Origin of the sequence: Caulobacter sp. CCG-8, assembly GCF_037402475.1 — a bacterium.
Taxonomy (GTDB): domain Bacteria; phylum Pseudomonadota; class Alphaproteobacteria; order Caulobacterales; family Caulobacteraceae; genus Caulobacter.
Map to the genome: position 1 here is coordinate 163,406 of NZ_JBBEUD010000007.1, position 55,686 is coordinate 219,091.

General features: G+C 69.7%; 52 protein-coding genes (1 of these 52 running past the window's edge). 23 read left to right on the forward strand and 29 right to left on the reverse strand.

The window, feature by feature from the left end; genetic code table 11:
* The first annotated feature begins 39 nt into the window (after positions 1-39).
* Positions 40-1,116: a hypothetical protein gene (locus WAE60_RS09075; protein WP_337685843.1), complete on the forward strand. Its 1,077-nt coding sequence runs from the start codon at positions 40-42 to the stop codon at positions 1,114-1,116.
* 16 nt (positions 1,117-1,132) lie between these two features.
* On the opposite strand, the gene WAE60_RS09080 is transcribed toward WAE60_RS09075, so the two are convergent.
* Both WAE60_RS09080 and WAE60_RS09085 read right to left on the reverse strand, forming a co-directional pair.
* On the reverse strand, positions 1,133-2,344 hold the full coding sequence (locus WAE60_RS09080; protein WP_337685844.1) for a patatin-like phospholipase family protein: 1,212 nt from the start codon (positions 2,342-2,344) through the stop codon (positions 1,133-1,135).
* A gap of 123 nt (positions 2,345-2,467) precedes the next feature.
* The gene (locus tag WAE60_RS09085; RefSeq protein WP_029908363.1) at positions 2,468-2,674 is read right to left on the reverse strand and encodes a cold-shock protein; all 207 of its coding nucleotides are present in this window, start codon (positions 2,672-2,674) and stop codon (positions 2,468-2,470) included.
* A gap of 288 nt (positions 2,675-2,962) precedes the next feature.
* Here WAE60_RS09085 and WAE60_RS09090 point away from each other — a divergent pair, with 288 nt between their 5' ends.
* Both WAE60_RS09090 and WAE60_RS09095 read left to right on the forward strand, forming a co-directional pair.
* Entirely contained in the window at positions 2,963-3,202 is a 240-nt protein-coding gene (locus tag WAE60_RS09090) for a hypothetical protein (protein WP_029908362.1), read from the forward strand.
* 98 nt (positions 3,203-3,300) lie between these two features.
* On the forward strand, positions 3,301-3,462 hold the full coding sequence (locus WAE60_RS09095; RefSeq protein ID WP_337685847.1) for a hypothetical protein: 162 nt from the start codon (positions 3,301-3,303) through the stop codon (positions 3,460-3,462).
* A gap of 63 nt (positions 3,463-3,525) precedes the next feature.
* On the opposite strand, the gene WAE60_RS09100 is transcribed toward WAE60_RS09095, so the two are convergent.
* Positions 3,526-4,842 carry an oxygenase MpaB family protein gene (locus WAE60_RS09100; RefSeq protein WP_337685848.1) on the reverse strand — a complete coding sequence of 439 codons (1,317 nt, stop codon included), beginning with the start codon at positions 4,840-4,842 and terminating at the stop codon, positions 3,526-3,528.
* Positions 4,843-4,966: 124 nt separating this feature from the next.
* Between WAE60_RS09100 and WAE60_RS09105 the strand changes: the two genes are divergently transcribed.
* Positions 4,967-5,578: a helix-turn-helix domain-containing protein gene (locus tag WAE60_RS09105; protein WP_337685849.1), complete on the forward strand. Its 612-nt coding sequence runs from the start codon at positions 4,967-4,969 to the stop codon at positions 5,576-5,578.
* 109 nt (positions 5,579-5,687) lie between these two features.
* Here WAE60_RS09105 and pgsA read toward each other — a convergent pair whose 3' ends face one another.
* Positions 5,688-6,305, reverse strand: a complete 618-nt coding sequence (gene pgsA, locus WAE60_RS09110; RefSeq protein ID WP_029908355.1) for a CDP-diacylglycerol--glycerol-3-phosphate 3-phosphatidyltransferase — start codon at positions 6,303-6,305, stop codon at positions 5,688-5,690.
* Positions 6,306-6,339: 34 nt separating this feature from the next.
* A complete protein-coding gene (locus WAE60_RS09115; RefSeq protein WP_156035586.1) occupies positions 6,340-7,077 on the reverse strand; it encodes a hypothetical protein in 738 nt (245 codons plus the stop codon).
* Between the two features lie 239 nt (positions 7,078-7,316).
* On the opposite strand from WAE60_RS09115, the gene WAE60_RS09120 reads away from it, so the two are divergent.
* The 4 genes from WAE60_RS09120 (at position 7,317) to WAE60_RS09135 (ending at position 13,990) form a co-directional block, all read left to right on the forward strand.
* Complete coding sequence (locus WAE60_RS09120) at positions 7,317-8,603, forward strand: MFS transporter (RefSeq protein ID WP_051695328.1); 1,287 nt, start codon at positions 7,317-7,319, stop codon at positions 8,601-8,603.
* A gap of 217 nt (positions 8,604-8,820) precedes the next feature.
* Positions 8,821-9,987, forward strand: a complete 1,167-nt coding sequence (locus WAE60_RS09125) for a saccharopine dehydrogenase NADP-binding domain-containing protein (protein WP_337685850.1) — start codon at positions 8,821-8,823, stop codon at positions 9,985-9,987.
* Positions 9,988-10,063: 76 nt separating this feature from the next.
* Positions 10,064-12,271, forward strand: a complete 2,208-nt coding sequence (locus WAE60_RS09130; protein ID WP_337685852.1) for a methyl-accepting chemotaxis protein — start codon at positions 10,064-10,066, stop codon at positions 12,269-12,271.
* Positions 12,272-12,457: 186 nt separating this feature from the next.
* Entirely contained in the window at positions 12,458-13,990 is a 1,533-nt protein-coding gene (locus WAE60_RS09135) for a sodium:proton antiporter (RefSeq protein ID WP_029908343.1), read from the forward strand.
* A gap of 139 nt (positions 13,991-14,129) precedes the next feature.
* Here the strand turns inward: WAE60_RS09135 and uvrC are convergent, their stop codons facing one another.
* The 3 genes from uvrC to WAE60_RS09150 form a co-directional block, all read right to left on the reverse strand.
* Complete coding sequence (gene uvrC / locus WAE60_RS09140) at positions 14,130-16,049, reverse strand: excinuclease ABC subunit UvrC (RefSeq protein ID WP_337685853.1); 1,920 nt, start codon at positions 16,047-16,049, stop codon at positions 14,130-14,132.
* A 97-nt stretch (positions 16,050-16,146) separates the two neighbouring features.
* The gene (locus WAE60_RS09145) at positions 16,147-16,350 is read right to left on the reverse strand and encodes a type II toxin-antitoxin system RelE/ParE family toxin (RefSeq protein ID WP_156035585.1); all 204 of its coding nucleotides are present in this window, start codon (positions 16,348-16,350) and stop codon (positions 16,147-16,149) included.
* Between the two features lie 3 nt (positions 16,351-16,353).
* Entirely contained in the window at positions 16,354-16,611 is a 258-nt protein-coding gene (locus WAE60_RS09150; RefSeq protein WP_051695202.1) for a hypothetical protein, read from the reverse strand.
* 61 nt (positions 16,612-16,672) lie between these two features.
* On the opposite strand from WAE60_RS09150, the gene WAE60_RS09155 reads away from it, so the two are divergent.
* The 3 genes from WAE60_RS09155 (at position 16,673) to WAE60_RS09165 (ending at position 18,212) form a co-directional block, all read left to right on the forward strand.
* Positions 16,673-17,293: a TIGR02466 family protein gene (locus WAE60_RS09155; RefSeq protein ID WP_337685854.1), complete on the forward strand. Its 621-nt coding sequence runs from the start codon at positions 16,673-16,675 to the stop codon at positions 17,291-17,293.
* A gap of 132 nt (positions 17,294-17,425) precedes the next feature.
* Positions 17,426-17,611 (forward strand): hypothetical protein, encoded by a 186-nt coding sequence (locus tag WAE60_RS09160; RefSeq protein ID WP_337685855.1) that lies wholly within the window; start codon positions 17,426-17,428, stop codon positions 17,609-17,611.
* Positions 17,612-17,660: 49 nt separating this feature from the next.
* Positions 17,661-18,212 (forward strand): YbhB/YbcL family Raf kinase inhibitor-like protein, encoded by a 552-nt coding sequence (locus WAE60_RS09165; RefSeq protein WP_337685856.1) that lies wholly within the window; start codon positions 17,661-17,663, stop codon positions 18,210-18,212.
* Here the strand turns inward: WAE60_RS09165 and WAE60_RS09170 are convergent.
* Both WAE60_RS09170 and WAE60_RS09175 read right to left on the reverse strand, forming a co-directional pair.
* A complete protein-coding gene (locus WAE60_RS09170) occupies positions 18,191-18,826 on the reverse strand; it encodes a DUF998 domain-containing protein (protein ID WP_337685898.1) in 636 nt (211 codons plus the stop codon). The two genes, WAE60_RS09165 and WAE60_RS09170, sit on opposite strands and share 22 nt — an antisense overlap.
* Positions 18,827-19,059: 233 nt before the next feature.
* A complete protein-coding gene (locus tag WAE60_RS09175; protein WP_029908325.1) occupies positions 19,060-20,715 on the reverse strand; it encodes a M20/M25/M40 family metallo-hydrolase in 1,656 nt (551 codons plus the stop codon).
* 222 nt (positions 20,716-20,937) lie between these two features.
* Here WAE60_RS09175 and WAE60_RS09180 point away from each other — a divergent pair, with 222 nt between their 5' ends.
* Positions 20,938-21,126 (forward strand): hypothetical protein, encoded by a 189-nt coding sequence (locus WAE60_RS09180; RefSeq protein WP_029908322.1) that lies wholly within the window; start codon positions 20,938-20,940, stop codon positions 21,124-21,126.
* Between the two features lie 147 nt (positions 21,127-21,273).
* Entirely contained in the window at positions 21,274-21,507 is a 234-nt protein-coding gene (locus tag WAE60_RS09185) for a flagellar basal body rod C-terminal domain-containing protein (protein ID WP_029908320.1), read from the forward strand.
* Between the two features lie 101 nt (positions 21,508-21,608).
* Here the strand turns inward: WAE60_RS09185 and WAE60_RS09190 are convergent, their stop codons facing one another.
* Positions 21,609-22,394 carry an anti-sigma factor gene (locus WAE60_RS09190; protein ID WP_337685857.1) on the reverse strand — a complete coding sequence of 262 codons (786 nt, stop codon included), beginning with the start codon at positions 22,392-22,394 and terminating at the stop codon, positions 21,609-21,611.
* 212 nt (positions 22,395-22,606) lie between these two features.
* Between WAE60_RS09190 and WAE60_RS09195 the strand changes: the two genes are divergently transcribed.
* Positions 22,607-23,161 (forward strand): hypothetical protein, encoded by a 555-nt coding sequence (locus WAE60_RS09195; RefSeq protein ID WP_337685858.1) that lies wholly within the window; start codon positions 22,607-22,609, stop codon positions 23,159-23,161.
* Positions 23,162-23,276: 115 nt separating this feature from the next.
* Here WAE60_RS09195 and rpoD read toward each other — a convergent pair whose 3' ends face one another.
* From rpoD to WAE60_RS09210, 3 genes are all read right to left on the reverse strand, one after another.
* Entirely contained in the window at positions 23,277-25,229 is a 1,953-nt protein-coding gene (rpoD, locus tag WAE60_RS09200; RefSeq protein ID WP_029908315.1) for an RNA polymerase sigma factor RpoD, read from the reverse strand.
* Positions 25,230-25,666: 437 nt separating this feature from the next.
* Positions 25,667-27,577 carry a DNA primase gene (gene dnaG / locus WAE60_RS09205; protein ID WP_337685859.1) on the reverse strand — a complete coding sequence of 637 codons (1,911 nt, stop codon included), beginning with the start codon at positions 27,575-27,577 and terminating at the stop codon, positions 25,667-25,669.
* A gap of 243 nt (positions 27,578-27,820) precedes the next feature.
* The gene (locus tag WAE60_RS09210; protein ID WP_337685860.1) at positions 27,821-28,717 is read right to left on the reverse strand and encodes an EamA family transporter; all 897 of its coding nucleotides are present in this window, start codon (positions 28,715-28,717) and stop codon (positions 27,821-27,823) included.
* A 182-nt stretch (positions 28,718-28,899) separates the two neighbouring features.
* Between WAE60_RS09210 and WAE60_RS09215 the strand changes: the two genes are divergently transcribed.
* Positions 28,900-29,964: a DUF2855 family protein gene (locus WAE60_RS09215; protein WP_337685862.1), complete on the forward strand. Its 1,065-nt coding sequence runs from the start codon at positions 28,900-28,902 to the stop codon at positions 29,962-29,964.
* Positions 29,965-30,049: 85 nt separating this feature from the next.
* Here WAE60_RS09215 and WAE60_RS09220 read toward each other — a convergent pair whose 3' ends face one another.
* The 6 genes from WAE60_RS09220 to WAE60_RS09245 all read right to left on the reverse strand — a co-directional run bounded on the left by WAE60_RS09220 (position 30,050) and on the right by WAE60_RS09245 (position 35,976).
* Positions 30,050-31,345 (reverse strand): hypothetical protein, encoded by a 1,296-nt coding sequence (locus WAE60_RS09220; RefSeq protein WP_337685863.1) that lies wholly within the window; start codon positions 31,343-31,345, stop codon positions 30,050-30,052.
* Between the two features lie 64 nt (positions 31,346-31,409).
* The gene (locus WAE60_RS09225) at positions 31,410-33,086 is read right to left on the reverse strand and encodes a hypothetical protein (protein ID WP_337685865.1); all 1,677 of its coding nucleotides are present in this window, start codon (positions 33,084-33,086) and stop codon (positions 31,410-31,412) included.
* Positions 33,087-33,148: 62 nt separating this feature from the next.
* Positions 33,149-34,231: a glycerophosphodiester phosphodiesterase gene (locus WAE60_RS09230; RefSeq protein WP_337685866.1), complete on the reverse strand. Its 1,083-nt coding sequence runs from the start codon at positions 34,229-34,231 to the stop codon at positions 33,149-33,151.
* 65 nt (positions 34,232-34,296) lie between these two features.
* Positions 34,297-34,608, reverse strand: coding sequence for a hypothetical protein (locus WAE60_RS09235; RefSeq protein ID WP_029908301.1), 312 nt, complete (start codon positions 34,606-34,608; stop codon positions 34,297-34,299).
* Positions 34,609-34,782: 174 nt separating this feature from the next.
* Complete coding sequence (locus WAE60_RS09240; protein WP_337685868.1) at positions 34,783-35,376, reverse strand: hypothetical protein; 594 nt, start codon at positions 35,374-35,376, stop codon at positions 34,783-34,785.
* Positions 35,377-35,454: 78 nt separating this feature from the next.
* Positions 35,455-35,976, reverse strand: a complete 522-nt coding sequence (locus tag WAE60_RS09245; protein ID WP_337685870.1) for a polymer-forming cytoskeletal protein — start codon at positions 35,974-35,976, stop codon at positions 35,455-35,457.
* 218 nt (positions 35,977-36,194) lie between these two features.
* Between WAE60_RS09245 and WAE60_RS09250 the strand changes: the two genes are divergently transcribed.
* A complete protein-coding gene (locus tag WAE60_RS09250; RefSeq protein WP_337685872.1) occupies positions 36,195-36,791 on the forward strand; it encodes a hypothetical protein in 597 nt (198 codons plus the stop codon).
* 3 nt (positions 36,792-36,794) lie between these two features.
* Here WAE60_RS09250 and WAE60_RS09255 read toward each other — a convergent pair whose 3' ends face one another.
* A complete protein-coding gene (locus tag WAE60_RS09255) occupies positions 36,795-36,983 on the reverse strand; it encodes a hypothetical protein (protein WP_029908293.1) in 189 nt (62 codons plus the stop codon).
* Positions 36,984-38,001: 1,018 nt separating this feature from the next.
* Positions 38,002-38,424 (reverse strand): helix-turn-helix transcriptional regulator, encoded by a 423-nt coding sequence (locus WAE60_RS09260; RefSeq protein WP_337685873.1) that lies wholly within the window; start codon positions 38,422-38,424, stop codon positions 38,002-38,004.
* A 101-nt stretch (positions 38,425-38,525) separates the two neighbouring features.
* Here WAE60_RS09260 and WAE60_RS09265 point away from each other — a divergent pair, with 101 nt between their 5' ends.
* Entirely contained in the window at positions 38,526-38,786 is a 261-nt protein-coding gene (locus WAE60_RS09265; RefSeq protein ID WP_337685874.1) for a helix-turn-helix transcriptional regulator, read from the forward strand.
* Positions 38,787-38,912: 126 nt separating this feature from the next.
* Here the strand turns inward: WAE60_RS09265 and WAE60_RS09270 are convergent, their stop codons facing one another.
* Positions 38,913-40,313 (reverse strand): hypothetical protein, encoded by a 1,401-nt coding sequence (locus WAE60_RS09270; RefSeq protein ID WP_337685875.1) that lies wholly within the window; start codon positions 40,311-40,313, stop codon positions 38,913-38,915.
* A gap of 197 nt (positions 40,314-40,510) precedes the next feature.
* Positions 40,511-42,790: an excinuclease ABC subunit UvrB gene (gene uvrB, locus WAE60_RS09275; protein WP_337685876.1), complete on the reverse strand. Its 2,280-nt coding sequence runs from the start codon at positions 42,788-42,790 to the stop codon at positions 40,511-40,513.
* 142 nt (positions 42,791-42,932) lie between these two features.
* Here uvrB and WAE60_RS09280 point away from each other — a divergent pair, with 142 nt between their 5' ends.
* The 4 genes from WAE60_RS09280 to WAE60_RS09295 all read left to right on the forward strand — a co-directional run bounded on the left by WAE60_RS09280 (position 42,933) and on the right by WAE60_RS09295 (position 50,829).
* Positions 42,933-44,324, forward strand: a complete 1,392-nt coding sequence (locus tag WAE60_RS09280) for a hypothetical protein (protein ID WP_337685878.1) — start codon at positions 42,933-42,935, stop codon at positions 44,322-44,324.
* A gap of 76 nt (positions 44,325-44,400) precedes the next feature.
* A complete protein-coding gene (locus WAE60_RS09285) occupies positions 44,401-45,657 on the forward strand; it encodes a hypothetical protein (RefSeq protein ID WP_156035582.1) in 1,257 nt (418 codons plus the stop codon).
* Between the two features lie 569 nt (positions 45,658-46,226).
* Positions 46,227-47,858, forward strand: coding sequence for a DUF5597 domain-containing protein (locus tag WAE60_RS09290; RefSeq protein ID WP_337685880.1), 1,632 nt, complete (start codon positions 46,227-46,229; stop codon positions 47,856-47,858).
* Between the two features lie 67 nt (positions 47,859-47,925).
* Entirely contained in the window at positions 47,926-50,829 is a 2,904-nt protein-coding gene (locus WAE60_RS09295) for a TonB-dependent receptor (RefSeq protein WP_337685882.1), read from the forward strand.
* A 226-nt stretch (positions 50,830-51,055) separates the two neighbouring features.
* On the opposite strand, the gene WAE60_RS09300 is transcribed toward WAE60_RS09295, so the two are convergent.
* A complete protein-coding gene (locus WAE60_RS09300; RefSeq protein WP_337685883.1) occupies positions 51,056-51,748 on the reverse strand; it encodes a peptidylprolyl isomerase in 693 nt (230 codons plus the stop codon).
* A 53-nt stretch (positions 51,749-51,801) separates the two neighbouring features.
* A complete protein-coding gene (locus WAE60_RS09305; RefSeq protein ID WP_029908274.1) occupies positions 51,802-52,038 on the reverse strand; it encodes a hypothetical protein in 237 nt (78 codons plus the stop codon).
* 258 nt (positions 52,039-52,296) lie between these two features.
* Between WAE60_RS09305 and WAE60_RS09310 the strand changes: the two genes are divergently transcribed.
* Both WAE60_RS09310 and WAE60_RS09315 read left to right on the forward strand, forming a co-directional pair.
* Complete coding sequence (locus WAE60_RS09310; RefSeq protein ID WP_337685884.1) at positions 52,297-53,295, forward strand: helix-turn-helix domain-containing protein; 999 nt, start codon at positions 52,297-52,299, stop codon at positions 53,293-53,295.
* A 121-nt stretch (positions 53,296-53,416) separates the two neighbouring features.
* The gene (locus WAE60_RS09315; RefSeq protein ID WP_337685885.1) at positions 53,417-54,574 is read left to right on the forward strand and encodes a VWA domain-containing protein; all 1,158 of its coding nucleotides are present in this window, start codon (positions 53,417-53,419) and stop codon (positions 54,572-54,574) included.
* 13 nt (positions 54,575-54,587) lie between these two features.
* On the opposite strand, the gene WAE60_RS09320 is transcribed toward WAE60_RS09315, so the two are convergent.
* From WAE60_RS09320 to WAE60_RS09330, 3 genes are all read right to left on the reverse strand, one after another.
* On the reverse strand, positions 54,588-55,046 hold the full coding sequence (locus WAE60_RS09320) for a DUF4345 family protein (RefSeq protein WP_029908268.1): 459 nt from the start codon (positions 55,044-55,046) through the stop codon (positions 54,588-54,590).
* 27 nt (positions 55,047-55,073) lie between these two features.
* Positions 55,074-55,484: a VOC family protein gene (locus tag WAE60_RS09325; protein WP_337685886.1), complete on the reverse strand. Its 411-nt coding sequence runs from the start codon at positions 55,482-55,484 to the stop codon at positions 55,074-55,076.
* Positions 55,485-55,636: 152 nt separating this feature from the next.
* On the reverse strand, positions 55,637-55,686 hold the 3' end of the coding sequence (locus WAE60_RS09330) for a TonB-dependent receptor (RefSeq protein ID WP_337685887.1). It continues 2,938 nt past the right edge of the window; 50 of the gene's 2,988 nt are visible here — the last part of the coding sequence; its start codon lies off the right edge, out of view; its stop codon occupies positions 55,637-55,639.

Below are 55,686 nucleotides of genomic sequence, written 5' to 3' on the forward strand. Positions count from 1 at the left end.
CTCCCGCCTCGGTCGATCGCCCCCGCCTGGAAACCGCTCATGACAGGTCCTTCGCCCCCCGCCGACGACGCCGTCCCGCCCGTCCACGTCGTCGTGACGCTGACGCGGGAAGCCGCGCCCGAAAAGCCCCAGCCCGGCGCCCTGTCCGCGATCGACGGCTTCTTCAAGTCCAGCCTGGGGGTCGCCCTGCTCACCCTGCTGACGACCGGCGTGGTCGGCGGCCTGGTCAGCAACCACTTCACCGACGAACAGAGGCGGGCGGCCGAGGAGGCCCGACGCATCGCCGACCTGGAGATCCGGCGCAGTGACCTGATCGAGGCGTTCAGCAAGACCTACGAGGCGCGGCGCACCGCGGTGGCCCTGGTGCGGTCGACGATCGAGGACGGCGGCAAGGCCGCGGAGCGCGAAGCGCGCTGGAAAGCCTATCAGGAGGCCTACCTCGCCTACAATCTCAACGGCTTCGCCTTCCGCGCCAGCATGATCGACTATCTGGGCTACGGGACCAGCCAGCTGTTCCGGCCGTCCCTCGACCTGATGACTTCTTCCTTCAGCCGGCTGGACGCATGCCTCACCAAGGCCTACCGGCTCGACGTGGCCGGCAAGCGGCGCGACGCCAAGGCGCTGCTGCGGCATTGCCGGGGGGATGGTCCTGGCGCGCTGGAATGGACCGCCCTGCAGGAGACGAAGAAACTCAACGATTGTTTGAGCACGGTCGAGATCGAGCTCACCAGTTCGCTCTATCTCGAGAACAAGTTCGCGCGGCTGGAAAAGGCCGCCCAAGAGGTGAAGAGCGTTCGCCTTGTCGATGATCCGGCCAAGCCACGCGTCCAGGCGCCCCGAGCGGCGGGAAACAGACCGGCGGGCAGGCCCCCAGTCCTGACGCCGTCGGTCAAGGTCTTCAAGATCGCGGATTTGACGGCGAAGGATTGGTCGCGCCGCAAGTGCGCGAAGCTCACCGATTGGGTTTGCCAGCGGCTGTACAATCGCCACGCCGTCAAGGCGAAGTTGGCGGTGGAAGCTTGCGCTTCGCTGGCGGACAAGCGCTATGGCGCGGCGTCGTCCACCGTCGCCCTCGCCGGTCCGTCGCCCGCGCGAGGTGCGGCGAGGAAGAGTTGACGGCCCGCGCCGCCGGCTACCGGCCGCTGATCACCGGCGGCGCTGGCACGGTCGGCGCGCCGGGCGGGACCTCGGCGGGCTCGTCGGTCAGGCTCCAGGCCCAGCCGGCCTGCGCCCGCTCGTAGCCCATGCGGAACAGGGCCTCGCGGTTGTCGCTGGCGAAGTCCAGGCCCGAGGTGTCGACGTCGGCGCTGTCGGGGATGGCGGCGTACAGCAGCTGGCCGCCGTTGCGGCGGGCGAAGGCGCTGCTGGCCGCCAGGTGGGTGCGCATCAGGGCCTTGCTCATGGCGTCCCACGAGCGGCCGACGATGGCCCCGGCGTTGCCCTTGGTGAAGCCGAACGCGCCGCCGACCTTGCCGTTGACGATCACGTAGAGCCGCCCGGGCCGGACCTGGCCCTTGGCGGCGGTCCACAGCAGCAGCGACTCGGGGGCCACGAAGAACGGGATGGTGACGCCGCCGTCCACGTGCATCTCCGACAGCCGCCGGCCTCCCTTTTCGGCATTGGGGCTCGGGATCTCGATCAGGGTGGGCGGCAGGACGCCGGGGATGCTGGCGCTGGCCACCAGCACGTCCTTGAACAGCTGGCGCGAGGCCGGGTCGCCGCGGCTGGCGATGGCGCCCATGTCCCAGATCACCGTTTCCTCGGTGTCGAGGTTGGTGGTGGCGATCAGCAGACGGCGGCCGCGCCTGTGCTCGGCGACGATGGCCTGCAGCAGGTCGTCGGTGACGTTGGCGTCGACCAGGGCCCGCAGGCCCGAGGCGCTGTAGACGCTGGTGTGGAACAGAAGGCCCAGGCCGCGGGGCTTGAGCACCTTGCCGGCGGCCTTGCCGGTGTAGGCCTCGGCCAGGCGGTCGTCCCAACTGGGGCCCAGGAAGGCGAAGGGCGCGGTCAGGGCGCCGGTCGAGACGCCGGTCACGATGTCGAATTCCGGCCGCTCGCCGCGCTTGGTCCAGCCGGCCAGCACCCCGGCCCCGTAGGCCCCGTTCGAGCCGCCGCCCGACAGGGCCAGGACGTCGAAGGTGCGCTGGGCCGAGGCGCGCTTGCGGGCGGGTTCGGCGAAGCGGATGGCCGCGTCGCTGTCGCTGGCGTTGAAGCGCAGCTCGGCCAGGCCCTGGGGCGGCGGCCCGGCCAGGTCGCTGGCGGTGTAGGCGTCGCGCGACAACGACCCGCAGGCGGTCACGCTCAGGGCGGCCAGGACGACGACGAGAAGGCGGGCTGGGCGCATGGGGCTCATGGGGGAGGGCTGAACGCTCGCTGCGGAGAACCCTGTCGCGCCCCGGGGGAGCGCGCAAGAAAAATGGGCCGGCGCCAGGCGCCGACCCATCTGTCTTTCGAACCTTCGAGGCGATTAAGCCTGCAGGTTGCCCGCGGCCATCTTGCCGCTGCGGCGGTCCTGTTCCAGGTCGTAGGTGATCTTCTGGCCTTCGTCGAGGCCGCGCAGACCGGCGCGTTCAACGGCCGAGATGTGGACGAAGACGTCAGCGCCGCCGTCGTCGGGTTGGATGAAGCCGAAGCCCTTGGTGCCGTTGAACCATTTCACGGTGCCGGTAGCCATAGTGGTAGTCCTTGCAGTCAATATTCGTCGGCGGAGGAGTTCCGCGCGTCGATCAAATTTCGTTGGGGGTCGGTAGGCGCGTCCGGCGCTCTCGCGAAGAGAGCATGGAAAAGCAGGCCGAACGGCAGCGAATTCGATAATGCACCATGGGCCTCCAAACCGTGGGGAGCAAGTGAATTCGTGAATCGTCTTGAATCGCGATTAGTTTTGGACCCCAAGCAGCGCCTTGAACGTTAAGCAAATTCTCTCGCGCTATTGCGGGAATTGCTGAGTTTCGAGGACTGCACCATGACCCTGATCGAGCGGATTCCTCTGCTGAACGACCGGGAGCTGCTCACGCTCCTGGGCAACGCCCGCCGGCTGGACGTCGTGGGCACCCCGGCCCAGCGGCTGGCCGCGGCGGAAGTCCTGCCCGTGCTCGAACTCGAGGCGTCCAAGCGCCGCCAGGTCAGCCTGGAAGCGGCCACCCTCAAGCGCGGCGCCGCCGCGGCCGCCCGCCGCAAGGCCGCCGCCGCCCAGGCGGCCTAAGTCTCTCCGAAATAAGCCAAGCCGCGCCGTAAAGACGCCTTGCCTCCGTCGCTGTTGATAGTCATTCTCAATAACGACGGAGCGCTTCGGAGGCGATCATGGTGTTTCTGACGGCGGGGGCCGGCTGGCTGGCCCTGATGATGCGGGCGGAACGGACCCGGGCGGGTCACGACGCGCCCGAGACCGACTGGCTGCTGCACGGCCCCACCGATCCCGACGCAGTCGAGGACGAGGACGCGCCGCTGCTGGCGGCCGAGTAGAGGCGAACACTTGCCCCCACCTGGCGGCTTCGCCGCCTGTCCGCCCCCATAGGGGGCGGAGGATCACGCCGCCGCGTGCGCCGGCCGGTACCGCGCCGCGTCTGTCACATATTCCGCGTGCCCGTACCGCGCCAGCAGGCGGCGGACCCGGCGCACCAGCACCGCCTCGCTGATCTCCCGCAGCCCCGGCGCATGGCGCGCGGCGCGGAAGGCGGCCATCTCGGTCACCACGCCCAGGGCCACGGCCCCGAACACCAGCCGGTCGGCCGGGGTGACCTCGACCCCCATCCGCGCGGCCGCCGCCCGGTCGCCTTTCATGAAATGCTTGAGGAAGAACACCTTGGCGAAGCGGCGCTCGATCCGGTCGTGCAGCCGGTTGGCGGGCGAGCGGTCGGGCGGCAGGTAGGCGGCCATGGTGGCGCGGATCAGCGCCCCGCAGGTGGCGTCGTCGAAGCCCTGGCGCAGGGTCGAATTGCGCGCGGTCATGGCCCGCACGACCCCCTCGGGCGTGTCGGCCAGCAGGTCCTCGGGCAGGCCCAGCAGGAAGCAGCGGTAGCGCGCCAGCTCCACCCGGGCCCGCTCCTCCGGCGTGAACCGGCGGCGGCCCTTGCCGATGATGTCGAACGACATCAGGAAGATCGGGATCAGCCCGGCCGGCATCTGGTCGACCTGCGGGATCGGCACGCCGTAGACGCCGACGTCCCAGCGGCCCGAGCGCAGGGCGTTGAACCGCACCATCGAGTGCATCAGCCGCACCATGGCCGCGGCCTTGAACCCCGCCCCATGCCGCTCCAGCGCCCCGGGCAGGACGGTGGTGGCGAAGAAGGTGGCCGTCTCGTTGACCCGCCGCGCGGCGCTGTCGTTGCTGAGCGTGCCGGTCAGGGCCATCGGCAGGGCCGAGTACTTGTTCAGGAAGGTGGCGATGAACGCGCCGCGCACCGCGAACGGGGCCAGGTGGGCGGTGGCGTTGAGGTCCAGCCGTGCGCCCTCGCGCACCAGGTCCATGTCCACCCAGTCGGGCGTGGCCTCCATGGCGGCGATGAAGGCCACGAGCTCGGGCGGCGCGTCGGGCACGGCCGCGATCCCCTGGTCGCAGGCGCGGGTCAGCAGGTCGATCAGCCGGCGGAAGCCGAACTGGGGGATCAAGCTCGCGTAGGCGTCGGCCACCACGTCGCCCAGCATGGTGTAGGCGTGGACGCGGTCCAGGTCCTCCTGGGTGACCTCCACGCCCATCGGCTTGCGGTCGCGAACCACGGCCAGGGCCGGGTCCCAGGTGAAGCGTTCGGGCGTGGCGTCGAAATCGACGTTCCCGTACAGCGCCGGCAGCAGCGTCTTCTGCGACGCCACCTTGGCGCGGACCTGGTCGATGGAGAGGCTCATCGGTGTTCCTGGTGCGACGGACCCGCTCGGGATCCTGGTGTCGCCGATCAGGTTATGTAAGCATTGCTCACATTCCTACTCGCCTTCCGGCCGGCGGGATTGGGCGCGGTCGAGGACCCGGCAAGTGGCTGAAAGACAACGCAGAACGCCGCGCCAGGCGCGGGCGGAGGCCAAGATCGAGGCGATCCTGGACGCGGCCTTTCAACTTCTCGAGGCCGACGGGGTCGAGCGGCTGACCACCAACCACGTCGCCGAGCGGGCGGGGGTCAGCATCGGCACGCTGTACCAGTACTTCGGCGGCAAGCAGGACGTGCTGGCGGCCCTGGCCCAGCGCCGGGCGGCGGCGGTGCGCGACGCCATCGCGCGGACGGTCATCGAGCGTCCCGACCTGGGCAGCGTGCGGACCATCGTCCGGGCGCTTATGAACGGCGTCGAGGGCTCGCCCGCCACGCGCCAGGTGCTGCTGGACGCCCTGTTCCGCCAGAGCCGGGACGGCATGCTGCTGCACCACCACCAGGCGTTCCTGGCCGCCATCGCCGGCAAGGCGCGGCTGGAGGTCGAGCTGACGCCCGAGACGGCCTTCGTCCTGACCCACGCGGTGATCGGCCTGCTGCGCGCCGCCGCCGAGCCGGAGCTGAACCTTGACCCCGAAGCGCTGGAGGACGAGCTGGTGCGGCTGATGGAGGCCTATGTCGCGGCCTTGGCGGCGGGAAAGGGCGGCCAGCGAAGAAGCTAGGTTCCGGAGTCGGCTGGAGCCGTGAATTTCAGGTTGTCATCCCGGACAGCCCCTATGGGGCTTCCGGGATGACAACGGATCGAAGCTTCGATCGATCTGGAAACGACCGCTAGACCAGCGCCTTGCGCGCCGCTTCCCAATACTGGGCGCCGGTGATCAGGGTGACCACGGCGGCCAGCCACAGCAGGGCGTGGGCGCCGTAGGTAGCGGGGGTCACCACCGACGCGTCGGTCGGCAGGTGGAAGGCGGCCCACGAGGCCAGGATCATCTCGGCGCCGATGGCCACCAGCTGCAGGGTGGTCTTCCATTTGGCCAGCAGGGTGACGGGCAGCTTCACGCCCTTGCCGGCCCCGACCTCGCGCAGGGCGCTGACGGCGAATTCGCGGAACAGGATCAGGCCGGCGGGCAGGATCACCAGCGGATTGGGGCCCAGGGCCATCAGGCCCAGCAGGGCGCCGCAGACCAGGATCTTGTCGCCGATCGGGTCGAGGATCGCGCCCCAGATGCTGACCGCGTCCAGCTTGCGGGCCAGCCAGCCGTCGAAGAAGTCGGTGACCGCCGCGACCACGAAGGCCACGAAAGCCCAGCGCTCCAGCGACATGCACTGCTCGACGCTGAGCTGGTCGCTCAGCCACGGCACGCCGCCGGCCGCCGCGGCCAGGGCCACGAACATGAACAGGGCGATGACCAGGCGCGCGGAGGTCAGGATGTTGGGCAGGGCTTTCATGGCGGAGGTTCTAACGCATGAAGGCCAGGAAGGGCTATGGGGCGGCGGGGCTTACGTCGGCCCGGGCAGGATCACCGGCGACCGGAGCCAGCCAGAAGTCGCCTGCCAAGGTCTTCAGCAACGCTCGCCCATCGGGTTGTCGCCGCAACGGGCGCAGCATCACCCGGCTTCCGCCCGCGAGTTCCTCGATCTCCGCATAGTCGGAGGTCCAGCTGTCGAACCGATACTCCAGACGGAGGTCGCCGGGAATTGCGACAGGCTTTTCCTCGAAGCGAGGTTTGGTCCCGTGGAGAACGGCGTCACGCTTTTGAACCTTGCCAACGAGCACGTACGGATTGCCAGGGATGTAGGTCGACTCCTCGCCTGCGGTCATTAGGCAGGCGATCTTGCTCGGATCACTGTCGGGCTTGTTCAGGAAGCACCAGACTTCCCCGATCGCGCCGGTCCCGTCCTGACGCAGAAGCCCCGCGAAGAAGCCCGGACTGCCCGCCTGGGCCAACACGCCTTTGACGTACCGATTGCGAATGGCGACGTCTTCGCTGAGCACGGCGGTGCGATTGAAGGCGAAGGGAAAGCCGACAATGGTCTCGCCGCGCGCGACGCTCGCGGGCGGATGGGGACGTTCGCCAACGAGGCGCTGGGCCGGCAAGGCGCGCAACTCGCCGCCGTGGAGCGCCGATGGCGCGTCGATGGGCGGGGCCTCCTGCGCCCAAGTCGCACACGCCGCCAGCAAGGCCAACGCGAACCCAAACATTGGACGCATGTCGAGCATGGATGAATTCCCCCACACAATCGCTAGCAGGCCGGAGCGACCGTCGGAAGGTGTCGTCTTCGGCGCGGGGCGCGGTCGTCGCCCGTGCAAACACTTGTCTCCGTCGGTCCAAATCAAGGTCGGATTTCTGCGTGACGGAGGCGGAACGGGCCTTCTGAAGGGCGAATCTTGCAGGCTCGCGGTTGACGGCGCGACTTTCAAACGCCAAGCCATGCCCGAGTTTCGGGGACATGACGAACATGCGCACGACTGAGGCGAAGCAAGCGACCGCGACCAACTCCACACGCCGCGTGCTGACCGCCAGCCTCGTCGGCACGGCGGTGGAGTTCTACGACTTCTACATCTACGCCACGGCCGCCTCGCTGGTGTTCGGCCAGCTGTTCTTCCCGTCCAAGTCGCCCAGCCTGCAGCAGATGGCCGCCTTCGCCAGCCTGGGCGTGGCGTTCCTGGCCCGGCCGCTGGGCGCGGCGGTGTTCGGCCATTTCGGCGACCGGATCGGGCGCAAGTCGACCCTGGTGGCCTCGCTGGTCCTGATGGGCGGTTCGACCCTGGCCATCGCCTTCCTGCCCACCTACGCCATGGCCGGCTGGCTGGCCCCGACGCTCCTGTGCCTGCTGCGGTTCGGGCAGGGCTTCGGCCTGGGCGGCGAGTGGGGCGGGGCGGCCCTCCTGGCCGTCGAGAACGCGCCGCCCGGCTGGCGGGCCCGGTTCGGCATGTTCCCGCAGCTGGGCGCGCCGGTCGGCTTCATCGCCGCCAACGGCCTGTTCCTGATCCTGGGCCTGGTCCTGACGCCCGAGCAGTTCCTGGCCTGGGGCTGGCGCCTGCCGTTCCTGGGCAGCGTGGTGCTGGTCGGGGTGGGGCTGTGGATCCGCCTGAAGCTGACCGAGACGCCCGCCTTCGCCGCCGCCATCGCCCACGAGGCGCCGCCGGCCGTGCCGCTGGGCGAGCTGCTGCGCGACCACTGGAAGGCCACCCTCTGCGGGACCCTTGCGGCCATCTGCTGCTTCGCTGTCTACTATCTGATGACCGCCTTCGCCCTGGGCTACGGCGCCAAGGACCTGGCCTACGGCCGCACGGCCATGCTCAGCGCCCAGCTGATCGCCATCCTGTTCATGGCCGGTGGCATCGTCGTCGCCGGCTACTGGGCCGACGCCACCAGCCCGCGCCGCGTGCTGATGGCCGGCTGCGCCATGACCGTCGGCGTCGGCGCCCTGCTGCCGCTGATGATGGTCGCCGGTTCGCTGCCGACCATCGGCGCCTTCCTGGCCATCGGCCTGCTGGTCATGGGCTTCGTCTACGGACCGCTGGGCGCCTTCCTGCCCGACCTGTTCCCGGCCCGGGTGCGCTACACCGGCGCCTCGGCCGCCTTCAATCTCGGCGGCATCCTGGGCGGCGGCCTGGCCCCGATGATCGCCCAGGCCCTGGCCGACAAGGGCGGCCTGGCGCCGGTGGGGGTCTATCTGGCCGCGGCGGCGGGGCTGAGCTTCCTGGGGCTGCTGGGGCTGAAGCCGAAGGCCGCCGCCTAACCCTTCGATCCGATAGGGCTGTCATCCCGGAAGGCGCGCAGAGCTTGTCCGGGACCCAGGTGAACCGCACCGCACCCGCCCAGTCCCCTGGGTCCCGGACAGGCTCTGCGAGGCTTCCGGGATGACAACGGTTTGGAAGCTCAAACGGTCGTTTGCGCTCTCCCCCCATCCGCGCCACTGTGCCTCCAACCATAAGAAACATCGGGAGGCGCACCCCATGAACCCCAACGCGGAATTCGACGTCGTCGTCCACGGCGCGACCGGCTTCACCGGTCGGCTGGTGGCCGAGCACCTCGCCAGGCACCATCCGGACGTCCGCTGGGCGATGTCGGGCCGCAGCGCCGACAAGCTGGTCGCCGTCCGCGACGAGATCGGGGCTCCGGTCGACACGCCGCTGATCGTGGCCGACGCCGACAGCCCGACCTCGCTGCGCCGCATGGTCGGGCGGACCAAGGCGGTTCTGACGACCGTCGGCCCCTACCAGCTCTACGGCTCCGACCTGGTGGCCGCCTGCGCCGAGGCCGGGACCGACTATCTGGACCTGTGCGGCGAGCCGGCCTGGATGCGCCAGATGATCGACGCCCACGAGAAGGCGGCCCAGGCCAGCGGGGCGCGGATCGTCTTCTCCTGCGGCTTCGACTCCATCCCGTTCGAGCTGGGCGTCTGGTTCGTCCAGCAGGCGGCGGCCAAGACGTTCGGCGCCCCGGCCGCGCGGGTGAAGGGCCGAGTGCGGGCCATGCGCGGCACATTCTCGGGCGGCACGGCGGCCAGCCTGAAGGCCACCCTGGCCGCGGCGGCCCGCGATCCCCAGGTCCTGGAATACCTGAAGGACCCCTTCGCCCTGACCCCCGACTTCGCCGGGCCGAAACAGCCGCACGGGGCGGCCGTGGCCCATGACGACGACCTGGACGCCTGGACCGCCCCGTTCGTGATGGCGGCGATCAACACCCGCAACGTCCACCGCTCCAACTGGTTGATGGACCAGCCGTACGGCGCCGACTTCGTCTATGACGAGATGGTGCTGACCGGCCCCGGCGAGGCGGGCGAGGCCGCCGCCAAGGCCGTGACCGCCGCCAACGCCGGCATGGGCGCCGAGGGCGGTCCCAAGCCGGGCGAGGGGCCCAGCAAGGCCGAGCGCGAGGCCGGCTTCTACGACCTGCTGTTCGTGGCCATCGCCGACGACGGCCGTCAGGTCCGGGCCGGCGTCAAGGGCGACAAGGATCCCGGCTACGGCTCGACCAGCAAGATGATCGCCGAGACGGCCCTGTGCCTGATCGCTTCGCCCGAAGTGGCCGGGGGGATCTGGACGCCGGGCGCGGCGCTGCGGGGCAAGCTGGTGGAGCGACTGCAGGCCAAGGCGGGGCTGGCGTTCAGCGTCGAATAGCGGCGCTCGCCGTTCAGCGTTCCGCAAGGTTTGCCCGCTCTTCTCCGCCGTTCGAGTTGAGTCGGGGGACGGACGGATGACCGGAGCGTTTGGGCGGTTGTCGTTGGCGGGCAAGCTGATGGCCGCGGGCGGGGCGGCCTTGGGCGCGCTGCTGCTGCTGGGGTCGCTGCTGATCTCGTGGCAGAGCGGCCACGCCGTCCAGGCCCTGGCCCAGCGCTACGCCGCCAGCATGACCCAGGAGACCGCCCAGGGCGTCAAGAACGACCTGGACGACGCCGACGCCGTGGTGCGCTCGGCCGCCGGCATGTTCGCCGCCTCCTACGCCTCGGGCCAGCGCGACCGCGCCGTCTACATGGCCCAGCTCAAGCCGGTCTCGACGGCCTCGAAGGCCATGCTGGGCGGCTGGCTGATGTTCCAGCCCGACGCCCTGGGCGACGACGCCGCCGTCGCCGGCCGCGCCGACCTGGGCTCGACCCCGCTGGGCCGGTTCGTCGGCTACTGGGTGCGCGACGGCCAGAGCCTGACCGCCGAACAGGGCGAGGACGCCGAGTTCGGCGAGGACTTCTACACCACCAGCTTCGCCAGCGGCCGCCCGGCGATCCTGGAGCCCTATTCCGACAACGTGGCCGACGGCGGCGCGCAGAAGATGGTCCTGATGACCTCGATCACCTATCCGGTGGTGGTCGACGGCAGGACCGTGGGCGTCATGGGCGCCGACCTGGCCCTGGACGACATCGCCGCCCGCCTGAACGCGCTGAAGCCCTTCGACGACGGCCGGGCCATGCTGGTCTCGCCCAAGGGGCTGTGGGTCTCGCACCCCGACGCGGCGCTGCGCATGAAGGCCTATGCCGATCCCGGCCTGGACGTGGTCCGCAAGGCCATGGCCGACGGCCGCCCGGCGGTGGTCGAGGGCGTCAAGATCAAGGGGCGCCCGGCCCAGCGCCTGATCGCCCCGATCCGCCTGGCCTCGGGCGCGACCTGGGCCATGGTCGTCGACGTCACCGAGGACGCCCTGATGGCCCCGGCCCGCAAGCTGGCCGTGGGCATGGCGATCGGCGGCCTCTTGATGCTGCTGGCCGCCCTGGGCGTGCTGGCCGTGGCCTCGCGTCGGCTGATCGCCCGGCCGCTGCTGGGCCTGCGTGAGACCGTGCGCGGCCTGGCCGAGCACCGCTACGACCAGCCGGTGGCCGAGACCGCCCGCGCCGACGAGATCGGCGCCATCGCCCGGGCGCTAGAGACCCTGCGGGCCGAGCTGGAGCGGGCCCAGGCCCTGCGCGACGAGCAGGACGCCCTGCGCCGCGCCGCCGACGCCGACCGCGACCGCGCCGCCGCCCTGACGCTGTCGATCGACGAGCAGACCGCCGTGGTCCGCGAGGTGGGCGCGGCCCTGGCCGCCGTGGCCGAGGGCGACCTGGGCCGCCGCATCCAGGGGCCGTTCGCCGACGTCTACGAGCCCCTGCGCCGCGACTTCAACACCGCCGTCGAGAGCCTGGAGACGGCGATCGGCGAGATCGCGGAGGCCAGCGACGCCATCGGCGAGGCGGCCCGCACCCTCAGCGACGCCTCGGGCGCCCTGGCCGACCGCACCGCGCGCCAGGCCGCCGGGGTCGAGCGCACGGCCGGCTCGCTGAACGCCATCACCGGCGCCATGGGCGAGACCTCGTCCGGCGCCGACGAGACCCGCCGCCTGGTCGCCACGGCTCGCACCCAGGCCGAACAGGGCGGGACCGTGGTGGGCGAGGCCGCCTCGACCATGGGCGACATCGACGCCTCGGCCCGCCGCATCGGCGACATCGTCGGCCTGATCGACGAGATCGCCTTCCAGACCAACCTGCTGGCCTTGAACGCGGGCGTGGAAGCGGCGCGGGCGGGCGATGCCGGCCGCGGCTTCGCGGTGGTGGCCCAGGAAGTCCGGGCCCTGGCCCAGCGCTCGGCGACCTCGGCCCAGGAGATCAAGGGCCTGATCAGCGAGTCCGGGACCCGGGTCGCGGCCGGCGTCGGCCTGGTGGGCCGCACGGGCGAGGCCCTGACCGGCGTGGCCGGCCGCATGGCCGACATCGACGCGGCCGCCACCCGCATCGCCGCCTCGGTGCGCGAACAGGCCCAGAGCCTGACGGCGGTCAACGCCGACGTCGCCGAGCTGGAACGCTTCACCCAGGAGAACCTGGCCATGGTCGCCCAGGCCCGCACCGCCGACCAGGCCCTGGCGGGCCAGGGCGAGCGGCTGTCGGCCCTGGTGGGGCGGTTCCGGTTGGGGCGGGCCGGGGCGCGCTGGGCGGCGTAGGGCTCAGCGGGCGCGGCCACTTGCCCCCACCTGGCGGCTTCGCCGCCTGTCCCACGTAGGGGGCGGAGGCTCGCGCTCTTCCCCCTGCGGGGGAAGACGACCGCGAAGCGGTCCGTAGGGGGCAAGTGTTCGTCGCCCTAACCTCAGCCAATTGCCAATTCGCCCCGCAGCGGCGACGCTACGCCCATGCTGGTCTTCGAATGGATCCTGGCCCTGCTGCTGGGGGCGGTGCTGTTGTCGGCGCTGGCCCGGTGGATCGGCGCGCCCTATCCGGCCCTGCTGGCCCTGGGCGGAGCGGCCGTGGCCCTGATGCCGGGCGCGCCGAGGCTGGAGCTGGAGCCGGAGCTGATTCTGGCCCTGTTCATCGCCCCGGTGCTGCTGGACGCGGCCTACGACTCCTCGCTGCGCGACCTGAGGGACAACTGGCGGCCGGTGTCGGCCCTGGTGCTGATCGCCGTGAGCCTGACCACGATCGGCGTCGCCGTGGTCGCCCGGCTGCTGTTCCCCGCCATGCCCTGGCCCGCCGCCATCGCCCTGGGCGCGGTGGTCGCCCCGCCCGACGCCGTGGCGGCCCTGACCGTGCTGCGCCAGGTGCGCCCGCCGCACCGCATCCTCAAGATCCTGGAGGGCGAGAGCCTGCTCAACGACGCCTCGGCCCTGCTGATCTACCGCCTGGCGGTGGGGGCGGCGGCCGGCGGCTTCAGCCTGGTCCACGCCGCCCCGATGTTCGCCCTGGTGGCGGTGGGCAGCGTCGCCGTCGGCTGGCTGCTGGCCAAGGCGGCCACCCCGCTGCTGGGCCGGCTCAGCGACGTACCCAGCTCGGTGATCATCCAGTTCGTCTCGACCTTCGGGGTCTGGATCCTGGCCGAGCGGCTGGGGCTGTCGGGGGTGATCACCATCGTCGTCTATGGCGTGGCCCTGGCCCGGCGCACCAGCCGCCCGATGGCCGCCCGCCTGCGGGTGCCGTCCTTCGCGGTCTGGGAGTCGGTGACGGTGGTGCTGAACGTCCTGGCCTTCACCCTGATCGGCCTGCAGATCGGCCCGATCCTGGAGGGGCTGTCGCCGCACGAGCGGGCGGCCTATCTGCGCGGGGCCGGGGTGGTGCTGGCGGCGGTGATCGTCATCCGCATCGCCTGGGTGATGAGCTACAACACCGGGGTGCGGCTGAAGAACCACTGGTTCGGCGTGCGCCTGGCCCGGTCCAGCATGGCCGCGCCCACGGCGTCCGGCGGACTGGTGGTGGCCTGGTGCGGCATGCGCGGCATGGTCACCCTGGCCGCCGCCTTGGCCCTGCCCGAGGGCTTCCCCTATCGCGACTTCATCCAGCTGGCCGCCTTCGCCGTGGTTTTGGGCACGCTGGTGATCCAGGGCCTGACCCTGAAGCCGCTGCTGGCCGTGCTGCCGCTGCCCGACGACGATCCGGTGCGCAAGGAGCTGAAGATCGCCCGCGCCGCCACCCTGAAGGCCATGCTGCTCGAGCTGGACGGCGACGACAGTCCGGCCGCCGAGGCCCTGCGCCGCGAATACGGCGACGCGCTGAGCCAGACCCGGCAGGGCGGCAACGCCCGCGAGTCGGCCGACAACGCCCTGCGCCGGCGGGTGGTCGAGGTCTCGCGCCGGACCCTCACCGACCTGCGCCACCGCGGCGAGATCGGCGACGACGCCTATCGGGCGCTGGAGGAGGAGTTCGACTGGCTGGAGCTTTCGGCGCGGGAGTAGGTGCGGCCAGCACTTGCCCCTACGGATCGCTTCGCGATCGTCTTCCCCCAGAGGGGGAAGAGCCTCGCGCACTAGGCTCCGCCCCCTACGGGGGCGGACAGACCGCGAAGCGGTCAGGTGGGGGCAAGTGCTGGCCCCGCTACCCCTTCCGGAAGAACGCGTGGATCCGCTCGGCCAGGGGCTGGCTGACGCCCTCGACCTTGACCAGGTCCTCGACCCCCGCCCGGGCCACGCCCTTGGCCGAGCCGAAGGCGTGCAGCAGGGCCTTCTTGCGGCCGGGACCCACGCCCTCGATCTCGTCGAGCGGGTTCTTCTTCAGGTCCATCGAGCGCCGGGTGCGGTGGGCGCCGATCGCGAAGCGGTGGGCCTCGTCGCGCAGGCGCTGCAGGTAGTAGAGCACCGGCGACTTGGGCTCGAGCATGAACGGGACCTTGTCCGGCAGGAAGAACCGCTCCAGCCCCGCGTCGCGGTCCGGGCCCTTGGCCACGCCGACGATGGCGATGTCGTCGACGCCCAGGTCGGCCATCACCTCCAGCGCGGCGTCCAGCTGGCCCTTGCCGCCGTCGACCAGCACCAGGTCGGGGCGGTTGTCGCTGTCGCCCTCTTCCTCTTCCTTGACCAGGCGCGAGAAGCGGCGGCGCAGCACCTCCTTCATCATCCCGTAGTCGTCGCCGGGCGTCAGCTCGGTCGAGCGGATGTTGAACTTGCGGTACTGGCCCTTCATGAAGCCTTCCGGCCCGGCCACGATCATCCCGCCGACGGCGTTGGTGCCCTGGATGTGGCTGTTGTCGTAGACCTCGATCCGCTCGGGCGGGGCCTCCAGGCCGAAGGCTTCGCAGACGCCCGCCAGCAGCTTGGTCTGGGCGCTGCCCTCGGCCATCTTCCGGCCCAGGGCCTCGCGGGCGTTGGTCAGGGCGTGGCCGACCAGGTCGGCCTTCTCGCCGCGCTTGGGCGTCGAGATCTCCACCTTGCGGCCGCTCTTCAGGCAGAAGGCCTCGGCCAGCAGGTCGCGGTCGGCCGGGTCGAGGTTGGTCAGGATCAGGCGCGGGATCGGCTTGTCGTCGTAGAACTGGCCGAGGAACGCGGTCAGGATCCGCTGCTCCTCTGTGCTGGTCTCGCCCTCGCCTTCGCCTTCCTCGGCGTTGCCGGTCACGCGCGGGAAATAGGCGCGGTTGCCCCAGTTCTGGCCGGCGCGGAAGAAGAACACCTGGACGCAGGCCTGGCCGCCCTCGACGTGCAGGGCCACGACATCGGCCTCGTCCACGGTCTCGGGATTGATCTGGCTCTCCTGGGCCACCGAGGCCAGGGCGCGGATGCGGTCGCGCAGGCGGGCGGCGCGCTCGAACTCCAGGTCCTCAGCCGCCGCCTCCATCTGCTGGGCGATGCTGGCCATCACCGCGCGGGACTTGCCCCGCAGGAACGCCTCGGCCTGGTCGACCAGGGCCTGGTAGTCGTCCTTGCCGATCAGGCCGGTGCACGGGGCGGCGCAGCGCTTGATCTGGTGCAGCATGCAGGGCCGCGAGCGGGTCTCGTAGACGCTGTCGCTGCACGAGCGTAGCAGGAACGCCTTCTGCAGGGTGTTCAGCGTGCGGTTCACCGCCCCGGCGCTGGCGAACGGCCCGAAATAGTCGCCCTTGATCGTGTGGGCGCCGCGATGCTTGCGCAGCTGGGGCGCGTCGTGATCGCGGCGGATCATGATCTCGGGGAAGCTCTTGTCGTCGCGCAGCAGCACGTTGAAGCGCGGCTTCAGCGACTTGATCAGGTTGATCTCGAGCAGCAGGGCGTCGGCTTCGGTGCGGGTGGTGACGAACTCCATCGCCCGCGTGGCGTCGACCATGTGGGCGATGCGGTTGGTGTGGAAGCGGCCCTGGGCGTACTGGACGACGCGCTTCTTCAGGCTCTTGGCCTTGCCGACGTAGAGGACCTCGTCGTTCTCGCCGATCATCCGGTAGACGCCGGGCCCGTCGGGCAGGCGCGTGACCTCGTCCTTGATCAGGGCGGCGCCCTTCAGGGCGTTGGCGGCGGGGGTGTCGGTGGTCGCGTCGTTCACGAGCGACATATAGGCGAGTCTGGGAGGTTCAGCGATCTTCGAAGCCGTGATGAATGCGCGCGACAATCACGCTGCTGACAGTCACGGAATAGGTGATCACATAGCTCTAGGTGCGAAACGGCACGATCAACTCGCGCAATTCGCCGAAGCCGGAATGACGACCCCGTTCGGGAAATTCCCGTAGGCTGGCGATAGCGTCGCGTAATGTGACGCCGAGATCCGCGGCGTAAGGCGCCCCGTTGACGGCAAGCCAAGCTTCCAGGCGATCGAGATCGATCCAAGCGAGCCTGGAGAGCTCAATACGGCGCACCGATCAGCGCTTCTGGCCGAAATTTCGCAGTTTGGCTTCCACCTGTTCCCAGGGAACGCCGCCGTCACGTTCAGTCTCATCGCAGATGCGCTGAACTTCCTCCCAATAGGCCTCGTCATGCTTGCGCGGATCAAGGCCGGTGAAGGCGTCGAGAAGCTGGGTGGCGTATTCGTCCACGCTCTTGCCGAGGTCGCCAGACACGGCTTTCAGCCGCTCCGCGAGCTCGGCATTGATCTTCAGGGTGTGATCTCCGTCAGCCATGTTCTCATGATGTTCCAATCAGGGTTTGTCGTCAATCGTGCGGAGAGCTATGACCCAGCCCATGACCACGCGCCCGCTCTTCGTCACGCCGCTCTATGAAGCCAGCCTCGCCGGCGAGAAGGGCTTCGAGGTCTTCATCGACGACCTTCACGACGCCTGCATCGCCGTGGCCGAGGACGACGAGGCCGGCCAGGCCTGGGCCGAGAAGAAGGGCTATCTGGGCTACACCTCCTACGCCTCGCTGGACGACCTGGCCCAGCGCGACAGCCTGTTCGCCGACCTCAAGAAGAAGCTCGACAAACACGCGGCGACCTTCGCCAAGGCGCTCCATTTCGACCTGGCCGGCGGCAAGCTGGTCATGGACAGCTTCTGGATCAACATCCTGGAGCCGGGCGGCCAGCACACCGGCCACATCCACCCGCACAGCGTCATCTCCGGCACCGTCTATGTGACCATCCCGCCCGGCGCCTCGGCCCTGAAGTTCGAGGACCCGCGCCTGCCGATGATGATGGCCGCCCCGACGCGGGAGGCCGACGCGCCTGAGACGCTTCAGCCGTTCGTCTACGTCCAGCCCGAGCCGGGCTCGATCCTGATGTGGGAAAGCTGGCTGCGCCACGAGGTGACGCCCAACCAGGCCGAGGAGCAGCGGATCAGCCTCAGCTTCAACTACGCCTGGCGGTAGGCTTCTCCCCTTCGGGTTGCCTTCCACGCCGGCTGCCCCGACGATGGCGTCATCCGACCGGGAAGGGGCCGCTCGATGACGCCGACCGCATCGACCACGATTGCAGAAGAGCGCGTGGCGGCGCCTGAGTAGATGCTGTCGCACAAGCTGACGCCGGTCGATCCGTGCGGCTTCAACGCCTATTGTCCGAGCGCCAGCCTGCTTCTCCTTCCGGCCACCATCCTGGCGATCGTCCTGGCGGTGGCCGTCACCGCCGCCTGGATCGGCGTGCGCCGACTGATCCGCCTTCGTCGCAAGGCGCCGTCCAGCCTCGGTTGAAACCCGCCCGGCGTCCGGAGGGTTCTCCTGTGAGCCCAGGAGGACGGCCATGCCCCACGCCCAGACCCCCGATCATTCCGGCGCCGCGATCGCCACCCAGAAGGTCCAGCCTTATGGCGAGGACGATCTGGTCCTGACCACGACGGCCGCCGACCTGGACGGCCGCCTGGCCGACCGGCACAGCGCCTATCACGACAACGTCTCGCCGCCGCTGGTCTGGACGGCGGTGGAGGGCGCGGCGGGCTACGCCATCATCGTCGAGGACCCCGACGCCCCGCGCGAGAAGCCGTTCGTGCATTGGCTGATCTGGAACATCCCCGGCGAGGCCACCAGCCTGCCGGAAGGCCTGCCCAACGAGGCCAGCCTGGGCCTGATCGGCGGCGCGACCCAGGGGATCAACGACAACGGGAGCGTGGGCTGGTTCGGTCCGCGCCCGCCGGTCGGCCACGGCGTCCATCACTATCACATCCAGATCTTCGCCCTGGCCGAGCGCCTGCCGTTCGACGAGAAGACGGTCGCGACCGACCTGGTCAACGCGCTGAAGGGCGACGCCCTGGCGTCGGACGACCTGATCGTCACCTACGAGGCGGCGGGGGCGTAGTCGGGCTCGGCTTCGGTTTCGGCCTCGATCTGGCCGTCGGCGACCGGCAGGGGCGGGATCAGGTCGCGCGCCCGCCAGTGGCGGTCCAGGCAGAAGGCGGCGATCGCCAGCCACAGCAGGCCCAGGAAGGCGTGGCCGCGCTGCCAGAAGCCGACGTCGCTGCCGGTCCGCACGTTCCAGACCCCGGTCAGCAGGGCCAGCACCAGCAGCAGGAAGAAGAACCAGCCCAGCGAGAACCGCGCCAAGCGGCGATGCGCCGGCTTGCCCCACAGGGCCCAGGCGGTGAACAGCGGGGCGAACTGGATGGCCAGGCCCACGCCGCAGGCGCGGTGCATCGGGTCGGGCCAGTGGAACAGGCCGGCGAACAGCGCGCCCAGGCCGGTCATCGCCACCCACAGACCCGCGAAGGCCGAGACCCGGCGACGGCCGCCGGCGTGCTCCAGGGCGTGGGCGAAGCCGGACCCGGCCGCGACGCCGGCCAGGCCGGCCAGGATCATGCCGATGTTGAAGATCTGCGGATTGGGGGCCTTGGGGCCGCCCAGCTCGCTGATGAACTGGGCGCCGGCGTCGAAGCCTGGGAACAGGTGTTGGGCCAGCAGGACGTCGGCCACCATGATCGCGGGCACGATCAGGCCGATCCTCAGCAGGACGCCCACGCTCTTCACTTGTCCGGCCTCCGGCTTGTCAGAGCGATCTAGATCGCGCCGGGCGGGGTCGGGGTCAAGCGCTGCGAGACCCCCTCCGGCCCTTCGGGCCACCTCCCCCAGAGGGGGAGGATCTCGTCCGAGCAGATGCTCCCCCTCTGGGGGAGCTGTCGCGAAGCGACTGAGGGGGTCTTCGCGGCGGGCTACTTCTTCCCGAACAGGTTCCCGAAGAAGTCGCCCTTGTTCCAGCTGGGGCGCGCCGGGGCGTCGGCCAGTTCGCGGGCGATCTCGTAGTTGACCAGGGCGAAGCGGGCCCCGGCCTGGTAGTTGATCGGCTGGTTCAGGTCGTCGTTGGGCTTGTGGTAGTGGGTGGCCAGGAAGTCCTTGAAGCCCTTCTCGCCGCCGTTCTTGAAGCCGGTCATCAGGAACACCGACGGCACGCCCTGCTCGACGAAGCGGTAGTGGTCCGAGCGGGTGAACAGGCCTTCTTCCGGCAGCGGGTCGGCCGACAGGCCGATGCCGACGCGGCCGGCGGCGCGGGCCACGGCCGGACCGATCGACGAGCGGTCGGCGCCGAAGGCGATGACGTCCTGGAAATCGTACAGCAGGATCGGCATGTCCAGGTTGACGTCGGCGGCCATGCCGGCGCGCGGCACGGTCGGGTTGTTGGCGAAGTAGTCCGAGCCGATCAGGCCCTTCTCCTCGGCCGTCACCGCCAGCAGCACGATCGAGCGCTTGGGCTTGGTCCTGGCTTCCTTGAAGCCGCGCGCCACCTCCAGCAGGGTGGCCACGCCCGAGGCGTTGTCCAGCGCGCCGTTGTTGATCTTGTCGGCGTCCTTGCCGTGGATGCCCAGGTGGTCGAGGTGGGCGGACAGGATGATGGTCTGGGCCTTCAGCGTCGGGTCCGAGCCCTCGATCAGGCCGACCACGTTGCTGCTCTGGCGCTTCTCGATCTCGGTCTTCAGCTGGATGGTGACGTTGGTCGGCAGGTCGAAGCCCTTGACCAGGCCTTCCGGCGTCTCGGCCGCGGCCAGCACGGCGTCCAGAGAGGTCGGGGCGCCGGCGAACAGCTTGGCGCCGCCCTTCAGGCTCAGGGTGGCCAGGCCCGGCGCCGAGGCGCCGCGCACGTTGGCCACGCCCTGGGCGTCGTTCCAGGTCATGCGCCATTCCTGGTAGTTGCCGATCCCGCGCGCGAACGGGCGGTTCTTTTCCGAGGCGGTGGTCGGCAGGGTCAGCACGCCGATCGCGCCGTGCTTGGCCGCCTCGACGCGCTTGGTGTTGACGTTGCTGTAGTGGGCGCGGATCTCGGTCTGCAGGCCGGTGGGGGCGCCGTTCAGGATGACGACGATCTTGCCCTTCACGTCCAGGCCCGCGTAGTCGTCGCGGCCGCGTTCGGGGGCGACGATGCCGTAGCCGACGAACACCAGCGGGGCGGTGATCTTGGTCTCTTCCTGGCGGGCCTGGGCCGAGGGCAGGTAGTCCTCGCCGAAGGTCAGGGCGCCCGACTTGCCGTCGGCGCCGGTGTAGGAGACGCCGCCCTCATTGGCGACGCGGAAGGCCGTCAGCGGCACCTGCTGCAGGTAGGTCCCGTTGTCGCCGGCCGGTTTCACATGCATCAGCGCGTACTGGGCGGCCACGTAGTTGGCGGCGATGTCGTAACCGCGCGTGCCGGCCTCGCGGCCTTCCAGCAGGTCGTCGGCCAGGAAGCTCATATGGGCCTTGATGGCGTCGGCCGAGGGCGTGAAGCCCACGGGCTTGGTCGCGGCGGGCTTTGCTTTCGCGGCGGGGGCGGCGAGGGCGGGCTGGACGATCAGCGCCAGGGCGACGCCGGCGAGCGCGGCGCGACGGGAGAACGGCATCAAGGCAGGCTCCAAATACGGGCGTGGCCCGCGAAAGGGGCGAACCTTGGCCAGAGGAAGGCGACTTGTCGAGGTTTTCGAACCTGAACCTTTTGTAATTTTCCCGGAAAAGTCCCGCCGAAAGAACGCGTTATCCCGCCGGCGCGCGGCGTTTACCTTGTTTGGTCAGCCGGGTTTAACGGTTGGCGACGAGGTTGGCGGGGACCTTGAGGGAAAGACGCCGTGCATATCGCCGCCGCCAGCTTCAGCGCCGCCACCCAGCGCCCGGCCGCCCCGCAGGCGCGGCCGCCGGTCGATCTGACTCAGCTGGCCGTCGCCCAGACCAACGTCAAGATGACGGCCGCGGCCGGCGCGGCGCTGGGCCAGGCCACCGGCGAACTGGCCGGGGTCCTCGTCGACATCAGCGTCTAGGTTCGGCGATCGCGGAAGCGGGCTCCCGCCGGCGCGCGGGATTCCGCGATTAACCGTGTAACTTCACCTCGTTTGGTGAACAGCGCTTAACCGAAGCGCCACACATTGACCCGGCAACCCCCAATCAGATGGGTCAGGGAGAGGGTCGTGCAGGTTCTCAACACCGCCGCCGCGGGCATGTTCGCCGCCGCCGACCGCTTCACCGCCAGCGCCCAGCGCACCGTCGCCTGGGGCGCGGAGCAGACCGAAAACCCGCAGAAGATCGACCTGGCCCACGAGGCCGTCGAACAGGTTTCGGCCAAGACCGATTTCAAGGCCAACGCCGCCGTCATCCGGACGGCCGACGAGATGACGGGCGCCCTCCTGGACATGATCGCCTAGGACGCCGCGCCCGGCGCCAGCCGGTTCGAGCCCATCCCGCATTCCCCCCTGCGCGGGCTCGGACCCGCCGCCCTCCGGCTCCGCCGGGGGGCGGCCCCCCTTTATCGCGCCGGCTTCCAGCCGCTCGTTCGCGCCTTGGCCTCGGCGGCGGCGTCCAGCGGCGGTCCGGCGGACATCGCGTCGACGAGGGTCAGGACGGCGGCCGGCAGCGGCGAGCCGGCCTTGTCCGGAACGACCGCCCGCACGCGCCACGCGTCCTGCTCCCGGCAGGCGACGCCGGCCACGGGCGCGCGGCCGGCGGCCTGGAAGGCGCGGCAATAGACGCCCGAGGCGGTCTTGAACGTCAGGGCGACGCGCACCGGCCCCTCGGCGACGCCCGAGGCGCCGGTGTTCAGGATCTTGGCCAGCGGTCCGGCGGCGATCGGGGGCGGATCGTCGGCCCCGCTCAGGGTGACCGGCGGCGGCGCGGCCAGCCGTCCCATCGCCAGGCCGACCAGCAGGCAGGCGGCCAAGCCGATCCAGGTGGGGAAACCCCGACCCGACTCGTCGCGGGGCTTGGGCGCCCTGGCGTCGCGCGGCCGGATCGTTTCCTTCGTCCTGGCCTTGTCCTTTTTGACCTTGTCCTTCTTGGCCTGGGCGCCCGGGAAGGCGATCACCTCGGCCTCCTTGGCCTCGGGAGGCGATGGGGCCGTTCCCGCGCCGCGGACCTCGGGCGGGCGCGCGCCTCCCCCATGGGCGCCCGACAGCAGCCGGCGCAGCGAGCGCTGGGTCTCGACCCTCAGCGCCAGCTGCGGATCGGTCGCCATGGCCGCTTCGATCCGGGCCATGGCCTCGGGCGGCAGCTCGCCATCGACAAAGGCGAAGAGCTCTTCGTCGGGAACGGTCATGGCTGGCCTCCTTGGTCTCTGCACGCACTTTAGCCGCGTGGCGGGCGGGTCGCCAGTTCGTCGGTCCCTGAAAATCCCTAGGGTTGAAAACGGAGGCGGATAACCTTTCCGGCAGCGAAAATAATCTTCGCCGCGCGGAAGGAAATGGGCGCAACCGCGTTCTGACCGTTCGAGAGGCGACCGTCGGAGTCGTCGATCGATAGGAGAACAAGATGCGCAAGATTTCCTTCCTGACGGGCGCCGCCACCGCGGTCGTCCTGCTCTCCGCCCCCATGGCGCAGGCCCAGATCCTCGGCGGATCCGGCGGCGCGTCGGGCGGTCTCACCGGAGGATTGGGCGGCACGGTCGGCGGGCTGACGGGCCAGGCGGGCGGTTCGCTGAGCGGCGCGGGCCAGGTCAATCCCGACACCAGCGGCCTGACCTCCCATCTGCAGAGCACCACCGAACGCACGCGCCAGCGCGCCGGCGACGCGGTGCAGACCACGCGCGACACCGCCGGCCGGACGGCCCGGAAGGGCCGCTCCGCCGCCGACGCGGTCGTGGGCTCGGCCACCGACACGGCCGGCTCGGCGACCGCCAACGCCTCGGGCGCGGCCAATGCGGCCGGCGACCTGTCGACCAACGGCGTGTCCGGTTCGCTGAACGGCGGGGCCGCAACCGGCGCCGGGAGCAACCTGGGCGGGGCCAACGGCGCCGGCTCGGTCGGCGTTTCCGGCTCGGCCTCGGTTAGCGGCGGCGCCTCGACCAACGCGAAGGTCAAGAACTAGGGGCTGACGGCCCCTCAGTCGCTTCGCGACAGCTCCCCCAAGGGGGGAGCACCAACGAAAACGCCCGCCTCGGCTGACCGGGGCGGGCGTTGACGTCTCTGCGATCCGGAAACCCTTACGAGTCCAGGAAGCTCCGCAGCTTCCGCGACCGCGACGGGTGCTTCAGCTTGCGCAGGGCCTTGGCCTCGATCTGGCGGATGCGTTCGCGGGTGACCGAGAACTGCTGGCCGACTTCTTCCAGGGTGTGGTCGGTGTTCATGCCGATGCCGAAGCGCATGCGCAGCACGCGCTCTTCGCGCGGGGTCAGCGAGGCCAGCACGCGGGTGGTGGTTTCCCGCAGGTTGGACTGGATGGCCGCGTCGATCGGCAGGATGGCGTTCTTGTCCTCGATGAAGTCGCCCAGGTGCGAGTCCTCTTCGTCCCCGATCGGGGTTTCGAGGCTGATCGGCTCCTTGGCGATCTTCAGGACCTTGCGCACCTTCTCCAGCGGCATGGCCAGCTTTTCGGCCAGCTCTTCCGGGGTCGGCTCGCGGCCGATCTCGTGCAGCATCTGGCGACTGGTGCGGACGATCTTGTTGATCGTCTCGATCATGTGCACCGGGATGCGGATGGTCCGGGCCTGGTCGGCGATCGAGCGGGTGATCGCCTGACGAATCCACCAGGTGGCGTAGGTCGAGAACTTGTAGCCGCGGCGGTACTCGAACTTATCGACGGCCTTCATCAGGCCGATGTTGCCTTCCTGGATCAGGTCCAGGAACTGCAGGCCGCGGTTGGTGTACTTCTTGGCGATCGAGATCACGAGACGGAGGTTGGCTTCCACCATCTCCTTCTTGGCCTGACGAGCCTCGCGCTCGCCCTTCTGAACGGTCTGGACGATGCGGCGATAGTCGTCGATCGGCACGCCGGTCTCCGTGGCGAGAGCGGCGATCTCCTGGCGGATGTCGCTGACCGAGTTCAGATCGTTCTCGACGAACTTGGTCCAGCGCACGCCCATGGCCTTCACCTGGTCGACCCAGTTCGGGTTCAGCTCGGAACCGAAATAGGCCTTCAGGAACTCGCCGCGGCTGATGCCGTAGCTGTCGGCCAGGCGCAGCAGGCGGCCTTCCAGGCCGATCAGGCGCTTGTTGATCGCATACAGCTGCTCGACCAGCGCCTCGATGCGGTTGTTGTTCAGCTTCAGCGTCTTCAGGTGCTGGATGATCGTCGCCGACAGGGCCTCGTAGGCCTTGCGGTCGTTGTCCGACAGGTCCTCGCCCTTCAGGCGGCTGCCGACCAGCTTGTCCTGCAGCTTGCGGAAGGTCTCGAACTCGCCGGCGATCGCGTCGAGGATGGCCATCACGCCTTCGCGCAGCTCGCCTTCCATGGCGCTGACCGTCGGGCCGGCGCCGTCGTCGAAGTCGTCGTCGTCCTCGCCTTCGCCCTCGGCCTTGGGTTCGCCGCCGGCTTCCTCGTCGACCGGCTCGGCCGGCTCGTCCTCGGCGGCCGGGGCGGCGGCCACGCCGTTGATCGCGGCGTAGGTGCCTTCCAGGTCGATCACTTCGCGCAGCAGGATGCGGCCCGTACCCAGTTCCTCGCGCCACACCATGATGGCTTCGAAGGTCAGGGCCGACTCGCACAGCCCGCGGATCATGGTGTCGCGACCGGCCTCGATGCGCTTGGCGATGGCGATTTCGCCCTCGCGCGACAGCAGTTCGACCGAGCCCATCTCGCGCAGGTACATGCGCACGGGATCGTCCGTACGGTCGTAGGCCGCCGGCTTGTCGCTGGTGATGACCGCCTGGTTGTCCTCGCGGGCGACCACTTCGCCGCCTTCCGAGGTCTCGGCGTCCTCTTCGGCCTCGACCACGTTGACGCCCATCTCGCTCAGCATGGCGAGGGTGTCTTCGATGGCTTCGGAGGTCACTTCTTCCGACGGCAGGACCTTGTTCAGCTCGTCCATCGTGACGTAGCCGCGCGCCTTGGCCTGCTTGATGAACTTCTTTACGCCGGCGTCGGTCAGGTCGAGCAGGGGACCATCGCCGCCGGTGGCTTCGGGCGCTTCCGTCTCGGCCGAGGAATTGTTGCTCATTCAGGTCTCCGAAACGACGCGGCGCCGAAACGTGGCGCGCGTCGAGAAATGTGTCCGTGATGGGTCGCCCGCGCTTTGCGCCCCGTCGTCCGTGCAAGCTGTCCAGCCAACCGCTGAAAATATTCTCAAGAAACGCCTGAGACGCGCGAAAGAACCATGACCTAACGCTCCGCGAGCTGGGCTCTTTGCGGAGGGGCTGTCTTCACGCGCGGTCAGCGTCGGCCCTTGAGGGGTTTTCGGCAGCCACTGGGACTTGGGGGCGGCGAGGGTGACATCCTGTTTCAAGGAGGGCGCGCGCGACGGCGGCCCGGGCGATGTCAATCAGCTGCGTGGCAAATCCTTGAGTCGCCAGATGGCGTTGCATGACGCAGGAGTCAAGATGGGTAGTGATCAGTATCGTTCTATTTCAACGGGTGCGGAGGTTGGGCGGGCGCGCCCTACGAAGCCGCCTGCCAGAACTCCAGCCCGCTGATCTGCCGCTCCAGCGCGCCGATGCGGGTGCGCAGGTCGCGCGTCGCGGCCAGCGTTCCGGCGGTGACGGCCTCGCGGCGCAGGGCCTCCAGGGCCCGTTCGCTGTCGCCGATCTCGACCAGGGCCTCGTAGCAGGCCGACCACAGGGCCTTGGCCCGGTGCGGCTCCATCTTCGGGTCCAGGAACGGGGCGTCGATCGCCGAGGCTACGCGCTCGACCTCGGCGACGTGATCGCCCAGGCCCTTGCGCTCCAGGATGGCGCGGAACGGGGCGTCGTCGCCGATGTCGTCGGCCAGGGCCTCGAACAGCTCGTGGGCCAGGGTCGACAGGCGCGGATCGCCGAAGCCGACCCGCTCGATCGCCTCGTCATAGGGCCGCGCCCAGGCCGGATGGCGCAGGGCGGCGATCGCCACCGCCGCGTGGAAGGGCTTGAGCCGGGTGGTGATCTCGGCCCGGGCCACGCCCCGGATGCCCGGATCGGGCGGACCCCGGTCGCGGCCGCCCCGCCACTGGCCGCGCGGGACGAACGGCCGGCCGCCGCCGTCGCCCCAGGACCCGCCGCCGCCTTGCCCGCCGCCCGCGTTGGGCTTGGGGAACAGCGCGTCCAGCTTGACGTAGAGGTCGTCGCGATAGGCCGCCGACAGGTCCTTGTCGGCGATGGTTCCTGCGGCGGCGCGCAGGCGCTGCTTGAAGCCGGCCTTGCGCTCGGGCGTGTCCAGCGGCTCCAGGTCGCGCTCGCGGTTGAACAGCGCTTCCACGAAGGGCGTGGTCTGGGTCAGCTGGCTCTTCAGCGCCGCCGGCCCCTGCTCGCGCAGCACGTCGTCGGGGTCCTTGCCGCCGACCACGATCGAGAACTTGAACGAGCGGCCGGGCTTGAGCAGGGGCAGGGCGCGGTCGATGGCCCGGCTGGCGGCGCGCTGGCCGGCCTTGTCGCCGTCGAAGCTGAGGGTGGGCTCGGGATGCAGGCGCCACAGCACCTCCATCTGCTCCTCGGTCATGGCCGTGCCCATCGGCGCCACGGCCGGCAGGCCCGCCCGCTGGCAGGCGATGACGTCCATATAGCCCTCGACCACCAGCATCGGGGTCTGTTCGGTGGGGGCGGCGGCCTGGGCGGCGTGCAGGAGCTTCCGGGCCTCGTACAGGCCGTACAGCAGCCGGCCCTTATGGAAGAGCGTGGTCTCCGGCCCGTTCAGGTACTTGGCCCGGGCGGCGGGATCCATGGCCCGGCCGCCGAACGAGACGACCTTGCCCCGGGTGTCGGTGATCGGGAAGATGATCCGGTCGCGGAACCGGTCATAGGGCTGGCCGCCGTCCTCGGGCGCGATGAGCAGGCCGGCGTCGACCAGCTCGGCCGGCTTGGCGCCCTTGGCGATCAGATAGTCCTTCAGCGCCGTGCGGCCGTTGGGCGAGAAGCCGATGCGGAAGCGGCTCCACTGGTCCTCCGGCAGGGCCCGGCGCTTGAGATAGTCGCGGGCGGCCTGGCCGACGGGGCGGCGCAGCTCGCCCTCGAACCAGGCGGCGGCCAGTTCCATCCAGTCCGACAGGCCGGCGCGCTTCTTGTCCTCCTGGGCGGCGCGGGCGTCGGGCTCGGGCAGAGCCATGCCCGCCTCGGCCGCCAGCCGCTCGACCGCCTCGGTGAAGGTCAGCCGCTCGGTCTCCTGCAGATAGGAGATGATGTCGCCGTGCTTGCCGCTGGAAAAGCAGTGGTAGAAGCCCTTGTCGTCGTTGACGAAGAACGACGGGCTCTTCTCCTTGGTGAACGGCGACAGCCCCGCATACTCGCGCCCCTGCCGCCGCAGCTTCACCGTCTTCCCGATCACGTCGGAAGGGCGAAGGCGTTGCTTCAGTTCGTCGAGGAAGTGGTCGTCGAAACGCATGGCGGGTTAGAGCGTGAACATAAGCGGATTGTGCGATTTCCGCACGTCGGATGATCGGGTCATCCAAAGCTCACTGGGTCTTGTGGATAACCCGCACCCCAATAATCCGCTCATCCCGGCGAATGCCGGGACCCAGATCCCATAGCGGTGTGTCGGGCTGGAGAGGCTCTGAGTTCGAGGAGCCCGCCTCAAAGCCATTCCATCTGGGTCCCGGCATTCGCCGGGATGAGCGGATGAAGGGGGTTATGCCGGCGCCAGGAACCGCATCCGGACCTTCGGCCACAGCATGTTCACCGCCAGCCCGGCCAGCACCAGCACGGCGGCCAGCAGCTTCCAGCCCGGCAGGCTCTCGTGCAGCAGGATCGCCGAGGCGCCCATGCCGAACACCGGGACCAGCAGGGCCATGGGCGTGACCGTCGCCGCCGGGTGGCGGGCCAGCAGCCAGCCCCAGGCGGCGTAGCCGAACATGGTGTTGCCCACGGCCTGCCAGGCCACCGCGCCCCAGGTCAGGGCGTCGGCGTGGGCCACGCCCGCCACGATGGCCGGCCAGCCCTCCAGCCACAGCGACATCAGGAACAACGGCGGGATCGAGAACAGGCTGGCCCAGACCACATAGGCCAGCATGTTCACCGTCCCGGCCTGACGGGCGACGATGTTGCCGCCGGCCCAGCTGGCGGCCGCGCCCAGCACCAGGATCACGCCCAGCGGGGTGGCCGCCCCGCCGCCGTGGGCGGCGATCAGCACGATGCCCGAGGCGGCCAGCAGCAGGGCCGCGATCTGGAAGCCCTTCACCCGCTCGCCGCTGATCTTCATGGCCATGCCGATGGTGAAGAACACCTGGGTCTGGACCACCAGCGAGGCCAGGCCCGGCGAGATGTGGCCCTTCATGGCCACGAACAGCAGGCCGAACTGCCCGGCCCCGATCAGCACGCCGTAGGCCGCCAGGTTGGTCCACGGGACCTTGGGCCGCTTGACGAAGAACACCATGGGCAACAGCACCAGGGTGAAGCGCAGGGCGGCGAACAGCAGCGGCGGCAGGTGGTCCAGCGCCACGCGGATGACCACGAAGTTGGTGCCCCAGACCGCCACCACGGCCAGCGCCAACAGGAAATGGCGAAGGGGCAGGGGCGTGTCGGTCATGGGCGCGGTCCGATCGCGAGCTGGACAGATGGGTCGGACTTGGGGCTTCGCGCCCGGCGTCGCAACGAAAACATTGTCTCCCGTGACAATGAAGCGGCGGTCCGCCGGACCGATTCAAACAAATGTTTGACGTTTTGTCGCGAGACGCGCCTACCATGGTCGCCAGCAGAGGAGCGACGACGATGGAAGCCTGGGATTTCGTGGTGTCGAAGGGCGATCTGCGGCGGGCCGAGGTCGTGGAGGCCCCGCCGTCCGAACTGGGCGAGGGCCAGGCGCGGCTGGCGATCGAACGCTTCGCCTTGACCTCCAACAACATCACCTACGCCCTGTTCGGCGAGGCCATGCGCTACTGGGACTTCTTCCCCGCGGCCGAGGGCTGGGGCCGGATCCCGGTCTGGGGCTTCGCGCGGGTCGAGGCGTCCGACCATCCGGAGCTCGCGATCGGCCAGCGGTTCTACGGCTATTGGCCGATGTCGACCCACCTGACCGTGACGCCGCGCAAGACCCGGACCGGCTTCGCCGACATCGCGCCGCATCGCCACGGCCTGCCGCCGGTCTACAACCAGTACCAGGCGGTCGGGGCGGCCGATCCGTCCGAGGACCACCAGGCCCTGCTGCGGCCGCTGTTCATCACCGGTTTCCTGATCGAGGACTTCCTGGACGAGAACGCGCTGTTCGGGGCGCGGTCGGTGGTGCTGACCAGCGCCTCGTCCAAGACCGCGATCAGCCTGGCCTTCCAGCTCAAGCAACGCGGCAAGGCCAAGGTCGTCGGCCTGACCTCGGCCCGCAACCGCGCCTTCGTCGAGGGGCTGGGCTTCTACGACCAGGTGGTGGTCTACGAGGACCTGGCGACCGCACCGATCGAGGAACCGGTCGTGTTGGTCGACTTCGCCGGCGACGCGGCCCTTCTGAGGGCGGCGCACGAGCGGTTCGGCGAGGTCCTGGCCTATTCCTGCCTGGTGGGCGGCACGCACTGGGAGGGCGAGCGCGGGGCGGGCGTCATGCCCGGCCCCAAGCCGGCGTTCTTCTTCGCGCCGGACCGCATCCGCAAGCGCGCGACCGACTGGGGAGCGGGCGGGCTGGACGAGCGCCACGACGCCGCCTGGGCCCCGTTCGTCGCTGACGCGCCGCGCTGGCTGCGGATCGTCGAAGGCGCCGGGCCGGAGGCGGTCGCCGAGGCCTACGCGGCCGCGGTGGATGGTACGTCGAGCGCCGACGAGGGACGGGTGCTAAGCCCTCTTCCATAGGGGGTGAAGGCGGGGACACACACTCGCGGCGAGGCCTTGCCGATCTGGCTGGGTCCCTGGAGCGAGTGTGTGTCCCCCTCGTCGTCTATTTCGCCAAATCCGCCGGCGTGGTCGGCTGCGAGATCACCGCCTCCATCCGCGTCCAGCGGGCGTCCTGCGACGGGCCGGCGCGCTCGACGTGGGCGCGGATCATGTCCTGGCCGAGGTTGTAGTTGATCACGTAGCTTCGGTAGGTCTCGATGAAGCTCAGCGACTTCTCGGCCTTGGCGCGCGAGCTGAGGGCGTACTTGGCCAGGGCGGCGACGGCGGCCTCCTTGTCGAGCTTCCCGGACAGGTAGAGGTCGGCGATGGTGTTCTGGACGCTGGCCAGGTCGGCCATGGCGCCGGTCACCGCGTCGTAGGTCTGGGCCGTGGCCGGGTCCAGGCCGGCCAGCGGGTAGAGCGTCTTGCGCTCGAAATTCAGCTTCTCCTCGCCCGGGAAGGCCAGCTTGATCCCGTAATTGGCGCTGCCCTCGGCGATCAGCGACTGCGGCGAGAACAGCGGATAGACGCTGAACTCCACCCAGCCCTTGCCCTTGGTCAGCTTCTCTTCCAGCAGGGCGTTCAGCACGTGGTGGCCGGGATAGCCCTCGTGGCAGCCCAGGTCGACGGCGCGGCTGATCGGGGTGGGCAGGTCGGTGTTGACCTCGATCAGGCTGTGGGCGTCGCCCTTGTACCAGTTGTAGCCGCTCCACGGCTTCTTGGTGACGAACGAGAGGTCGAAGCGCTCGCCCTTGGGCAGGGCGATGTGGGCCTCCGTACGCGCCTTGCACTCGGCGATCGCGGCCTTCATCACCGGCTCCAGCCGGTCGGTCGGGATGGTGTAGCGGGCCTGGAAGGCGCTGACGCGCGTGGCCAGGTCGCCTTCGCCGGGCACCAGCTTGTCGATCTTGGCCAGGATCGGGTCGTAGGCGCTGAGCGGCTTGAGCGGCGGGCGCACGCCGAACAGGCCCTCGGCCTCGTCCTGGAAGCTGAACTTCTGGCCGGCCAGCATGGCCAGGCGGGTCTGGGCGGCCTTGACCTGGCCGGCGAGGAAGGCCTTGCGGCGGACTTCGTCGGGGCTCAGCGCCTTGCCGTCGACGGCCTTCAGGGCCGCGGCCAGGCGGTCGGCCTCGGCGCGCAGGGCGGGCACCTCGCGCGGCTTGGCCTTGGCGGCGGTCGCCCACTCGGCGGGGCCGTAATAGGCGTCGACATAGCCCGGCTCGCGCTCGCCGGCCTCCAGGGTCAGGCGCACGAAGTCCTGGGCGATGACGTCCAGCTTGGCGCCCTCGTTTGGCGCGGCCAGGGCGGGGGCGGCCAGCAGGGCCAGGGCGGCGGTCGCGGCGGCGAGGCGGAGGATCATCGAAGGCGTTCCGGAACGAAGAAGGCGGGCAAGCTGCCTCGCCCCTTCGCTCGGCGCAAGCGGGCTAGCTCTGGGCCAGGGGCAGCTTCGACAGGTCGCCGCCCATCCAGCCCTTGCGGGCCTGGGCCAGATGCTGGTCGGCGGCCTGCGCCTGGCCCAGTTCGCGCTCGGCCTGGGAGAGGACGCTGAGGCTGACGGGGTCGCCGGTGCGGCGGACCAGGGCGGCGCGCGCCTCGGTCGCCGCGCCCTGGGCGTCGCCCGAGGCCAGCAGGGCGGCCGCCAGGCTGCGGCGCACCGGATACCAGATCGGCGGATCGGTCATGTCGGCGAAGCGCTTCTCCTCCAGCTCGGCCGCCTTGCGCAGGAAGCCGGCGGCGACCTTGGGCTGGCCGTCCAGCATGGCCGCGCGGCCTTCCAGCACCAGGTGCGCCAGCCGGGTGACCTCGGCCATCTGGCCGGCGTAGCGGCCAAAGGCCTTCAGCTGGCCCTTGTCGATCTCGACCAGGGCGGCCTCGCGGCGCAGGCCGGCGATGTCCCCGTCGCGGCCCAGGGCCTCGGCGCGGGCGTGGCGCCACATCGCCCGCAGATAGGGCTGGCCCGGGTCGACCAGGGCCAGCACCTCGTCCGTCGGGGCGTAGCGGCCCATCAGGTCGTAGGCCGCGCCGGCCACCATCTGGTTCCAGGCGTCGTCGGGCTTCAGCTTGGGACCGTTGGCGACGGCCGGACGGGCGAGGGCCAGGCCGCCGGCCGCGTCGCCGGACATCAGGGCGCCGGCGATGCCGAACTGCACGTTGTGCCCGTGATAGAACAGGTTGAAGGCCGCGCCGTCGCCCGTGAAGCCCTGGGCCCTGGCGTTGGCCTCGTCCAGCTTGGACGCCTGGGCGTTGGACCGCAGGGCGTCCTCGTACCGACCGACCCAGTAGTAGGTGTGCGAGGGCATGTGGACCAGGTGGCTGGCCGACGGGGCCAGGCCCTCCAGCTTGTCGGCATAGGGCACGGCCCGGGCCGTGAAGCCGCTCATCTCGGTGGCGTGGATGTAGAAGTGGATGGCCGGGGCGTTGTCGGGATCGCGCTTCAGCGCGCCCTCCAGCAGTTCGACGGCGCGGGGCAGGTTGCCCTTGGCGTTGCGCAGCGAAGCCGGGATCATCAGGGCGTCGGCCGCCAGCACGGCCAGCTCGTTGTCGTCCGGATGGGCGCGGGCCAGGGCGTCCATGGCCCTGGCGTAGGCGTCGTCGCCGGGACCCTTGCCGCCGCCGTTCCTGTAGCGGAGCGTCATGGCCGCGATCAGCTCGCGCTCGCGGGGCGGGCCGTTCGCGGCCAGGGTCGTGGCCCGGGCCATCAGGGCGGCCATTTTGGCTTGCGTCTTGGCGTCGATGGTGAAGTTGATCGTGGCCCCGCCGGCCCAGGCCTGGCCCCACAGGCACATGGCGCAGTCCGGATCGCGGCGCGAAGCCTCCTCGAAGGCGGCCAGGGCCGACTTGTGGGCGAAGGCGTGGCCCAGCTCCAGGCCGTTGTCGAAGAAGGCCTGCGCTTCGGGCGAAGCGGTGGCGATCTCCCAGTGGACCTTGCCGTAGCCGTTCATCAGCTCGGTCTGGCGCGGCGGCGAGGCCGCGGCGGCGACGTCGCCCGCGCCCGAGGCGCACAGGCCCATGGCCAGGATCGGCGGGGCGGCCATGTCGGCCTGGGTCAGGCCCGGGACGAGGACCGTCATCAGGCCGGCGGCCAGGATCTTCGCACGCATGGACGTCCCCCCTTTGATCGCGCCAGCATCCGCTCGCGACCCTCGCGGGGTCAAGCGCGGGTCTAGCCCCGCGCCGCGACCGCCAGACCCGGGAAGTCGCTGAACAGGCCGTCGACGCCGGCGGCGTACAGGGCCTTGAACACCGCCGAGACCTCGCCCGGCTGGGCCAGGTAGTCGGCCGCGGCCGCGTCGCCTCGGCGCAGGGACGACGGCAGGAAGTAGTTCTCGGCCCGCACCGTCCAGGGGTGGACCACCAGGCCGGCGGCGTGGGCGTCCTTCACCAGTGCGGTGGCCGGCAGCAGGTTGGTGGCGTCCTGCGGCACGATCTGGGTCTTCTCCGGGCCCAGGCCGTCGGCGTAGAGCGCGACCTCCTTCAGGCCCGAGGGGCTGACCAGCTGGGAATAGGTCACGTTCGGCAGGTCGGCCGGGCCGCCCTCGCCGGCGGTCAGCAGCACCAGGCGCGCCTTGGTCTTGGCGCGGATGGTCTTCAGCGGCGTGACCTCGAAGCACTGGACGAAGACCGGAGCCGTCGCGGAGTCCAGGTCGTTCTTCTTGAGAAGGGCCACGAGGCGATCCTCGACCGGCAGGCCGATGCCGGCGAAGTAGCTGGGGTGCTTCATCTCCGGGTAAACCCCGATCGTCCGGCCCGTGCGCTGGCTGCCCGCCTTGGCGATGGCCACGACCTCGTCGAAGGTCAGCAGCTGAGCCTGGCCGTCGTATTTCGTATTGGCGGGCCGCAGCTGCGGCAGCCGCTCGCGGGCCCGCAGGGTCTTGATCTCGGCCAGGGTGAAGTCCTCGGTGAACCAGCCGGTGACCGACTGGCCGTCGATGGTCTTGGTCGCCTTGCGGTCGGCGAACTCGGCGCGCGAGCCGACGTCGGTGGTGCCGCCGATCTCGTTCTCGTGCCGGGCGATCAGGTGGCCGTCCTTGGTCGGCACCAGGTCCGGCTCGATGAAGTCGCAGCCCTGGTCGATGGCCAGGTCGTACGAGAGCGCGGTGTGCTCCGGCCGCAGGCCCGAGGCGCCCCGGTGGGCGATGACGATCGGCGTCTTCGGGGCGCGAGCGAAGCTCAGGCCCGGAGCCAGGGTTCCCGCCAGGGCGGCGGTGGTGAGGGCGCGTCGGGTCAGCAGGGTCATGTCGGCCATCTAGCGCGCCGATGTGACGGTTTGACCAGCCCGCCGCGTCCTTCCGCCCGGGATTTCGCCGGCGCCTAGTCCTTGCCCGAACGGTTCAGGATGGCGCGCAGCCCCTGGGCCTTCTGCGGCAGGTCGGCGGCCAGGCGCGAGGCCATTTCCCGCACGCCCACGGCGTAGGCGTCGCCGCCCTCGGCGATCTCGTGGGCCCGGGCGGCCAGGTCGTCCAGGTCGCGGCCCATGGCCTCGATCTGCTCGCGGGCCAGCAGGCGGGCCTCCTGCTGCAAACGCCGGACGCGCTGGGTCGTGGTCTCGGGACCGCGGCTCAGATTGTAGACTTCGACGGGCTCGACTTGGTCGGGGACCACGGTCAAAAGCGGGCCGTTCATGGACGTCTTCGCTCCTCGGGCGGCGTCCAAACGCGGCGCCGGCCCTCGAGAGTACAAGGTGCGCCGGAGCGCGGCCGTTCCCCGGGTTTCGCCTGATCCGTGCGATCGGGCGGGTTAAGTGTCCTGCCTGCCACAGCTTCGCGCCCAGGGGGATTCCGGCGCCTGTTTCGGAGGCTATCGGGCGCCCGTCTTGCCCGGTTCCTGGCCCGCTTCCTGGCCCGGTTCCTGGCCCGCCGCCTTGCCCGCCACTTGGGCGCCCGGCTCGCACGGGCCCTGGTAGGTGCTGGTCGCCTGGGCGTGCAGGGTCTGGCGGCGTCCGAAGGCCGAGACGACCAGCTGCAGGTCGGTCTGCGCCGTCGTGACGAAGTCGCCGCGCGCCGTGCCGGTCAGCACGTAGTCGATGTGGTTCTTCTGGCAGGCCAGGTCGATGCGGAAGCCGTCGACGGTGCGGGTCATCCCGGGACTGCCGCAGGGCGAGACCTTGCGGGCCGCCTCGGCGCCGGGGTCGAAGCCCTCGGCCACGCACTGGGTCGATTCCTGGGGCCCGCTGGGGGACTGGGTCACGGTCTTCCAGAGGCCGGGCTTGAGCGTGGTCGGCCCGCCCGCGGCGGGGGCCGCGTCCTGGGCCGTCGCCGGGACCGGGCCGGAGCCCGCCGCGCCCGGCGCGCCGGCGCGGTCGTCGGTCCGCGAGCAGCCGGCGGCCCCGGAAACGACCAGGCCGAGCAGGATCGGAACCAGGAAACGCGGGTTCTGGACCAGGGAACGCATGGCAAATCCTAGCGCGGTCGGCGGCCGACGGCAAAGACCCCATGCCCTCGCCGCGCCGCCCGAGACCTCAACGCGCGATCAGCCCGGATAGACGGCCATGGCCGGCGACTGGACGCCGGGCGCCGGCGCCTGGGGCGCGGCGGGGGCCGGAGCAGCGGCCGTCGGGGCCGGGGCCTGGCGCTGGAACTTCAGGCTGCGGCCCTGGAACTGGGCGCCGCTCTCCATGGCCAGCTGCTCGTGGGTGATGTCGCCGTCCACGACGGCCGTCCCATAAAGGCGCACCTGCTTGGCCGAGACCTGGCCGGTCACCCGGCCGTGGATCTCGATGACCTGGGCGTGGAGCGAGCCCTCGACCCGGGCGTTGGGGCCCAGGACCAGCTTGCCCACGCGGATGTCGCCCTGGACCACGCAGTCCAGGTGCACCTCGCCGTCGCCCATCACGTCGCCCTTGATGGCCACGCCCTGGGCCAGCATCGAGGCCGGCTTGGGACGGGGCGGCGGGACGGGGGCCTGGACCGGCGAGACCAGCTGGACCGGCTCGTTCTGGGCCAGCGGCGTGAAGGCCGGGGCGGGGACGGTGTCTTTCTTCTTGGCGAACATGGCTGCGGCCTTGTCTCGAAATGGGTCGTTGTGGGTTGGGAGGAGCAAGAGCTGGGCCGTGGCGCGGCGAACACTTGCCCCCTCCGGGCCTTCGTCCCTCCTCCTCCGGAGGGGGAAGAGCGCGAGGCTCCGCCCCTGCGGGGGCGGACAGGCGGCGAAGCCGCCAGGTGGGGGCAAGCGGCGACTCGCTCCATGGTCTCCGGCAAGCGGAGTCCCCCATGCCCGACCAATCCCTCGACCAGCTCATCGACCGCCTCCGCGCCGTGGAGGCCGAGATCGAGGCGGCGTTCGCCGCGCGGGACGCGGCCCGGGCGGCGGAGGCGGGGTTCACGCTCGAGAACGGCAAGCCCTGCTTCAAGGCCGACGCGCTCCGCCGCCAGCGTGCCCACCGCAAGGGCCTGAACGTGGCCCGCACGCCCTGGCCCACCCTGCTGACCATGCCGCTGATCTACGGCATGGCCCTGCCGCTCGCCATCCTCGACCTCAGCGTCAGCCTCTACCAGCTGGGCTGCTTCACGGCCTGGGGGATCGCCCGGGTGAAGCGCTCGGACTACGTGGTCATCGACCGCCACCGGCTCGGCTACCTGAACCCGGTGCAGAAGCTCAACTGCGTGTTCTGCGGCTACGGCAACGGCGTCATCGCCTACGCCCGCGAGATCACCGCCCGCACCGAGCAGTACTGGTGCCCGATCAAGCACGCCCTGAAGGTCAAGGGCAGCCACGAGCGCTACCGGACCTACCAGGCCTATGGCGACGCCGAGGGCTATGTGGCGAGCTCGGGGGCCTATCGCGAGCGGCTGAGGCGGGGAGAATAGGGCTCATCGCCGCGCGGCCGCCGCGTCCCGCGCGGCCTGGAGGGCGGCCAGCCGCCGGTCGATCTCGCGATAGAGGACCTCGAACCGGGCCTGTTCCTCGGGCGTCCTGAGATGCAGGGGCAGGGGCTTGGCGAGGCGGGGGCGCCGCCCCTGCTTCGGGGGCTCGGGCGTCTTGGGGCGGGGTCGGGTCATGGAGGGCTCCTTCTCTTGAGGACTGTGCGGCGATCCCTTGCCCCCTACGGACCGCTGCGCGGTCGTCTTCCCCCGGAGGGGGAAGAGGGGGTGAGCACGCGTCCTCCGCCCCCTATGGGGGCGGACAGGCGGCGAAGCCGCCAGGTGGGGGCAAGTGGGTGTGATCCCACGCCAGTCTGGCTGTGAGCTGGAAAGGGACGCGGAGCGCCGGACGACGTCCGGAGTTCTGTGTGTTGTAACCGTTTCGACGAAGCCGATCGCTCCGCGCGCTCGTTATCCGCCAGCGTCCGGTAGGCAGCCCTGTTGAGGCTTAGCCGGACACCCGGCCCGTCGTTTCCGACGAGACCCGGCGCTGGGGGACGCGGATCATGAGACACGCACGCCGATCCCCAGCCACGCCGACGGCGGGCGGGGCCTGCAACGCCAGGCTCCCCGGACACGCTGGAGTAACCCCCTCCAGCCCAGTCCCGCTCGATCGCCCCCCGCCGCCGCATCGGTCGCTGGCCATGCGCCCTTTCCCTGCGACGAGGTGGGTCAAGGATACGGGCGGTCTGGGAGGGTGAGGACAAATCGGGTCGAAAAAGTTCAGGGTGTTGAAATCGCTGAACTCTGTCCGCTATCCGCCGAGCGCAAACGCTCCTTCCCTCCCCCTTGTGGGGAGGGTGGCCCTGGCGGGGCCAGGGTCGGGTGGGGGCTGCTGACTCACCAGATCAAGACCCGTCAACCCCCTGCACCGATCCCCCACCCGTCGGCTTCGCCGCCACCCTCCCCACAAGGGGGAGGGACGGGCGCCAAGATCGGCCCCTCCCTCGCGGGCTGGGGACGCGCACTCACGGCAAGGCCTTGCCGGTTGCTTCACGGCCGTGAGGTGAGTGCGTGTCCCCTACGTCGCCCAGGGCGCCGGTGGGCCTGGATCCCGACCTCAGCGGACGACTTGGGGGACACGCACTCACCTTGGGCCCCGAGCGAAGCGCACCGGCGCCGTGCCGTGAGTGCGCGTCCCCGGCGCGCATCCAGCTCACGCCGCCGAGCCCCGCAACGCCGCCGCCGTCGTCTGGACCAATGCCGCCAGCCGATGGCGCAGCGGCCCGGGCGGCAGGTCCAGCCAGGCCTCGGCAAGGGCCAGGCCGCCGGGCGCGACCAGCATCCGCGCCGTCAGCGAGGCCTCGGGTTCGAGCCCCTCCTTCGCCGGCAGGCCGGCGACCGTCTCCGGCAGGCCGTCGAAGAAGAAGGCGATCGGCACCTCCAGCGCCCCGGAGATGGCGTGCAGGGCCGAGGCGCTGATCCGGTTGGCGCCGGTCTCGTACTTCTGGACCTGCTGGAACGTCAGCCCGATCCGCTCGGCCAGCGCCTGCTGGCTCAACCCCCGCAGCTTCCGCCGCCATCGCACGGCCCGCCCGACATGGACGTCGACGGGATGGGGGCCGGCGGTGGGTTTCATGATGCGCCTTTAGGATCGGAGTGAGCGAGACCGCCAGTTCATCACAATCTGTAGGATATAGACAGTGGTTTAATAGCCCGCATCAACCGCGTCATGCGGCGATGGATGGACGATCCCTGGTAGCCTGGAACCTGCGGCGGCTGCGCGTGGCGCGCGGCCTGTCGCAAGAGCGGCTGGCCTTGGAGTCCGGTGTCGACCGCGCCTATGTCAGCGGCCTGGAGCGCGGGCGGGAGAACCCGACCGTCGACGTGCTGGATCGCTTGGCCACCGTCCTAGTCGCCCCGCTGGCGGCCTTCTTCGCCGAGCCCGACGACCCGGCGGAACCAGCACCAGCGCTGAAGGCGGGCCGGAAGCCCAAGTAGGCTTCCTTTTCCTTTTTCGGGAGAAGGTGTCGACGAAGCCGATGGGTGAGGCACTGAAAGTCTTGTCCAAGAGATCTGAGGAGTCTCTAGCCGAACCTCATTTCGCGGCCCCGGCCCTTCCAGGGGCTAGAAGATTTCCTTGGATATGTCGCTTGCTGAATTTAGGCCGCCCCGATGATCGCTGCCGGTTTTTGGAAGTATGAACGTATATCGAGCGTCATTCTGATATATCAATTTGTAATGCTTTCCATCTTCGGTGATGGAAAAGCCCAAACTGCACAACGCAGAATGTGTAGACTTCGTCATTGATCGATATCCCCGCAGGGATTCTTTTATAATCTTTCTATTTTCATGATTTATTCCCTTTGTTGGGTTAGATTTTATTATGTCTTGGAGAATGTGATCTCTGCGGCTTCCGGCTTTGACGGATTTTTGAGCATCTGTCATCGCGTCCAAAGCGATCTCAAAGGCTTCGCCCGTATAAAATTCCTGTTCCGAGTCGAGTCGAAGGCTGATTCCCGATGCGGCGGGATTTCGCGTTTCGTATCCACGAACTTCTCCCTTTAGGCGAGATATTTCTGCCTCTGCTGCGGAGAGCTGATCGTCCTTTGACTTCAATTCCCGGTCGAAAACTTCGATGTATTTTTCGACTTCCCGCGATCCTGAGGATTTTAGAGCCTCAAAAGCTATGCGCGAAGCAGCCTCTTGCGCGGAGGCCCACGTGCAGCGAAACATGAGTCGACGATTTAAAAGTGCGGTTCTTATTTGTTCAATTATTTCCTTCTTTAGTTCAGACCTGTTTGGGAAAGAGCTTCTAAAAAATATAGAAGCACGGCCTCCGTCAGGCCAGTAAATCCCTACAGCTCCGCCGTAAACATTTTTAGATGAAACTTCAAACTGTAGTTTCTGTGAAAATTGCCGATTTGGTTCGACCACAACGTGAGCCATGCCGGATATGTCGTTTGCTAGCGAATTTATGTCTATGTCATATTTTCCATAGAAATCGCAGCTGATGTAAACTACCGGAAGGCGGCATCCTGCAACGCCATTTATTAGTTGAGAAGCGAGGTCGACATCATCTATTTGTAGCAAATGAGGTATTTGCTTAACATATAAAGACCCGTCCTTTCCGCCCTCTAGGCCATCCAGCAATTTTCGCGCGATAATCGGCTTCTTGGCAGGCGGGAGTCTGACTGTGGGATGATTAGACTCTCGGGATATGCGAATACCGACCCATGAATCTGTATCCCTTCTAGAGAATACGATTTCGGTAAACCATTGTATATCATCATCAATTATATTTCTTCGGATGGATGCGATATCATGACCATCTAAAGGTACAATGAGTGATTCAATAGATTCATTGTTCTTCTTGATGGTTAATCCGCCGACGTCTGGGATTTTAGATAAATCTTCGGTGTTAAATGTAGTGTGTGGAGATTTCAGGACCCATTCTTTAACGATGCCTAAAAAATCCGAAGCCCTATAAATCGGATTTACCGGAAACTCAGTCGAAAAAGACAACATAGCGCGCCTCCCCAGTCGTGCAGGGGGCATGGTCGCTCTCGTAAACCACTTCGTCAAGCGAAGGCGAAGTCTAGGTCGTGTGCGGGATCAGCTAGTCGTTCCCCTTCCAATCTGCATTGCGAGATGCGACCGAGAGGTTGGGATGACTACTAGGGCTAGGAATGGGAGGCTAAACCGCGCAAGCGCATGTCCGCCCCCTACAGCCTTCCCTTCCGAAACGCCTCCGCCTGCTCAGCCCGCAGCTCCGCGCGCACCCGTTTCGGCATCGCCTTGTCCACCGCCTCGCCCGGCGCCGTCAGGGCCTCGTTGGCGAACTCCAGGTCCATCAGCTTCATCCGCTTGATCTCGTCGCGCAGCCGCGCGGCCGTCTCGAACTCCAGGTTCGCGGCGGCCTCGCGCATCTTGGCTTCCAGGTCCTTGAGCGCGGCCTTGAAGTTGTCGCCGCTGAACGGCTTGGCGTCCTTGCCGTCGCCGATGCCGCCGATGGGCACCAGGATGCGGTCGCCGCGCTCGTAGGGGCTGTCGAGGATGTCCTTGATGTCGCGCTTGACGCTCTCGGGCGTGATGCCGTGCTCGAGGTTGTAGGCGTGCTGCTTCTCGCGGCGGCGGGCGGTCTCCTCCATGGCCCGCTCCATGCTGCCGGTGACCCGGTCGGCATAGAGGATGACCTTGCCGTCGACGTTGCGCGCGGCGCGGCCGATGGTCTGGATCAGGGAGGTCTCCGAGCGCAGGAAGCCTTCCTTGTCGGCGTCGAGGATGGCGACCAGGCCGCATTCGGGGATGTCCAGGCCCTCGCGCAGCAGGTTGATGCCCACGAGGACGTCGAACATGCCCAGGCGCAGGTCGCGGATGATCTCGATCCGCTCCATGGTGTCGACGTCGCTGTGCATGTAGCGCACGGCGATCCCCTGCTCGTTGAGGTATTCGGTCAGGTCCTCGGCCATCTTCTTGGTCAGGACGGTGACCAGGGTGCGGTAGCCCTTGGCCTTGGTCTGGCGGATCTCGTCGACCACGTCGTCGACCTGGCTGGCGCCGTCCTTGGAGACCGGGCGGACCTCGACCGGCGGGTCGATCAGGCCGGTGGGGCGGATCACCTGCTCGGCGAAGACGCCGCCGGCCCGCTCCAGCTCCCACTTGGCCGGGGTGGCGCTGACGTGCACCGACTGCGGGCGCATGGCGTCCCACTCCTCGAACTTGAGGGGGCGGTTATCCAGGGCTGACGGCAGGCGGAAGCCGTACTCGGCCAGGGTCCATTTGCGATTGCGGTCGCCCTTGTACATGGCGCCGATCTGCGGAACGGTCTGGTGGCTCTCGTCGGTGAAGAGGAGGGCGTTGTCGGGGATGTATTCGAAGAAGGTGGGCGGCGGCTCGCCCGGCCGGCGGCCCGACAGGTAGCGGCTGTAGTTCTCGATGCCGGCGCACGAGCCGGTGGTTTCGATCATCTCCAGGTCGAAGGTGGTGCGCTGCTCCAGGCGCTGGGCCTCCAGCAGCTTGCCGTTCTCGGTCAGCCAGGCGAGGCGCTCCTTCAGCTCCTCGCGGATGCTGACGATGGCCTGGCGCAGGGTGGGGCGCGGGGTGACGTGGTGGCTGTTGGCGTAGACCTTGATCATCTCCAGGTCGCCGGTCTTCTTGCCGGTCAGCGGGTCGAACTCGCTGATCGCCTCGACCTCGTCGCCGAACAGGGAAACGCGCCAGGCGCGGTCCTCGTAGTGGGCGGGGAAGATCTCGATGGTGTCGCCGCGGCGGCGGAACGTGCCGCGCTCGAAGGCGGCGTCGTTGCGCTTGTACTGCTGGGCGACCAGGTCGGCCATCATCTGCTTTTCGTTGATGGTCTGGCCGACCTCCAGGGTGAAGGTCATGGCCGTGTAGGTCTCGACCGAGCCGATGCCGTAGATGCAGCTGACCGAGGCCACCACGATCACGTCGTCGCGCTCCAGGATCGCCCGCGTCGCCGAGTGGCGCATGCGGTCGATCTGCTCGTTGATCGAGCTGTCCTTCTCTATGTAGGTGTCGGTCCGCGGCACGTAGGCTTCGGGCTGGTAGTAGTCGTAGTAGCTGACGAAGTACTCGACCGCGTTGTCGGGAAAGAAGCCCTTCATCTCGCTGTAGAGCTGGGCGGCCAGGGTCTTGTTCGGGGCCAGGATCAGGGCCGGGCGCTGGGTGGCCTCGATGACCTTGGCCATGGTGAAGGTCTTGCCCGAGCCGGTGACGCCCAGCAGCACCTGGTCGTTCTCGCGGCCTTCCAGGCCCGCGACGAGCTCGGCGATCGCCGTCGGCTGGTCGCCGGCGGGCTGGTAGTCGGAGACCAGCTTGAACCTCTTGCCGCCTTCCGACTTCTCCGGGCGCGCGGGGCGGTGCGGCTGCCACAGGGCGGGCGTGGCGGCGGCGTCGACCTCGGCGTCCAGGGCGACGTCATGGATGAACTTGGCGGAGACGTCGGAAACGCCGCCGGCATCGGTCTCTGGGGATCGGGCCATGTCTGGAAGGTAGGACCGCCGGGCCGGGAAGGCTAGGGGGGCTGCTGACACGGACTGTCAGCAGCTTGGCGGCAGGTGGCGGCAGTCCGGCTTTATGGTTAAGGTTGTCACGGTCGGTCGGACGACCTTGGGGGTAGGGATCATGATCAGCGTGAAGCTTGGCGCGGGCCTCGCGGCCTTGGGTCTGTTCGTCAGCGTCGCGGGCGCCGCCTCGGCCCAGACGCCGGACATGAAGCTGATCAACGGCCCGGTCTATGGCGAGCTGCGCGACGTGCTGGGCGCGACCCTGCCGGTGGCGACGCCCAGTGCGAAATGCCCCAAGCCCCTGGCCCTGCCGGACGGCGCGTGCCTCGACCGCGTGGTGGCCGGGATGAAGGCGCGCGGCGCGACGGTCGACCGCGCCCTGACCGGCCGCGGCGTCGAGGGCGGGGCGGGGGCGGTGATCTCCGGCCAGCTGGGTCGCGACTTCCGCCTCTACGACGTGTCGCTGGGCGCCGGCGGGCCGGTGGTGACGCCGGTCGACCTGCCCAGCTCGCAGGTCCACGTGCCGCGCGACTGCTTTTCCATCGGCCGGGGCGTCGACTACCGGCTCGACGTGCGCGACGGCCAGCTGGTGGCGCGCGAGGTCCAGTCCGTGTCGTGCGGCGGGCCGCCGCCGCCGATCGGTTACGGCGGACCGCGCCGGCCGCCGATCCTGGCGGGCGAGCCGGGCGAGCGCTGGCCGGCGACCGGCCTGGTGGCGGTGCGCGGCGCGCCCCGGCAGCTGGCCGCCCCGCGTCCGGACTGCCCGCCCGACGCGGCCCTGCGCGACGGCGTCTGCTTCGCCGCCGGCATCGGCGTCCTGGCCGCCCAGCCGGGCCTGAAGGAGCTGGACGTGATCGGCGCCAAGCGCCTGACCGCCCCGGGCCAGGTGCTGACCAGCAAGGAGACCGAGCAGTATGTGCTCAAGCGCAAGGGCAAGACCGGCTTCAAGGCCGACAAGCGCTGGTTCGACAAGTCGCAGCTGTCGGCTCCGGCCGGCTGCGGCCTGACCACGCCGGTCGACTTCGAGGTCGAGCCCGGCGACCGGGTGCACGAGCGGGCCGTGGCCGGCTGCGGCGCGCCGGCCGCCCCGCCGCCGACCGCGACCTACGAGGCCTACGGCGCGACCCTGCCGGTGGTGTTCGGCAACCGCCAGGGCTGCGCCGAGCGCGGCGAGCAGCTGCTGGGCGACGCCTGCTTCTCCGAGGTGATCCGCTGGATGAAGGCGCGGGGCGTCCCCAAGGGCGAAGTGCTGATCCTGGACCGGCCCTACGGCCTGGGCACGCGGATCAATGGCTCGAGCGGCGTCCGCTACTCGTTCGCCGACGTCTGGGCCAATCCGGACGGGACCTACAAGGCCGACCGCAAGCACGACTACGCCCGCCGCATCGACACCGGCGGCTGCGCCACGGTCAGCGACGCGGGATCGGACGCCAGCGGCCTGGTTCTGGTCCGCGCCGACGGCGGGGTGATGGCCCGGGCCTATCAGTGGGTGGCCTGCCCGGTCCGGTAGGGGCGCGGCGCGGACTTGCGATGGCCGCAATCTTGAGCTGAGTTCCCCTTCGAGCAGGGGAGGCGACTCTATGGGCGTGACGCGCAGGAGCATGGCGGCCGGCCTGGCGATGACCGGGGCGACGGCGGGCGCGCTTCCGGGCCTGGCCCGGGGCCAGGCGGCGCCGCTTCAGCCCACGGGCCCCAGCCCCCAGACCAGCCTGTTCCTCAGCGGACGCTACCTGCCGACCTGGCGGGCCATCCAGGCCGCGCCGACGGACCCGTCGCTGCAGCAGGCGGCCTCGTTCCTCGGCGACGAGGGGATCGCCCTGAGGTCGGCCGCCATGGGACCGGCGGACGACCCGCCCCTGGCCGCCGAGGCGACCGCCCAGGACGCCGTGGCCGCCATCGTCGAGGCGGCGCGCGACCGCCGCGTGGTCATGTTGAACGAGGCCCACGTCGCCTCGCGCCATCGCTGGTTCCTGGCCCGCCTGCTGCGCGCCCTGCGGCCGCTGGGCTTCGAGATCCTGGCCGCCGAGGACTTCCTCAACAGCCGCAGCCCCGGCGCGCCGGACGTGCGGACCTTCAAGGCCGGGGCGGCCCTGAACCCGGCCTTCGGCTACTATCTGCATGACCCGGTCTATGGCGAGGCGGTGCGCGAGGCGGCCGAGCTGGGCTATCGGCTGGCGGCCTACGAGCAGCGCCAGGATCAACGCCGGGCGGGCGAGACCGGCGCGGCCGCCATCGTGCGCCGCGAGCCGGCCCAGGCCGAGAACTTCATCGCCGACGTGCTGACGCCGAACCCGGACGCGCGGGTCCTGGTCCATTGCGGCTACGCCCACCTGCGCAAGACGCCCGACCACCGGGGCCTGCTGTGGTTCGCCGCCCAGCTGCGCGAGAAGGCGGGCGTCGATCCGCTGTGCGTCTCCCAGGCCTATACGGGCTCGTTCGCGCCGCACGCCGCCGACCCGCCGATGACGACGGCGGTGCTGGAGCGCTTCAAGCCCGCGGACTCCATCGTCGTGCGCGGTCCGGACGGCTGGATCGGCGCGAAGCCGGCGGGGGCGGACCTGGCGGTGTTCCACCCGCCCGTGGCCGACGTCGCCGGACGGCCCGGCTGGCTGGCCGCCGATCCCACGCGCCGCCGGCTGGAGGCCGCCGTCCCCGGCCCCCGCGAGGCGGCGGTCATCGTCCAGGCCGTCCACGCGGTCGAGCCCGACCTGGCCATCCCGGCCGACCAGCAGGTGCTGGCGCCCGGCGCGACCTCGGCGGTGCTGTTCCTGCGGCCCGGCGACTACCGCCTGCGGCTGGAGACCGAGGCGGGTTTCGTCCCGCTGAAGTCGGTGACCGTCTGAAGCCACGCGTCACGGCAAAGGTCTGACCACTGCGTCCCGCAAGCTTCACCGATGGGCGTTCTCCCGAACAAGGCGCAAATGTGGTCAGACAAATACGCGCCGGAAACGAAGCTGAAACGACCCGAGACTAAGGCCACGCTCCGCGATCCCGTGGCGTCGCGGCCGTCCCTCGGCCCGCGCGGATCGCTCGGTCGAGCGCGTCCTGGCGGCGACTTTCGGCGGGAATTCTCGCGAAAGTGTCGATAAGATATTGACGTAACGGCGGAATATTAAACCCTACGGGATGTCGTCTCGGTTCGCGTACGGCCCGCGATGGGCGCGGATTGCCGCTGCGGAACCCCGTGGGAGACCGGTTTTCACCTCGGCGTCAGCATCGGCGCCACAGTCAAGATATTGGCCTGACAATTGCCGATTATCGAGATTGACAGGTCAGACCTTATGTCAGATGTGTTAGCGGTATCATCGGTCACGGCGCGTCAGTACGCCGAACCGGAGCGGGGAAGCGAATGGACCAGGGACCCCTCCAGCATAGAACTCGCCAGCCACGCCCGAGCCGCGCCCCGCGTCTCGTGGGCGCGCTGGCCGGCGCGCTGGCGGCCTCGCTGGTCGTGTCCCACGCCGCCCTCGCCGACATGCCCCGCCTGGAGACGCAGGGCTCGGCCCAGCGCCTGGTGGTCGACGGCAAGCCCCTGCTGGTCCTGGGCGGCGAGCTGGGCAATTCCAGCGCCTCCAGCCAGGCCTACATGGCCAAGTACTGGCCCAAGCTGAAGGCCATGAACCTCAACACCGTGCTCGCGCCCGTGTCGTGGGAGCTGATCGAGCCGAAGGAGGGGGCGTACGACTTCTCCAGCGTCGACGGCCTGATCAAGGACGCCCGCGCCCAGGACATGCACCTGGTGATCCTGTGGTTCGGGGCGTGGAAGAACAGCATGTCCACCTACGTCCCGTCGTGGGTGAAGCGCGACCAGGACCGGTTCCCGCGCGCCAAGGCCGCCAACGGCGTCAGCCAGGAGATCCTGTCGGCCTTCTCGACCAATACGCGCGACGCCGACGCCAAGGCCTACGCCGCCCTGCTGGCCCACCTGAAGGCGGTGGACGCCAAGGGCGCGGTGCTGATGGTCCAGGTCGAGAACGAGATCGGCATGCTGCCCACCGCCCGCGAGTGGGGCCCCGAGGCCGACGCCGCCTGGGCCGGCCCGGTCCCGGCCGAACTGCTGCAACGCCTGTCCCAAGGCGGGGAAGCCATCGAGCCCGAGCTGCGCGCCCTGTGGAAGGCGCACGGCGCCAAGACGTCCGGGACCTGGGCCCAGGTGTTCGGCGACGCCGAGGCCGGCCAGGAGGTGTTCACCGCCTGGTCCTACGCCCGCTATACCGACGCCGTGACCCGCGCGGGCAAGGCGGCCTATCCGCTGCCGATGTACGTGAACGTGGCCCTGAACCGCACGGGCAAGGCGCCGGGCGAATATCCCAGCGGCGGGCCGCTGCCGCACCTGATCGACGTGTGGAAGACCGGCGCGCCCAGCCTCGACCTGATCTCGCCCGACATCTACTTCCCGAACTTCAACGACCTGGCCGGCCGCTACAAGCGCCGCGACAATGCGCTGTTCATCCCGGAAGCCAACAATGTCGGCGCGCCCGAGACGCCGGCCAACGCCTTCTACGCGATCGGCAAGCTGGAGGCGTTCGGCTTCTCGCCCTTCCAGGTCGAGACCGCCGAGGGCAAGGACCAGGAGGCCGTCACCCAGGCCTATGACGTCCTGCGCCAGCTGACCCCGGCGATCCTGGCGGCCCAGGGCCAAGGCAGGATGTCGGGCTTCAAGCCGCGCGTGCTGGAGGACGGCACGGTGCTGGACCAGCCCGTCAGCCAGGTCATCGGCGACTACCGCTTCAACGTCGCCTTCATCGACACCTGGACGCCGAAGGCCGACCAGAAGACCGCCGCCCACGGCGGGATCATCGTCCAGATCGGACCCGAGGAGTACCTGATGGCCGGACGCGGCCTGGTGGTCACCTTCGCGGGGGCCGGCGAGGGCCCGCCTATCGCCGGCATCGACAGCGCCGTCGAGGGCGTGTTCGACGCCCAGGGCCGCTGGGTCCCGGGCCGCACCCTGAACGGCGACCAGACCCACCAGGGACGGCACATCCGGCTGCCGCCCGACCAGTTCCAGATCCAGCGGGTGAAGCTCTACCGCTACCGCTGATCCAACCCGAACAAGCCCAATCATTAGGAAGGCCCGCCGCTCCCCCCAGGCGGGCCAGGAGTGAAGCATGACCCGATTCAACCCCCGCGCGGCCCTGCTGGCCGCCACCGCCCTGGCGGGCCTGGCCGCGACCGCCGCCCACGCCCAGACCGCTCCGGCCGACGCCCCCGTGGCCGCTCAACCGGCCGCCGCCGCCCCGGCCGACGACAGCACCGCCGTCGACGAAGTCATCGTCACCGGCATCCGCCGCAGCCTGCAGCAGGCCACCATGGCCAAGCGCGACTCGGTGGCCTTCGGCGACTCCATCTTCGCCGAGGACATCGGCAAGCTGCCGGCCACCAACCTGGCCGAGACCCTGAACCGCATCCCGGGCGTCAAGATCAACCGCGACATCAACGGCGAGGGCGTGCAGGTCTCGATCCGCGGCCTGGGCCCCAGCTTCTCGAAGGTGATGCTGAACAACACCCAGATCGCGGTGGCCTCGGACGGCGGCACCAACGGCGGCAGCGCCAACCGCGAAGTCGACCTGGACTTCTTCCCGTCGGAACTGTTCACCCGCCTGGACGTGGCCAAGAGCCCGCAGGCCGACCAGCTGGAAGGCGGCATCGCCGGCACGATCAACCTGCACAGCGCCCGTCCGTTCGACAAGGAAGGCGAGCACCTGACCGTGATCGCCCAGGGCCAGTACACCGACAGCAACAAGGACCTCAGCCCGCGCGGCGCCGTGGTCGCCAGCAAGACCTGGGACAAGTTCGGCGTGCTGTTCGGCGTCTCGGGCGTGAAGACCAAGACCCGCGTCGACGGCTTCGAGTCCGTGGGCTGGACCGACGGCAATTTCTCGTGCGGCACGGGCTGCACCGATCCGGGCGGCAACGGCTTCGTCTACGCCAGCGTCGCGCCCAACAATGTCGGCCACGGCCTGACGCCCGGCCAGACCCTGGACCTGACGGCCACCTCGGGCCTGACCCAGGACCAGCTGAGCCGCGCCCTGATCCCGCGCCTGGGCCGCAACAGCTACACCGAAGGCACCCGCTCGCGCGTCTCGGCCCTGCTGTCGCTGGAATACCGTCCGACCGACGAGCTGCAGTTCGCCATCGACGGCATGTACGCCGAATCCAAGCGCGACTATCAGCGCCTGAACATGAACTGGTACGTCCGCAACTCGGGGCCCGGCACGTCGTCGACCTCGACGGGCGGCATGGTGCCGATCGACCTGACGGTGGACGCCAACAACGTCGTCACCTCGGGCACCTTCGCCAACTCGAGCTTCTTCCTCGAGAACGACATCTTCAAGCAGACGACCAAGTTCTACAACGTCAACCCGACCATGCGCTGGCAGCCGAAGGACAACTTCGTCGTCGACGCCCAGGTCAATTACGGCCACTCGACCTTCTTCCGCGAGCAGCCGCAGTTCGACTTCCAGACCCCGGCCCAGTCGGGCCTGGACGTCTATTATTCGACGGGCTCCGACGGCCAGCCGATCATCACCACCAACAAGGACCTGGGCGACCCGAACCTGGGCTGGCAGTGGTACCGCGTGAACGTCCAGAACGTGAAGCGCGAGACCACCACCAAGGGCGCGCACGTCGACGCGCGCTGGGGCGACGACACCGTCAACCTGAAGTTCGGCGCGGCCTATGACGAGGCCAGCCGCTCGATCCGCGCCTACGACAACTCGACCGCCTTCCAGAACGCGACCTGCGGCACGGGCTGCGCCGGGACCTCGGGCGTGATCACCAACAGCCAGCTGTCGCAGTACCTGCAGCGCTGGGATGTCGGCGACTTCGGCCACCTGGCCAGCGGCGGCGTCGGCTACACCAGCATGATCATGCCGGACGTGGCGGCCCTGATGAAGGCCAGCAACTACGCCTACTACCGCGACAACGCCCCGCAATCGACGGGCGCGGTGACCGGCGGCGCGGTCGGCGACATCGAGGAGAAGACCTGGGGGGCCTATGCCGAGGCCAACGCCAAGGGCCAGGTGCTGGACCGCGACCTGACCGTCAACTTCGGCCTGCGCTACTTCCACACCGACCAGAGCGTCACCAGCCCGATCACGGTGAGCACCGGCATCGTCGACCAGACCCTGAGCTCGAAGTACGACGACATCCTGCCGTCGACCAACATCGTCTACGACGTCAGCGACAACATCAAACTGCGGGTCGCGGCCTCGCGCAGCATGACCCGGGCCGACGCCGGCAGCCTGCTGCCCGGCACCACCTTCTCGGACATCTCGGCCCAGGTCGCGACGGCCGGCAACCCGAACCTGAAGCCCTACACCTCCAACAACATCGACATCGGCGGCGAGTACTACACCGGCGGCATCGGCTATGTGGGCGTGGCCTTCTTCCGCAAGGACGTCGACGGCTTCACGATCAACACCCAGAGCACCGTGCCGTTCACGTCGCTGGGCATCAACTACGCCGACCTCAGCGTCTCGCAGCAGCAGGCCCTGGACCTGCGCGGCGGGCCGAACGTGGCCACCGTGACCCTGACCAAGCCGGTCAACCTCAACAAGCTGCTGATCCAGGGCGTGGAAGTCACCTGGGTCCAGCCGCTGGACTTCGTGGTCCACGGCCTGGGCTTCTCGGCCAACGCCACGCGCCTGGAACAGAGCTCGGAGTCGGGCCTCGTCGCCACCGGCGTCGCGCCCTGGAGCTACAATCTGCAGGGCTTCTACGAGGACCACGGCGTGTCGGTCAGCGTGAACTACGTGTGGAACGACGAGTCGATCGCCGCCAACGCCCCGCAGAACAACATCAACGTGCCGCTCAAGGCCGAGGCCCGCGGCCAGCTGGACGTCTCGGCCGGCTACCAGCTGCCGTTCATGGACAAGGCCTTCCGCCTGACCCTGGACGCCCTGAACATCACCAACGAGCCCCTGCGGACCACCTTCGGCTACGACAACGCGCCGTACAGCGTCTACTACCCCGGCCGCCAGGTGCTGCTGGGCCTGCGGGCGACGTTCTAACCGGATCCTCCTCCCCGGAGGCATCACCTGGGCGGCGCCGGCGACGGCGCCGCCCTTTTTCTTTGTTTGAAGCTCCGGCGGGGACCTTTCACGTTGTCATCCCGGAAAGCGCGCAGCGCTTGTCCGGGATCCAGGTGAACCGCACCGCGTCCGCCCAGTCCCCTGGGTCCCGGACAGCCTCTGCGAGGCTTCCGGGATGACAACGGTTGATAGTATTTGGAAGCCGTCAGAGCTTCGGCGGCGGCGTCACGTCCGGGCCCGTCGGGGCGGGGATGCGGCGGGCCGAGGTGATCGGCACCGACGGGTCGAGGATCTGGCCCTTCATCACCGGGTTGATCGCCTTGCCGGGCGTGGGCAGGGCCAGGATCTTCTTGGCCACGTCCATGCCCTGGACCACCCGGCCGAAGGCGGCGAAGCCCAGGTTGTCGCCCGGGGCTTTCGGATCGGCGTCCAGATAGGGCGCGTCGCCGATGCAGATGAAGAAGTCCGACGTGGCCGTGCCCGGCGCGGTGCGGGCGATCGAGACCGTCCCGTCCACGTGCTTGAGGCCCGTCTGCGTGGTGGGCTCGTGGGCGACCGGCGGCAGGGCGCCGATGCCCTGCAGCCCGCCCTGGATCAGGCCGTAGTCCACCGCGCTGGGCGCCCGCGAGGCGCGGAAGAAGGTGGCCTTGTCATAGAGCTTGCGGTCGACATAGCGCAGGAAGTTGGCGGTGGTGATCGGGGCCTGGGCCACGGCCAGCTCGATGATGATCCGGCCCTGCGGCGTATCGATCGCCACATAGACCGGCGGCTTGGGCGCCGGCGCCGCCGGGGCAGGGGTCGGCGTCGGGGCGGTCTGGGCCAGGGCGACGGCGGGCAGGGCGGCCAGCAGGCCGGCGCCGATCAGGACGTTGCGGCGGTCGAGGGGGCGTTGGGTCATGGCGCGAGACTAGCGCCCCGAGGGACGCGCGCAAGGTCGCCGGGCTTGGCGCGTCAGGCGGCCAGGTCGGGCGCCCGGGGCCGCTCGGCGGCGACCATCTCGGCGACTAGGCGCGACACCAGCCGGCCGGTGCTTTCGGCGACCTGCTCGGCCTGGCGGCGTTCGCCGTCCAGCTCGACCTTCAGGGCCCGCTGGGCCGGGGTCCAATGGGCGAAGGCCGCCCAGTCGGGGGTGATCTCGACGTCTAGCGTGCCGAAGTCCTCGACCCCCGCCCAAGTCCGCGATCCCATCGCCGTCTCCTGACGCCCGTCATCGACCTTCACTGTCGGGCCTTGGGCAAGCAGCCGCTATGCACATCTCGCCAAATTAACCTTGATGTCGAATTGTTGTTTACGCTCAATCCGTGAGATATTTTTCCAAGGCATGAGACCTTCGAGATGCAGTTGTCCCACTATCCCTGAATAATCATTCCCTAGATTGCACTTGTCGCCGAAAAATAGGGTAAAACCCTGATTTACGGCCGGCTTGTATGGCGACAGCATTGCCGGATGAATGGTTCATGCCTTGGGCGCGGAAATGAAGACCCGGGCCGTCCGATCCGCTTCACGGGGCGCGAGATCGCCGGCGTCGAGGACCTGCGCGAGGCGGTCCCCGGCGCCGACCTGGCGGTCACCCAGCTGAGCGCGGCCCCCTGCCGGGGCGCCCTGGCCCACGCGATCCACGGCGACCTGACCCTGACGCTGGGCCGGATCACCGGCGACCTGCGCCTGCGCGGGGTGATGGCCGCCGGCGCCGCCGCCCTGGTGGTGGTCCTGGAGCAGACGCCCGACCCCGGCGAAGGGCGGCCGACCGAATGGGGCCACGACGTCCAGGCCGGCGACCTGCTGATCCTGCCGGACGGCGGCGAGCGCGAGGCCCGCCAGCACGGGCTGACGGCCTACGCCGCCCTGACGGCCCCGCTTGAGCGGCTGCGGGACCGCGCCGGCGCCTTCGACGGCCTGGCCGACGACCGCCCGTGGAGCGCCTGCGCGCGGCTGCGGCCGCAGCTGGCCCTGGGACTGCACATCGAGCTGAAGGCCCGGCTCGAGCTTCTGGCCTGGGAGGGGAGCCTGCTGACGCCCCAGGCCCAGGCCGCCCTGCGCGACGGCGCCGTCGACGGCTTCCTGACCGCGCTGGCGGACGGCGTGCGCCGCGAGCCCCGGCGGCAGGGCTGGATCAACAGCGCCCGCATCCTGCGCCAGGTCGAGGACCATCTGGACCAGCGTCCGGGCCGGGCCGTGGCGATCCCCGAGCTCTGCCAGGCCCTGTCCCTGTCGCGGCGGACCCTGAACCGGGCGTTCGAGGAGGGGCTGGGCGTGGGGCCCCGGACCTATCTGCGGCTGCGGGCCCTGTCGGCGGCCCGCAAGGCCCTGGTCGCCGGCCGCGAAGCCGGGGCCTCGGTCACCCAGGTGGCCCTGGAGCACGGCTTCTGGGAGCTGGGCCGGTTCTCGGTGACCTACCGGGCGATGTTCGGCGAGAGCCCGTCCCAGACCCTGCGGGGGCGGTGAGGGGGCGGCGATACGCCCAGCGGTGTTCCGGAACCCAATGTTTCGCGGCCCGTTCGCATCCCCGACAGACCATCGCGGCGCGTGATCCGGCGCCTCGGTCCGCCTGAGAGGCGACGCGGAAATGACAGCCGTTCCAGTTCCTAGTCTCGTGGCCTGTGGGCTCGCCCTCGCGCTGATCGGCTGCGGCGGCCCCCGGGGCGACCGGAACGCCGCGGCCGATCGCGGCCAGGTCGACGCCGGCGCGAAAGCCCCGGGAGGTTCGGCGGAGGCCCGGGCCTATGTCGCCCAGTTCACGAAGAAGGATCCGGAGGCGTGCTTCAAGGAGGATGTGGCGCTCAAGCAGCCGGCGCTGAAAGCCCCCGCCGGTGACATCGCCCCCCGGGTTCCGCCGACGCGCGTGATCGTGATGATCGACGGATCCGGCTCGATGGCCGGACGCATGGGCGGCCGAACCAAGCTGGAACTGGCGCGGGAGGCGGCGCTGGGCTTCGTCGACGGACTGCCGGCATCGGTGCAAACGTCCCTGCTGGTCTTCGGCCAGCAGGGCGACAACAGCCAGGCCGGCAAGGCGAAATCCTGTTCCGCCGTCGACGTGCTGGCGCCGATGTCGGCGGACCGGGGGCGGCTCCGCACGGCGCTGGGAGAGGTCCGCGCGGTGGGCTGGACGCCGCTCGCCGCCGGACTCGATCGCGCCGAGGCGCTGCTGGCCGCCTCGGCCACGCCCGGGGAGCAGGTCATCTATGTGGTGTCGGACGGGGAGGAGACGTGCGGCGGCGATCCCGTGGCCGTCGCCCGTCGGATCAACAGCGGCCGCACGCGGGCGATCGTCAACGTCATCGGCTTCAACCTGCCGTCGGGCGAGGCGGCGAAGCTGACCGCGGTCGCGCGCGCGGGCGGCGGCGGGTTCGTCAACCTGTCCAGCGAGGCGGAGCTTGAGAGAGAGACGGCGAAATTGCAGGAATGGGCGCGACGGTCGGACAACCACGTCGCGACCAGCATGGCCACAAGCGACAATCACGTTGCGACCAGCATGGCCATCTCCGACGCCCACGTCTGCATCGGCGGCCTCATCTCCGACGAGCATGTCGCCATGTCCAGCGACCTTTCGGATCGCCGAGTGGCCGGCCGCCCCGTATCCTTCGAGGAGGAAGCCAGAACCTTGTTGAAGGCGCGCCACGATGCGCTGCGGGCGAGGGACGAGGCCTATCGGGCCAGGCTCACCGACGCGGAGGCCGGGGCGAAACAGCGCATCGATTCAGCGGCGAACGCGGCGCGCTGATCGGGCGGGCGCCCTAGACCAGCATCCCGTGGCCGCGCAGCACCACCAGCCGGCCGGCGTTGAAGAACGGCAGCGACAGGGTGACGGCGATCATCACCTCGAAGGCCAGGCTGGCCAGGTTGAGGCGCTCCTTCGACTTGTCCACCAGGGCCGAGACGGCCCGGCCCAGGGCCGCGCCCGTCCAGGCCATGGCCAGGGCGAAGGCCATGGCCGCGCCGACGTTGGACTGGTAGCCCAGGAACAGCGCTGCCGTGGCGTGCGACAGGATCAGGAGGCCGCCCAGGGCCCGGCCCTCGGTCGGCGAGGCGGCGGGCGGCGCGTCGCCGTCCCCCTCCCCGGCCGGCGGCGGGTCGCCGCCCAGGGCGGTCAGTCCCAGCACCGAACCGGGGCGGACCAGGGTCAGGCCGCCCAGGGCGCCGCCGATCACGCAGGCGATGATCGCCAGGATCAGCGAAAGGCCGTAGCTCGAGATGGTCACGCTCGCAGGGTCTCCGCTCGTCTAGGCCGGGGCATGGCAGACGGCCTCGACGTTGCGGCCGTCCGGATCGAGCACGAAAGCTCCATAGTAGTTGGGGTGATAATGCGGCCGAAGGCCGGGCGCCCCGTTGTCGCGGCCGCCGGCCGCCAGGGCCGCGGCGTGGAAGGCGTCGACCGCCGCCCGCGTCCCGGCCGTGAAGGCCACGTGCATGGGGCCGGTCAGGGTCTCGCCGCCGCCGATCCAGAAGCTGGGCTTGCCCGCCTGGATGTCGCGGCCGTCGGCGCGCGGGCCGTAGCCGAGGAAGGCGTGGGCGCCGGTCTCCTCGGCGCCGACGCTCATCACCACGTCGATCCCCAGCGGGGCGAAGGCGGCGTCGTAGAAGGCCTTGGAGGCGTCGAGGTCTCTCACCGTCAGGCCGATATGGTCGATCATCGCGGATCCTCCGTCACCGACCCATCAAGACCAAGTTTCCGCGCCCGCGCCAAGGCCAGGAAAGCGCCCAACGAAAAAAGGCGGCGGACCGGATGGTCCGCCGCCCCCTCCGCTCGAACCGGCCCCGGGCGAACCCGGGACCGACGCGAGGCCTAGTAGGTCATCGTCGCGCCGATGAAGAAGAAGCGGCCGCGGTTGTCGT

Bases quoted from the DNA above. Each gene is read 5' to 3' on its own strand.
- WAE60_RS09225 (WP_337685865.1), bottom strand. From the start codon at position 33,086: ATGCGTGCGAAGATCCTGGCCGCCGGCCTGATGACGGTCCTCGTCCCG.
- rpoD (WP_029908315.1), bottom strand. From the start codon at position 25,229: ATGAGCAACAATTCCTCGGCCGAGACGGAAGCGCCCGAAGCCACCGGC.
- WAE60_RS09160 (WP_337685855.1), top strand. From the start codon at position 17,426: ATGCTGTCGCACAAGCTGACGCCGGTCGATCCGTGCGGCTTCAACGCC.
- WAE60_RS09130 (WP_337685852.1), top strand. From the start codon at position 10,064: ATGACCGGAGCGTTTGGGCGGTTGTCGTTGGCGGGCAAGCTGATGGCC.
- WAE60_RS09230 (WP_337685866.1), bottom strand. From the start codon at position 34,231: ATGGCCGACATGACCCTGCTGACCCGACGCGCCCTCACCACCGCCGCC.
- dnaG (WP_337685859.1), bottom strand. From the start codon at position 27,577: ATGCGTTTCGACGACCACTTCCTCGACGAACTGAAGCAACGCCTTCGC.
- WAE60_RS09235 (WP_029908301.1), bottom strand. From the start codon at position 34,608: ATGAACGGCCCGCTTTTGACCGTGGTCCCCGACCAAGTCGAGCCCGTC.
- WAE60_RS09195 (WP_337685858.1), top strand. From the start codon at position 22,607: ATGCGCAAGATTTCCTTCCTGACGGGCGCCGCCACCGCGGTCGTCCTG.
- WAE60_RS09270 (WP_337685875.1), bottom strand. From the start codon at position 40,313: ATGTTGTCTTTTTCGACTGAGTTTCCGGTAAATCCGATTTATAGGGCT.
- WAE60_RS09250 (WP_337685872.1), top strand. From the start codon at position 36,195: ATGCCCGACCAATCCCTCGACCAGCTCATCGACCGCCTCCGCGCCGTG.
- WAE60_RS09170 (WP_337685898.1), bottom strand. From the start codon at position 18,826: ATGGTGGCCGACGTCCTGCTGGCCCAACACCTGTTCCCAGGCTTCGAC.
- WAE60_RS09265 (WP_337685874.1), top strand. From the start codon at position 38,526: ATGGATGGACGATCCCTGGTAGCCTGGAACCTGCGGCGGCTGCGCGTG.
- WAE60_RS09085 (WP_029908363.1), bottom strand. From the start codon at position 2,674: ATGGCTACCGGCACCGTGAAATGGTTCAACGGCACCAAGGGCTTCGGC.
- uvrC (WP_337685853.1), bottom strand. From the start codon at position 16,049: ATGTCGCTCGTGAACGACGCGACCACCGACACCCCCGCCGCCAACGCC.
- WAE60_RS09100 (WP_337685848.1), bottom strand. From the start codon at position 4,842: ATGAGCCTCTCCATCGACCAGGTCCGCGCCAAGGTGGCGTCGCAGAAG.
- WAE60_RS09165 (WP_337685856.1), top strand. From the start codon at position 17,661: ATGCCCCACGCCCAGACCCCCGATCATTCCGGCGCCGCGATCGCCACC.
- WAE60_RS09310 (WP_337685884.1), top strand. From the start codon at position 52,297: ATGAATGGTTCATGCCTTGGGCGCGGAAATGAAGACCCGGGCCGTCCG.
- WAE60_RS09220 (WP_337685863.1), bottom strand. From the start codon at position 31,345: ATGATCCTCCGCCTCGCCGCCGCGACCGCCGCCCTGGCCCTGCTGGCC.
- WAE60_RS09315 (WP_337685885.1), top strand. From the start codon at position 53,417: ATGACAGCCGTTCCAGTTCCTAGTCTCGTGGCCTGTGGGCTCGCCCTC.
- WAE60_RS09325 (WP_337685886.1), bottom strand. From the start codon at position 55,484: ATGATCGACCATATCGGCCTGACGGTGAGAGACCTCGACGCCTCCAAG.
- WAE60_RS09215 (WP_337685862.1), top strand. From the start codon at position 28,900: ATGGAAGCCTGGGATTTCGTGGTGTCGAAGGGCGATCTGCGGCGGGCC.
- WAE60_RS09305 (WP_029908274.1), bottom strand. From the start codon at position 52,038: ATGGGATCGCGGACTTGGGCGGGGGTCGAGGACTTCGGCACGCTAGAC.
- WAE60_RS09090 (WP_029908362.1), top strand. From the start codon at position 2,963: ATGACCCTGATCGAGCGGATTCCTCTGCTGAACGACCGGGAGCTGCTC.
- WAE60_RS09135 (WP_029908343.1), top strand. From the start codon at position 12,458: ATGCTGGTCTTCGAATGGATCCTGGCCCTGCTGCTGGGGGCGGTGCTG.
- WAE60_RS09190 (WP_337685857.1), bottom strand. From the start codon at position 22,394: ATGACCGTTCCCGACGAAGAGCTCTTCGCCTTTGTCGATGGCGAGCTG.
- WAE60_RS09075 (WP_337685843.1), top strand. From the start codon at position 40: ATGACAGGTCCTTCGCCCCCCGCCGACGACGCCGTCCCGCCCGTCCAC.
- WAE60_RS09240 (WP_337685868.1), bottom strand. From the start codon at position 35,376: ATGCGTTCCCTGGTCCAGAACCCGCGTTTCCTGGTTCCGATCCTGCTC.
- WAE60_RS09080 (WP_337685844.1), bottom strand. From the start codon at position 2,344: ATGCGCCCAGCCCGCCTTCTCGTCGTCGTCCTGGCCGCCCTGAGCGTG.
- WAE60_RS09115 (WP_156035586.1), bottom strand. From the start codon at position 7,077: ATGCTCGACATGCGTCCAATGTTTGGGTTCGCGTTGGCCTTGCTGGCG.
- WAE60_RS09095 (WP_337685847.1), top strand. From the start codon at position 3,301: ATGGTGTTTCTGACGGCGGGGGCCGGCTGGCTGGCCCTGATGATGCGG.
- WAE60_RS09280 (WP_337685878.1), top strand. From the start codon at position 42,933: ATGATCAGCGTGAAGCTTGGCGCGGGCCTCGCGGCCTTGGGTCTGTTC.
- WAE60_RS09255 (WP_029908293.1), bottom strand. From the start codon at position 36,983: ATGACCCGACCCCGCCCCAAGACGCCCGAGCCCCCGAAGCAGGGGCGG.
- WAE60_RS09125 (WP_337685850.1), top strand. From the start codon at position 8,821: ATGAACCCCAACGCGGAATTCGACGTCGTCGTCCACGGCGCGACCGGC.
- WAE60_RS09300 (WP_337685883.1), bottom strand. From the start codon at position 51,748: ATGACCCAACGCCCCCTCGACCGCCGCAACGTCCTGATCGGCGCCGGC.
- WAE60_RS09210 (WP_337685860.1), bottom strand. From the start codon at position 28,717: ATGACCGACACGCCCCTGCCCCTTCGCCATTTCCTGTTGGCGCTGGCC.
- WAE60_RS09120 (WP_051695328.1), top strand. From the start codon at position 7,317: ATGCGCACGACTGAGGCGAAGCAAGCGACCGCGACCAACTCCACACGC.
- WAE60_RS09245 (WP_337685870.1), bottom strand. From the start codon at position 35,976: ATGTTCGCCAAGAAGAAAGACACCGTCCCCGCCCCGGCCTTCACGCCG.
- WAE60_RS09150 (WP_051695202.1), bottom strand. From the start codon at position 16,611: ATGGCTGACGGAGATCACACCCTGAAGATCAATGCCGAGCTCGCGGAG.
- pgsA (WP_029908355.1), bottom strand. From the start codon at position 6,305: ATGAAAGCCCTGCCCAACATCCTGACCTCCGCGCGCCTGGTCATCGCC.
- uvrB (WP_337685876.1), bottom strand. From the start codon at position 42,790: ATGGCCCGATCCCCAGAGACCGATGCCGGCGGCGTTTCCGACGTCTCC.
- WAE60_RS09155 (WP_337685854.1), top strand. From the start codon at position 16,673: ATGACCACGCGCCCGCTCTTCGTCACGCCGCTCTATGAAGCCAGCCTC.
- WAE60_RS09295 (WP_337685882.1), top strand. From the start codon at position 47,926: ATGACCCGATTCAACCCCCGCGCGGCCCTGCTGGCCGCCACCGCCCTG.
- WAE60_RS09175 (WP_029908325.1), bottom strand. From the start codon at position 20,715: ATGCCGTTCTCCCGTCGCGCCGCGCTCGCCGGCGTCGCCCTGGCGCTG.
- WAE60_RS09260 (WP_337685873.1), bottom strand. From the start codon at position 38,424: ATGAAACCCACCGCCGGCCCCCATCCCGTCGACGTCCATGTCGGGCGG.